Raw genomic sequence first — 40,539 nt, 5'->3', positions numbered from 1 at the left:
CATTGGCGGTGAAAGAGATGGTGCTTATATGCAACCTACGGTTCTGGATGGGGTAACTAAGGAGATGGCCATCTTCAAAGAGGAAACATTTGGACCAGCAATTGGTATCACCAGATTTAAAACTGCGGAAGAAGCTATTGAACTTGTAAATAGTTCAGATTTTGGCTTAGGAGTTTCAATTTTTACGGAAGATTTAGACTTTGCAAGAAATATAATTCCGGAATTTGAGGATGGAGCAGTTTTCGTCAATGAGCTTGTAAAAAGTGATCCGCGACTTCCATTTGGAGGAACCAAAATTTCAGGTTATGGTCGGGAACTTTCTTTAGACGGTATTCAGGCATTTGTAAATAAAAAAACAGTCTATATAAAATAAACTTTATGGCAGATAATAAGATAGCAGTAACAGTTGACAGCGTCGTATTCTGTAAGACAAACGATCAATTCAAGGTTTTATTAATTCAGCGTAAGAATGAGCCATTTAAAGATCAATGGGCACTTCCTGGCGGATTTGTAGATGAAGGGGAGGACTTGGAAACTGCCGCAAAGAGAGAACTGAAAGAGGAGACCGGCGTAGTTGTTAGAAGTATGGAACAGGTACAGGCCTTTGGTAATCCGGGTCGTGATCCTAGGGGTCATACAATTTCTATAGCATTCTTAACCAGAATATTTTGTGAAGAAGATCTTTCTCCTTCAGATGATGCCCGGGATGCCAGATGGGTCGCCTTGGAAGACTTGCCTGGCATGGAACTGGCATTCGATCATGACGAGATCATTAATGTTGCACAGCAATTCTTATAATCTAATTTTATGAATCATCTTTTGAAGAATTTCTAAATTGATTTTAGTTTTTTCAGAATATGCTAATTCTATTACAGCCCCGTTATATAGCGGGTCTTTTTAATTATCTTCAAAAATAAAAACATGAGATTTCATACCAGAAAATGGATTAAACCTGAAGACTTAAACCCTAACGGAACTTTATTTGGTGGCCGTTTGTTAGAATGGATAGACGAAGAATGTGCTTTATATAGTATAGTTCAACTGGAAAATCCAAAAACCGTTACTAAATATATGAGTGAGATAGACTTTCGAAGTTCTGCTCACCAGGGTGATATCGTGGAGATTGGGATCGAGGTAATCAAATTTGGAACCGCTTCTCTTACGCTTCAATGTGAAGTTCGAAATAAAATGACCAGAGAAACCATAATTACTGTAGATCGAATTGTTATGGTAGCTTTAGGAGACGATGGAAAACCCAAACCACATGGGAAGAATAAAGTAGAATTTGTAAAAGACCGACTCAAATAACTAGTCGGTTTTTTCTTTTTTAGTAGCCACACCAACAGGAAAGTCTGTCTCGCCACCATATAACTTAATTTCCTGAATATCAGCAGGCAGGTAGTAGCCATTGTCTTCCAATGCCTCTTTTACCGCTCTTACAACATTTCCTTTTGTAATCATCGCCTGCATTCTGAAATCGGTAGTGTCCACCCAGAAAAACACTTTTAGATTTACCGTACTGGTGGCAAGTTCATCCTCGATAACAAAATTTTGATGTTCTGCATCTTCAATGACGGTTGGCTCTTTTCGTAAGGCTTCCATCACTGTCTTTTTAGCACCATCAATATTATCTTCATAAGCAATCCCTATTATAAAGCTCCACCGAAAAAATCCGTCTTCAGTATAATTGGTCGCTGGTTTGGTTAATACATCACTGTTTGGGATATACACATCCTTTCCATCAAATGTTTTCAGCTTTGTGTATCTGAATTCTAGGGCTTTCACTTTTCCGAAGTTATTACCAATTTCTACAGTATCGTTTACATCAAATGGACGATTAAAAGCTAAAATTATTCCCGCGATAAAATTTTCACCAATATCTTTGAACGCAAAACCCAAAACAACAGCACTGGCTCCGGCTGCGGTAAGGATACCGGTAGCAACACCTCCAAGACCCGCAGCTTTCAAGGCAAGCATAATGGAGGTAATAATGATCAGGAACCTAATAGCCTTACCAAGAAACTTACTCATTAAAGGATCTGAAGTTCTGGCAGATATTCGTCTGGTGAAAAATCTTCCCAACCAGATGCCAATAAGCACACCTAAAACGATAATCACTAAACCGAGTCCAATACCAGGTAATTGATCAATTAAATTTTGATAAAATTGATTAAACGATCCTTCTATCGTTTCTAGCTCCTGTTTCGCCTGACTTTGCATGAGTTCCTGTTTCTATAAAAATAAATAATTCGAGGAGGATAGTAAAACCCAGGAGAATTATTGATTACTTGATCCATTTGGACCTTTCTCTGTATTTTCCTTCTCTTCTTCAGCAATTTGTTCTTTCGCCTTCTTGATCTCATCTTCCGGAGCATCATCAGGCTTTTGCTCTTCTGCCAGCTCTGCTTGTAAAAATAGCTGGGCGTAAAATGGAAAATGATCAGATTTTACATCATCTCCCAAAGCGATCTTTTCTACTCTAAATTCTTCAGAAACAAATATATGATCCAGCGACCAGCGCATGATAAAACTTTTGGCATTAAAAGTATTATAGAAACTACGTCCTTTTCTCACGTCCAGCAATTCACCAACAGTCTGAAACATACTTGTAGTTTGCGACCAGGCAACATCGTTAAAATCTCCTATCACTACAACAGGAATATCAGAATCCATAGCTTCAAGAGCAATTTTCATCATTTCAGCATCTCGATCTGAAGATGATGGATTGTGTTGTGGCATTGGAGGAGTAGGGTGTATTGCGTGTAATTGAATCCTATCCCCGGAAAGTAGTTCAATTTCAGTGTGAATAGATGGAATACTATCATCCACGATATATTTCACCTGAGAATTATTCAACTTAAATTTTGAATATAAAAGCATCCCATAGGTGTTATCAAGAGGCACTTCAACTTTATATGGATAATTATTGCCAATACCTACTTTTATGGCATTTGCCCATTTAATATCAGTTTCAGTAAAAACAGCTACATCGGGATTTAGTTTTTTCATCTCTTCGATCAGGATCGCCTTCTCTTTGTTTTTCTGAAGTACATTGGAAGTTAGTAACATCATACCCGTTTGATCATTAACCGTTTCTGTTGGTTTTCCAACATCATAAGGAACAAATGGTGTATAAGGTAAGATCTTTACAGACTGGTAGATAAAGCAACCTACTAGTATGATCATAAAAGCATAATCTCTCCAATTTGAAATTTTAAACCTTAAAAAGTAAGCGAAAATTGCCATTAGTGTAAGCAACGTTAGCTGAATATGCGGATAATCGAACATTCTCACCCACCAAAAGTCTACAGCGACGATCGGAATTAAAGTGATTAGTACGGCAAGAATTCCGAAGCCCTGTAGAAAAGGTTTTAATTTCATTTTTGGTTTATTAGTTAGTTTGATCTTTTTGAAAGAAAATTACGAATGTCATCACCAGAGGGAGCTTCAAATAACTGAAGATCGAAATATGGAATGGCAGCGATAAGATGGTCAAAAATATCTGCGGAAATATACTCAAAATTTTCCCATCTCTTATCTCTACTGAAACACAGTATTTCCAGAGGTATTCCGTTAGGTGTAGGAGCAAGATGTCTTACAATGAGATACATTTCTTTATGGATAGCTGAATGATCCTGCAAATATGAGTCTGCATATTTCCTGAAAATTCCCAGGTTTGTTTGATTCCTTCCGTTTATAAGTACACTCTTATCTATATTATTTGTCTCATTATACTTGTCAATTTCAGATTGCCTGTTTTCCAGGTAAGGAGCTATCAGTTGAATCTTTTTCAGCTTAGCGATGTCTTCGGGTCCTAGAAATTTTACGGAATTCTGTTTGATAAAAACCGAACGTTTAATTCTTCTTCCTGGAGACTCCTGCATACCTCTCCAGTTCTGAAAGGAATCGGAAATTAGACTATAGGTTGGAATAGTGGTATAAGTATTGTCCCAGTTTTGTACCCGAACCGTTGCAAGATTAATTTCCGTTACCGTTCCATCTGCGCCAAATTTTTGGAATGTGATCCAGTCTCCAATTCTAACTATATCATTTACAGACACTTGTATGGAGGCAACTAAACCTAAGATTGTATCCTTAAAAATCAGTAAAATTACTGCGGAAGCGGCACCTAAGGATATTGCGAATCCAATTACAGATTTACCTGTAATGACCGAAAACATGAACATTAGACCAATGATCCAAAGAAAGATCATGATGATCTGGCTGAAGCTTTCCAGTGGTTTGTCATTAAACTCAGATCTCGTTTTCAGATAATTCCTTGTAGAACGAAGCACACTACGACATATCCATACCACCAGAATGATGATATAGATCTTCATTGTATAAAAGAAGAATTCCAAGATCTTCGGAAAATCTATAAAAATTAAAGGGAATAACTCGTAAACTATATAGATAGGTACAAACCTCCCTATATATCTCGGGAAGTTACTTTTAATAAGAAAGTCGTCTATCGTGGTTTTTGTACGATTGGTAAAGGCACTGATGGCCTCAATCACAAAATGTTTAACTACATAATTAGCTGCAAACACGATAAACGTTAGTGCAACAATGTTGATCAACAGGTTTAAATACTGTGCCAGAACAGGATTCATTCCATACTCGAGGAATAGATCTTCGAAAAAACAAATAATATCGATCATGCTTTCCATTTTTAAATGTTAGAGATATTTTTTCTCTACGTAAAATGGTCCGAATGGAATAAATGAGCAACCAAAAATGATTGCGATCTGCTTAAGTCCCCAGTTCATTGGCTTTATAAGTAATAAAGCTCCTACAAAATAAGCTACAAAAAGTACTCCGTGTGCCATACCAACATGTTTAACCATAGCCGGCATATCCAGAATGTATTTTAAAGGCATTGCTATGAGTAATAATACCAAAAATGAAATACCTTCCAGTATGCTAACCCACTTAAATACAGTAATCTTATGTTTCAAAGCCATAAAGCTAATTTTGAGGGACAAAGATAATTGATATTATATAGATGACCTCGTTTAACGGCTATGCTTTGTGAGCAATTTAATAAAGTAGTGATAAGTGTTATCTGGCAATTTTAGTATTTTGCGACCGTAAAATGAAATTATGAATAATAAAAAAGTACTGGTTACTGGCGGTCTTGGTTTTATTGGATCACACACCGTAGTAGCCTTACAACAGGAAGGATTTGAAGTGGTAATCATAGATAATCTTTCGAACTCATCGATAGATGTTCTTGGAGGAATAACTCAAATTAGCGGTAAAACCCCTGAATTTGAAAATATAGACCTCAGGGAAAAATCTGCAGTAAAAGATTTTTTCGAGAAGTATCCGGATATAGAAAACGTAATTCACTTTGCTGCTTCTAAAGCAGTTGGAGAAAGTGTCATAAATCCATTATTATATTACGAAAATAACCTTTCAACCTTAGTGTACTTATTGCATGAACTAAATAATAGGGAGAAGGCCAACTTTATTTTCAGTTCTTCATGTACGGTTTATGGACAGGCTGATGAGTTACCTATAACTGAGAATGCACCGGTAAAGCAAGCTGAATCTCCATATGGAAATACAAAGCAGATAGGTGAGGAGATCATCAGGGATACTTGTAAGGTCAATCAGGCTTTAAAGGCAATTTCCTTGCGTTATTTCAATCCAATTGGAGCACATCATTCTGGGGAAATTGGGGAACTTCCAATTGGAACTCCGCAAAATCTAGTGCCTTTCATTACGCAAACTGCGATTGGAAAAAGGTCTGAACTTTCTGTATATGGGGATGATTATCCTACCAGAGATGGAACAGCTATACGCGATTACATTCATGTTATGGACCTTGCAGAAGCTCATGTTTCAGCATTAAAACGTCTACTATCGGAAAATGAGAATCAGAATTACGAAGTTTTTAATCTTGGAACAGGAAACGGTAATACAGTTCTCGAAGTTATCAAGTCTTTCGAAAAAGTTTCTGAAAAGAATCTGGCTTATAAAATAGTGGGTAGAAGAGAAGGGGATATCACTGCAGCATATGCAGATACTAATAAAGCAAATGATCATTTGAACTGGAAAGCAAAAAGATCTCTGGATGAAGCGTTGGATAGTGCCTGGAAATGGCAGAAGCTAGTAGAGAAAAAGGAAGAAGATCAGGATTAACTATTGAAAACTAATCAAAGAAAAAAAGACCGGCAACTGCCGGTCTTTTTTATCTATTTCGTTCCGTTAACAAGAAACGCGTGAATTACACCTGGAATCCAACCTAAGGCCGTTAGCAATAAACTAATTAAGAATGTAACTCCGAGTCCATGTTTCATGAACACGGCCAATGGTGGTAATAGGATGTTTAAAACAACTGTAAGAATTGACATAGCTTTTGATTTATTTGGTTAATAGTTCTGCTGAACCTTTGCTCAACAGGCTCGCAAGGTAGAAGGATACTCAATAAGTGCCATAAACCTTGGGAAAAGTTTATAAGCAACCTCTAACAAAGCGTTAAACCATTTCAAATATAACCAGGGCGTATAAATAGAACCTGGCAAACCTAAGTAAACCGAAGATAAGGTAACTTGGAAAAGGGAATCTAATAATTCCTGCGGCGATACTGGTCATCGCAAAAGGGATAGGAAGTAAAGCTCCAACAATAATTAGAAAACCTCCCCATTTACGGGTGTTCTTAATATGTTTGGCAAGTTTAAGTTCCAGCGCATTGTGCACGGCTGGAATCTTAGTGATAGAAACACCAATCCAGTAAGAAACGACCCCACCAAGGTATGAGCCTAAAGCTAGTAATGATAAATACAGAAATGGGATAGCAGACTTTCCAGCCCAGGCGATAAATAGCTCTGGAGGAACCAGGCCTAATAAGGATTCTGATAGAAAGAAGATAGATAATACCTGCCACGGACTGTAAGTTTCAGTTACAGTAACCAGCATATCTTCGATATCCAGGAGAAAGTGATCGATCGCCCACAAAGCAGCTACAAATAGTACAATTGGTAAAACGGCTTTTCTTAAACTCCCAAGAACGAAAGAATAAAAACCGGTATAACTGTAGTATTGGTGCAATAAGCGGATTCGCGACTTCTTTTTAGATTTCGCTTTGTCTTTCATCAATTCTCCTTCTTTCTTTATAGTAGCAATTTCTAATCCTAAAATTGTGATCCGTTATAGGTGCAGGACTCTTAGTAATCCTCTCCAGCATCAGCTTTAAGAGCCTTCACATACTCTCGAAGTTCTTCTTCATTCAACTTATTAGAATGTTCGGCCATTAAGGATAACATATACTCTAGACTTTCCTGTCCTGTAATTTCTTCTGAATTCTCAACTTCAGTTTCTTCTTCAGTCTCAATTTCGATAGGATCACCATTTTCGTCCAGTTCAACTGGTACATCATCTGGAATAGCGATGAGAAAGTCCTGATTTTCACTAATATGTTCATGAGCCAACCTTGTAACTTTTGCCAAAAGTGGAATATTCTCCTCAACTACCAGTTTTCTCAACTCTTTAAGGTCTTCTACGATAGTATTGATAATGATTCCGTTGCGCATAAGGTCACGCTGAATCTTATTAAGTAACTTTTGTGCTTTAATGTTTTCCAAGGTTTTCTCTATTAAATTGGTCAGTACTAATTAGGTAACTATAGGTGTAATCCTACTCTTTACCTGAGCAGACAAAGTTAGTTTTTTTACATTTCTATAAAAGTGTTTTGATAGGTTTTATTAAGTATTTAACCTTTAAAATTAACAATATCTTACCGCCAGAAATTTCTATGTACTTCAAGCCTTTCTTAGCTTTAAACTTCAAAAAAATTTAAGTTATGAGTACAAATAATAAAACTGCACTAATCACCGGAGGTAGTAAAGGGATAGGATACGGAGTTGCTGAAACGCTTCTTAAAATGGGTTATAAAGTGGCTATTACTAGCAGGTCTTTATCTTCTGCGGAAGATGCTGCGAAGAAATTATCTGCGAATGGAGAAGCTCTTGGTCTGGAAGCAGATGTACGTAGTTATGAAAGTCAGCAGAAAGCTGTAAAGCAATTACTGGACAAATGGGGGCAGCTTGATGTTCTTGTCGCTAATGCCGGGGTTGGTAATTTTGGATCAGTAGATGAGTTGAGCGTAGAAGACTGGAAGGATACTATAGATACAAACTTAAACGGACTATTTTATTCAGTAAAAGCTAGTGTTGAGGCATTGAAGAAAACTGAAGGATATATTATTACGATCTCAAGTCTTGCCGGTACGAACTATTTTGCAGGAGGAGCCGCATATAATGCCAGTAAATTTGCTGTCACAGGTTTTTCTCAGGCAATCATGCTGGATCTTCGAGATAAGGGAGTCAAAGTAAGTACCATCATGCCTGGATCTGTTGCAACGCATTTCAATGGCAACGAGCCTTCAGAAGAAGATGCCTGGAAAATCCAAAGTGAGGACATTGGAGAATTAGTTGGAGATCTTCTGAAAATGAATCCAAGAACGCTTCCAAGTAAAATTGAAGTAAGACCGGCTCGTCCACCGAAGAAATAAGTTTAAAATCATTTTTTTTTAAAGCCACTCGATTCGAGTGGCTTTTTTCATTAACAAGCTTTAGGAGTTAAGGTTAAATTGAAGACAAAGCCTGTATTCTCTAAGGTTTCAGGCTACCCATCCATTAAATTTGCACAAAAATCAAAAGAATAAGATTATGAGTATTAAAGGAAAGACGATTATTATTACAGGAGCATCTAGTGGAATTGGTGAAGCAACTGCACTGAAATTAGCGAAGGAAGGTGCTAATGTAGTTTTGACTGCTAGAAGAGAAGAACGTCTGAATGAATTAAAAAAGAAGGTAGATGGATTAAACGCTGGAAAAGCGCTGGTAGTAACCGGTGATGTTACCAATAAAGATAATTTCAAGACATTGGTCGAGAAAACTAAGAAAGAATTTAATAGTATTGATGGTCTAATCAATAATGCCGGTCTAATGCCCTTATCTTATGTAAAAAATCTGCATACAGATGAATGGGATAAGATGATTGATGTTAATATTAAAGGAGTTATGAATGGAGTAGCAGCCGTATTACCAACGATGATGGAACAGAAGTCGGGTAATATCATTAATATTTCATCAAGTGCTGCTAATAAGATCTATCCTGGTGGAGCCATTTACTGTGCTACAAAATCTGCAGTAAAAATGTTTTCTGAAGGATTAAGAATGGAGCTGGCACCTAAATTCGGAATTAATGTGACATCTATTGAACCAGGTTTCGTGGATACAGAGCTTACAGATTCCATCACAGATGATGAGATTAAGGAAGGATTACTTTCCAATTTTAAAGAGATGACTCCGCTGGAAGCTCAGGATATTGGAGATGCGATCTATTATTCCCTAACACAGCCAAAACGTGCAAATGTGAATGATGTTTTTATCATGCCAACAGATCAGGAACAATAGTATCTAAGAGTATAATAAATAAAAAAGCCCGGCTTAAATCCGGGCTTTTTTTATGCTTTGAAATGATCATTAAATCTTAACGACCATTTTACCAGTATTCTTACCATCAAATAGATCAATAAATGCCTGCGGAGTATTTTCAAATCCTTCTACGACAGTTTCATCATACTTCAGTTTTCCGGATTTCAACCAACCGGCGAGTTCCTGTATAGCTCTCTGAAACTCTTCCTGGTGATCTCTTACCAGAAACCCCTGCATCAATGCAGATTTCTTAATAAGAATTCCTTCAGGTCTTGGTCCTGTTGGTGTACCAGTTTCATTATAAATTGAGATAGCACCACAATTAATAATACGAGCCGCTTTATTTATATTCTGAAGGGTGGCATCCAGAATTTCTCCACCAACATTATCAAAATATACATCAACTCCATCAGGGCAATGCTCAGCGATCGCTTCTTTCATATTGGAAGTAGTCTTGTAATTGATACCACCGTCGAATCCAAATTTACTTTGGATATGATCGATCTTTTCATCAGATCCTGCAATACCGATTACACGACATCCTTTGATCTTTCCAATTTGACCAACAACACTGCCAACAGCTCCGGCGGCACCAGATACCAATAATGTTTCACCTTCCTTCAGTTTTCCAATAGTGTCAAGTGCAAGATGTGCGGTCAATCCTGTTAGCCCAAGAACTCCCAGGTATGCAGATAGCGGAGCCATCTCTTTATCGATTTTTCTCAAACCCTTTCCATCATGCGACTGCTCTAGTTTCCAGTCCAGCATTCCTATGACATGTTCACCTTCTTTAAAATCTTCAGAATTAGAAGATACAACTTCGGAAACTACCATAGATTCTAATGGTTGTCCAACCTGAAATGGTTCGATATAAGATTCCTCATCACGCATTCTTCCGCGTAAATAAGGATCTACAGAGATATATTTTGTATGAAGCTTAAGTGTTTTATCCTCTGAAATTTCAAAATCCTTGATCTCAAAATCTGAAGTTTCAGGTTTACCTTTTGGACGTTGTTTTAGTAATATCTGCTTATTCATAACTTTTATTTTTAAGCAAATTAATATGCATCTGCTCATTTGGCAAACATGCATTCATAATTTAAACTTAAAACCTAAAAAGAGTGTAGATAGCGATGATTATTAAGCTCAACTTCGTAATTTCAATGTTCCAAACCCGCAAATTTGAAGATAAATTTTCAACATTATTATAATGAACTTATTAAGTTTTTAAGAAGTACCGACTTCTCGAAAGCTATTGTTCTAACCATTGCGATCGTAATTCCAATTGCAGTTTTTTCCAATTTAGGTTTACTTGAAATAGGAGTAAGCATGGCGATGGGAAGTTTACTTTCATCTCCAAGTGATGTGGCCGGTAGTTTTAAGCATAAGGTCATGGGTATCATGGCCGCGGCATTTCTTGGTGCACTTTCCTTCTGTATCGCAGGTTATTCTGCACAATTCAGCTGGGCAGTGGCACCCATGTTGTTAGTAATGATGTTCAGTATAGCATATCTTTCTGTATATGGCTTCAGAGCTTCGCTGGTTACTTTTGCCGGATTACTTGCGGTAGTACTTAGTTTCGCTAATATTTCTTCTGAAATTGAGATCTGGCAAAAATCCATTCTCATCTTCGGCGGAGGATTATTCTATATGCTTATTAGTATTGCCTGGTATTTGTTAAAGCCTGAAAGAGCCTCGGAACAGCAGATCGCTGAAACCATGGAATTAACCGCAGATTATCTCCGACTCAGAATAAGAATGCTCGATCCTGAATCTGATCTGGAAAATATTCAGAAAGAACTTTTCCAGAAGCAAACCGAACTTAATGAGCATCACGAAAGTTTGAGGGAACTTCTTATAACTTTCAGAATGTCCTCGGGAAGTTCAGGTTATACTCGAAAAAGGCTGCTCATATTTATAGATCTCGTAGATATGCTGGAACTGGCGATGGCTAATCCTATTGATTACCCACAGATGCGAAAAGTTCTGGATTCCGATATTATAGAATTAAAAGTGTTTAAGGAGTTTTCATTGAAAATGGCAGAACAGCTGGACCTCATTGCGCTTTCAGTACATAAAAATTCCGCGATGCCTGTGAATCAGCTTTCCGAAGAATTGAAGAAGGTTGAGAAAAGTCTACTAAAATACCGTGACACGATCAACATTTCTGAAAAAAGGGAAAGTATGCTGGTCCTGAGAAACTTCTATGATTACCAGACCAGGCAATCTCAAAAAATTAATAATATTGACCGCATTCTTAGAAATCTTGAAGGAAAGAAAAGGATCTTTAAGGATAAGGATGTCCAGCAATTTCTAACTCAGCAGGAATACAGTTTTAAAACCCTTCGCACCAATTTTCAGTTCAATAGTTCTATTTTTCGTCATGCATTAAGACTCTCCATCGTAGTACTGGTAGGATATTTACTGGGGTCCTATTTCTCGGTTCAGAATGCGTACTGGATTTTACTAACGATCGTCGTGATCATGCGACCTAATTACGGACTTACTAAACAAAGGACCAGGAAACGGATCATAGGAACGCTCATAGGCGGCGCCCTGGCTATTGGAATAGTTTTTATAACTCAAAACACTACGGTGTATGCCCTTCTGGGAATTTTAAGTTTAACGCTGGCATTTTCACTAATTCAACGCAATTATACCACCGCTGCGATATTCATTACGCTCAGTATCATATTTATATATGCGCTTCTCCAGCCTGAAGTTCTCAATGTGATACAGTTTAGAATCCTTGATACAGTAATTGGTGCAGGTCTTGCAGGTCTTGGCAATTTTATTCTATGGCCAAAATGGGAATTAAAAGAACTAAACAATGTGATTGCTAATTCCATCAATTCCAATACGGGATATTTGGAGGAGATCGATGATTACTACCATAATAAGGGAAATCTACCTATTAGTTACAAACTTGCCAGAAAGAAAGCCTTTCTGGATATGGGAGAACTTAGCGGAGCATTTCAAAGAATGACCCAGGAGCCAAAGTCTCAGCAAAAACAACTAAGTCTTATTTACGAAATTGTGGGCTTAAATCATACCTTTCTTTCTGCACTAGCTTCTATGGGTTCCTATATCAGGAACCACCCAACCAGTAAAGCATCCTCAGATTTTGAGATGTATACTAAAACCATTGTTTTCAATCTAAAAAACTCTGTACGCTTACTTGAAAATAAAACCAGGCACGAGAAGGAACATGAAGGAATTTCTAAGGCTGGCAAGGCACTTCATCGTAAATTTGATGAGATGGCTACTGAAAGGGATAGAGAAATAAGCGAAGGAAAAGCCCAGATCGATGAGAACACGAGGTTGAATCTTCAGGAAGCACATTTAATTACCGGTCAACTGGAGTGGCTTTTGGATATTTCAGAAAAACTGGAGATCAATACCGAAAAATTAACAGCAAAATTAGATGAGCAAAAGAGCCTTTAAAAAATACATTAAGGAACTTTCAAAAGAAGATCTAGAAGAGCAGATCATGGATCTATATAACAGGTTTGAGGATGTGAAAACATACTACAACTTCGTTTTCAATCCTAATGAGGAAAAACTCGTGCAGGTTGCGAAATTTAAAATAGGGAAGGAGTATTTTCCACCAAACAACAGGCGTCCCAAAAAAAGACGTTCCGTAGCACATAAGATCATTAAGCATTATCTAAAATTAGGAATGGAACCACATGCGCTGGCCGACGTTATGTTCTACAATGTGGAAATCGCCCAGACCTTTTCAGAAGAACAGGAATATATTACTGAAGCATTTGAGAAAAGCATATTTAAATCTTTTGAGCAGGCGGTGCAGTTTGTTGCTGAGTATGGAGTGATCCCGGAGTTCGAAAAGCGAATACAAAATATCGCAAGGTTTAGTCACGACCACAAATGGACTAACAGCTATCAATTTGTAACCTCCGCAGATAGAGTACTTTAATCATAGATCTGATTTTTATAGCGTTTGCTGAAACAAAAAGTTACAATTGACTTAAATCAACATTGCTCTCAGTGCATTTAATTATTTTTGGAATTAGAACAAAAGCTATGAAACTGGAAGAAATAATTAAGCAAATAGAATCTCAGAAAAATCTTCCTAATCTGAATTTCAGTATTAAGGAAAAGACCGAGGCATTTACAAAAAAGCTTTTTTACACTTTATTTGATAAGCAAACTCCCGTTGCAGAAAATTTAATGGAATTGGGAAAGGACTTCGAGGTGCTGGCAAAACTAGTTTGCTGGGAACCTGGTGCGCCCTGCCAGGATATCTGGAGTGATTATCTCACAAAGCTACCTGGAATCCTAGAGGATTTGAATCTTGATGCTGAAGCGATCTCTAAGAATGATCCCGCAGCAAATTCAGTAGAAGAAGTTTATTTAAGTTATCCTGGGTTTTTCGCGATAGCGATTTACAGGCTTAGTCATGAATTTTACAAATTTGGATTGCCTTTGGTTCCAAGATTAATGACCGAATGTGCTCATAGTCTTACAGGAACCGATATTAATCCTGGTGCCGTTATTGGAAAATCCTTCTTTATCGACCATGCCACGGGTGTTGTCATTGGAGAAACTGCAAATATAGAAGATAATGTTAAGATCTATCAGGGTGTCACCCTGGGGGCGCTTACAGTTAATAAATCAATGCAGAATTTAAAGAGACATCCAACGATCAAAAATAATGTAACCATCTATGCAAACGCGACCATTTTAGGTGGGAAAACAGAAATTGGTGAGAATTCAGTGATAGGAGGGAATGTTTGGCTAACTAGATCTGTTCCGGCTAATTCCATGGTTTCTCATACACCACAGATCAATATTAAAAATACAGCAGATAAATAATGAACAATTCAGTTATAGATTTAGTTGGGAATACACCTCTGGTGAAAGCGACAAGAGTTTTTTCAAAACCCGGAGTAGAACTATACTTCAAACTTGAAGGCCAGAATCCAGGAGGAAGTGTGAAGGATCGTGCGGCTTATAATATGATTAAAAGCGCATTGGATCGCGGGACTATTAACAAAAAAACGAAATTGATCGAAGCAACCAGCGGGAATACAGGTATCGCACTAGCGATGATCGCTGGCATATTTGGCCTTGATATTGAGTTAGTAATGCCCGAAAATTCAACTATTGAAAGAGTCCAGACGATGCGTGCCTATGGCGCCAAGGTAACCTTAACCAGTTCAGATAATGGAATTGAAGGTTCGAGAGATTATGCTGAAGATAAGATGAAATCCGGCAATTATCTTATGCTGAATCAGTTTGGAAATGATGATAACTGGAAGGCGCATTATAAAACGACAGGGCCTGAAATCTGGAGAGATACAGCGCAAAAGGTTACCCACTTTGTCTCTTCTATGGGGACTACAGGCACTATTATGGGGACAAGTACATTTTTAAAAGAGAAAAATCCTGATATACAGATCGTAGGAGTTCAACCTGAAGATAATGCCAGAATCCCGGGCATTCGTAAATGGCCGGAAGCTTATTTACCTAAAATATTTGATGCGAAAAAAGTAGACGAGGTGCTGGAAGTAAATGAGGAAGATGCAAGAATAATGAGTCGAAGGCTTGCTGAAGAAGAAGGCATTTTTGCCGGAATGAGTAGTGGTGGAGCTACCGCGGCTGCAGTTAGATTATGTGAATCTTTAGAAAGTGGATTGGTAGTGTCTATTATATGTGATCGTGGTGACCGTTATCTTTCCTCAGACCTATTTGAAAAATAAGTTAAGTTGTATAAGATCAAGGTTAACCTGTGATGAAGATCATAAAAGATCTATAGTCAACAATATTCCCTTATTCCGATGGTTTCGATCGGCACCTGATCTTATACAACTTTGTAATACTTAGAACTTCTCAATGGAAGCTACGCCATAATCATACTTTGAAGGAGTAATTTTTAGTCTCTGGCGATCGTTACCTTTCCGAAGAACTACGATATACTGCTCATTGTCAAGTTGATCGCTAATTCCCCGAGCCTGATACTTATTTCTGGTCATGGTCCAACCCATGTATTCTCCAAAAACTTCGTTTCTAACCAAGGCTGGTAATGCGATGTCTTTGAACATCTGGCTGGTTTTTAAGAGATTTCCTTTTTCGTCGTAGGTAGCTTCTAAATAACCTTTATTACTACGTAGAGTTACAATTACGTCTCCAGATTTAATATCGGCTTCATCTAGAAAACGATGAATATCGAAATTGGCTTTGGTAAAACCAATGGCATCTGATTGGAACTGAGCTGCGAATTTCTCCCTGACCTTCACAAGTCCATTAGGATAATCTTCAGATACGAGATTTGCAGTTGGACTGAAATTAATTCTGGTCTCATCCAGCTGAATTACATCCTGTGCCTGAGCACCGATACTTAAAATAAAAACGAAAATAATAATGATGAACTTTTTCATGATGTAAGAATTTAATGATGAATAATTGATTATTGATATTTCAAAATTACATCATATACATCGTGCTGAAAATCACTTAAGTAGCACATCTATGATTAATTTTTATTTATTCTGTTGTTTTCCAGATGTTGCAATAATAGAGATACATCTTCAACCTGTACTTTACTTCTGGATATCTTTATAAGTCCCATCTTCTTCATTTTTTGAAGATGTCTATTAACTACTGCACGACTTGAGCCAATTAAAAAAGCGAGCTCTTTATCTGGAAGATCATTGATATTCTGCAATTTATTAGACGTTCTATCTATGTTCTTCAATAGTAAATGCAGTAAACGCGTCGTTATATCGCTAAAAACCAGTTGCGAAACATTCTCTTCCAGCATTCGCATCGATCTACCTGCATAACTTAGAAAATTCTTATAATATTCAGGATATGACTGTAACCAGCTTCTCAATTTATCCATAGGAATAGCGAGTACTTCTGTATGATCAAGGCATTCATAATACGCTTTATGTTTGATCCCGTCCAGTAAGCAGAAAAGATCAAATACATCGCCTTTTTTCAATAAGAAAATGGTGTGTTCCTTAGCGCTATCAAAGTCTGTATGATACATTTTAACCCTACCATTCTTGATGATATAAAAGTGAAAAAGGAATTTTTCGCAATGCACAAGACAGGTTTGTCTAGGCCATTTTTCTTGATAAAAGTTTTTCAGCAGTACCTTTAAATGCTCTTCTGGAACATCAGTAAATAAACCGCATTCCTGTAATACTGTATAATTATTCTGGTGGATGAAATCTTTATCGTGCAAATCCTCGGAATTTAGTTGGTTAATTTTCCGGGGGATATATTTATCTGATCAATTGTTTTGGAGACAGTAAAATCAGTTTGATTTAGCGAACCACTAATTTACGATAATTATAAGTAGTATACGGGTTAAAATAGATTCTATAATGTCCAATTTATTTTTGACTAAAGCTTAAAATGCTTTATTTTTGCAAAATTGCTTACTATAAAGGACTATATGGCGTCAGAAACATTTGGAATTGAGAAAAAGAAGGTCGACAAACAATTATATGATTACCAACAAAAGGATATAGATAAAATTTTTGGGGTGATTGAAGAACATCCTGAAAACTATAATCTTCTATATCAATTACCTACAGGAGGAGGGAAGACAGTGATTTTCTCTCAAATGACCAGGGAATATATTCAAAGAACCAATAAAAAGGTTCTTATACTAACTCACCGTATCGAATTATGTAAGCAAACTTCGAAAATGCTTTCAGGATTTGGGGTGCGTAATAAGATCATTAACAGTAAAGTAAAGGAATTACCAGATCAAAATGACTACATGTGTTTTGTAGCCATGGTGGAAACTTTGAACAACAGGCTTAATGATGAAAAACTTGAGATCGAGGATATTGGACTGGTAATTATCGATGAAGCTCATTATAATAGCTTTAGAAAACTCTTCAAGTTTTTTGAAAATTGTTTTATTCTAGGAGTTACCGCTACACCGCTAAGCTCTAATATCAAACTACCAATGAAAGATAATTACCGCGAACTAATCGTTGGTGATTCAATTACATCTTTGATTGAAAAAGGCTTTTTAGCAAAATCTAATATTTATAGCTATAATGTTGGTCTTACGAATTTAAAAGTAGGAATGAATGGTGATTATACTGTGAAATCTTCCGAAGAACTTTATTCGAATTATAGCATGCAGGAGAAACTTCTTAATGCCTATTACGAACGTTCTCGCGGTAAGAAAACCTTAATTTTCAATAATGGTATTAATACTTCCGTAGAAGTTTACCATACATTTAAAAGCGCTGGCTTGCCTATTCGTCATCTAGACAATACCACCAGCAAGCAGGATAGAAAGGATATTTTAAAGTGGTTTAAGCATACACCAGATGCGATCGTAACTTCAGTAAGTATTCTTACTACCGGATTTGATGAGCCTACTGTAGAGACGATTGTTTTAAACCGTGCAACCAAGTCATTGACCTTGTATTTCCAGATGATTGGTCGTGGATCCCGGGTGCTTAAAGACAAGAGCGAATTTACCGTGATCGACCTTGGTAATAACATGGCGAGATTTGGAAACTGGAGCAGTCCGGTGGACTGGAAACAAATCTTTAGATCACCAGACTTTTATTTTGAAAATCTGCTGAGTGATGAGGATATTGAAAGAGATTTTCAGTACCAGATGCCAGAGGAAATACGGCAACAGTTCTCTAAAACTAAAGATGTCTCCTTTGATATTGAGGCTGCCTATGATACGGTTATCAAGAAAGGGCTAAAATCCAAAGCGGTTTTGGAATGGTCCATGGAACAGCATGTTAAGATGTGCGTGGAGAATAGTGAAGATGTGTTCGATGCCAGGATCCTTGCCAAAGAATTAAAAGATGACATTAGTTCAAGAATCAAACAATACTCCTACTGTATAAGTAAAAGCACTAAAAATTACCGGGACTGGCTGGAAGAGGATTACTCCAGAAAACTAAGAATGCAGATCAATAAGGAATTCTAATTATCGTCTTTTTTGCCGAAGAGTTTCTTAAAGAAACCTTTTTTCTTCTTCCCTTTTTCTTGATTCTTATCGTCTGAACTTTCTTTCCGATCTTTATTTTTACCGGAAAACAGTCTTTCGAAAAAGTTATCACGTTCTTCTGGCGGGCATTCCATCAGGTTTGCCAGCTCTGAAGATAGTGGTTGAAATCTCGCATTTGTAATAGTATTGAAGCTTGAACTTGCATTCATTTTCTGCATGAGCTTCGCAAAAATTGGTAGCGCCGAGTTTGCTCCCTGTCCAATTCCGGTGTTCCTGAAACCTATGCGGTGATCGTCAGATCCAACCCAGGTTACACAAACCAGTTCTGGCGTTATTCCCACAAACCAACCATCCTTATTATCCTGAGTCGTTCCGGTTTTACCTGCGATGTCATTTTTTAATCCATAGCTATATCTAAGTCGGCTTGCGGTTCCTTCATCCACAGTAGCCTGCATCATATTGACCATAATTTTGCGGGTATCTTCTGAAAAAGCCTTTCTTTTAGAAACTTTAGGTTTAAAAGTAGCCAGTATATTGCCTTCAGCATCTTCGATTCTGCTAATATAGAATGGCTTGGTAGCATATCCATCATTAGCATAAGCTGAATATGCACCTGTCATTTCCTCCAAATTAAGCGAAGCGGTTCCAAGCGCGATAGAAGGAACTGCCGGGAGTTCAGATTCTATTCCAAGATCTCTGGCCTGTCTGATCACGTTCGGTATTCCAGTTTCCATTAAAACTTTTACGGCAATAGTATTCATGGACTTGCTAAGTGCCGTCTTTAGATTGTAATTCATATTCGAATCATCTCCTTCCGAAGAAGAATTGGAGGGAGTCCAGCCTTTATCATAAGTAACTTCACGAACAGAAAAATAGGTACATGGATCCATTCCATTTTCAAGGGCAGCGGTATAAACAAAAGGTTTGAAGGTAGATCCAACCTGTCTCTTGCTCTGGCTCACGTGATCATATTTAAAGAACCGAAAATCAACACCTCCAACCCAGGCCTGGACAGCGCCATCCTTAGGACTAACTGCCAGAAGTCCAGAATTTAGAAACTTCAGGTAATGTGCAATACTATCTATACTGCTCACATTTTTAGTTTCCATTCCATCATAAGTAAACAACTCGGTAGAATGTTTTTGTTCCATTTTTTTCAGGATCTGTTCTTCTGAAAGACCTTCTTTAGAAAGCTTCTGATATCTTGAACTGCGCTTTACAGCGTCCATCAGTACCTTTTTATTCTTTTCCCATGGACCATAATTCCCGTAGGATTGCTCGTGATCATTTTGCAATTGAGACATATGTTCTCGTAAAGCCTCTTCAGCGAGCTGTTGCATTTGGTAATTAAGCGTGGTATGTACTATTAGACCATCTCTATATATATTATACTTTTCTCCGTCCTTATTTTTTAAAGTATCAAGAATACCTGAAACATCTTTGCGTACCTGTTCTCTAAAATAAGGTGCAATGCCTTTATCATGACTATAACTTCTATAATCCAGGATGAGCGGCAGCATTTTGGTTTCTTCAGCCTGTGTCATACTCAGGTAATCATATTTCGCCATCTGCATAAGCACAACATCACGACGAAGTCTGCTTCTTTCTGGAAATATACGCGGATTATAATAATGACTGGCCTTTAGCATTCCTACAAGTACTGCAGCTTCTTCAAGCTTTAGATCCACAGTATGTTTATCGAAAAACTTCATAGAAGCACTTTCGATTCCGTAGGTATTATCACTGAAAGGTACCGTGTTGAAATAAAGCTGGATAAGTTCATTTTTACTATAAACATTTTCCAGACGTTTGGCTATTACTGCTTCCTGCATTTTGTTGATCACAATGCCCAGAATTCCGTAATCTTTTCTACCGTAAATATTCTTGGCTAATTGAAGAGTGATCGTACTTCCACCTCCGGCAGAATCATCTTGCAGTAAAATCGATTTAAAGAAAACCCTTCCTAAACTACGATTATCAATACCATCATGCTCATAGAAACGGGCATCTTCGGTAGCAATTAAGGCTTCAATAAGATGGGAGGGAAGCTGATCGAAATCGATGGGCTGTCGATCATAAACATAGAACTTACCTATTAACTCACCATTGGAAGCGAGAACCTGTGTGGCTTTATTTTGTTGTAAGGATGAAAGTTCAGATTCTGTAGGGATCTTTCCGAAGAGGCCAAAATAGATACTGGCAAAGAAAAGCAGGAAAAACCCTGTAAGGCTGGATATAATAATAAGTGCCCATCTAACTATGGGATTGTTCTTTAGTTTCGCTAACATTCTTGAGTAGTAAGGTTTGCAAATAAACGAATGTTTGCATTAGTGAATTATATTTTAAGCTTAATTTATAAATTTTGTTAAATAAAAAGAGGCTAATAATACTATTAACCTCTTTCCTAACTGTAGTTGTGATGAACTGATTGATAAATTGGTCTTTTCATGCAGTATATTTTTGATCGCTATATTTAGACCTGTGTGATGATTTAATGTTTAGAAATGGCCTCCGGTGTGTGATGCCACCGGTTCTGGCATTTCCAAAAACCTGTAAATTACTTTCCAGACTTGTCATGATTGATAAATTTTTGATGATTGATTAATACTTTCTACGCTTCGAGAATAATGATCTTTTTGCGTTGGCTTCAGTATTCATGAAGCATGATCTTGATTTTGTTTGATTGATTGAATGTCTCATAATGATAATTTTGATGATTGATGAATAAGTTTGATCAAGCTCTTTTGCGCTTCGGAAATACCTGTCTCTGTAGGTTCGCCTCGGTGTTCATAAAGCATTGTCTTCCTTTTGTGTGATTGATTGAATGTCTCATAATTAAAGTTTTAGATGATTAATAAACCATTTTTGATGTTGTTGATGGTTTCTATTTAATAGACGCTGCAAATCTTGCTATGTTACAGTACTATGCAATAAAAGGTACTGAATTAACAGATTTTAACATATATTGTTACTATGCGCTGTTCAAAGTATTGTTAAACTTTTTCAGTGAGATTAGCTTAATTGTACATTAGAACTCAAATGTATCTATATGAATAAGTGGGTTATTGGAATCGTAACTATGGTCATTGTTCTGGCCGGAATCATTTACGCGATCTACCAATTGAATGATTACGATTTTAATGATGCCGAAAAATCTTATGAAATAGTCGAATCATGGGAATTACCTTCAGAATTGAATGAAGTTTCTGGAATGGTATATAATGAAGACGGACTTATGATCTGTGTGCAGGATGAAGATGGCATCCTGTTTATTTTTGATATGGAAACTAAAGAGATCATTGAAAAACACAAGTTCTCGTATTCCGGAGATTATGAAGCTTTAACTTATCTGGATGGTGTCTACTGGGTTGCTGAAAGCAATGGGAGAATCATAGATATTTCAGATCTTGACGTTGCAGATCAAGAACTGGAAGGTACACAGCTGGACTTTGAATACAGGAACAATATAGAAGGTATGACTGCAACTCAAGACGGGAAGTTGTGGATCACAGTCAAGGATCGTAATCTGGACAATAGCAGTGGTTACAAAGGTGTATATGAATATGATCCTAAAACCAGAAAACTGCAGAAAGAACCAATCTTAAGAGTTGACTACGACGATCCTAAGTTTGAACGTTTAAAAACTCATAATCCCAGAAAACTTTTAAGACCATCGGATCTTGCAATTCATCCGTTAACCGGTGATCTATATATTCTTGATGCTGAATTTCAAAAGGTAATAATTACAAATCAACAAGGCAGTATAAAATCCGTTCACCTGCTGGATCCTGCAGAATTTGAACAACCAGAAGGAATTGCATTTTCCAAGGACGGCAGAATTTTTATTTCTAATGAAAGAGTAGGAGTACCCGCAAATATCAGGGAAATAAAGTTTAATTAATTTATCCCTGCATGTTTTTACTTACTTCCTGAACTTCATCGAGTACTCTTAGTAGATTTTCACCCCAGAGTTTAGCAATTTCCTGTTCAGAATATCCTCTTCTAACCAGTTCGATGGTTACATTAAGCGTTTCACTGGCATCATCCCAACCGTAAATTCCACCGCCTCCATCAAAGTCGGAACTAATTCCAACATGATCAATCCCGATTTTTTCCACGAGATAGTCAATATGATCCACGAAATCTACTACTGCCACCGGAGTTGAAGTTTCATTTAAGTTCTCCAGACCATTTTTAGCGGCGGTTCTTATCTTTTTTAGATCTTTGTAATAGTTCTCTTTAGCTGTATCATTAAGTTTTCGAACGCTGTCTCTTTCTAAATAACTCAAGCCCAATTGATCTGCAGTATTTTTGTAAACTTGTGTTTCCGCTTTCGAAAAAGCATTGTGTTTCTCAGTATTTATGTAAGAACTAAACGCCACCGTTTGAACGACTCCGCCATTATAGCGAAACAATTCAAGTAGTTCGTCATCCAGATTTCTACTATGATTGCAAAGTGTTCTGGCAGAAGAATGAGAAGCTATAAGTGGTGCTTTTGATATGCTGAACATATCTTTGATCGCTTCTTTACTAGGATGTGAAACATCGATCATGATCCCGTATTTATTCATTTCCAGAACTGCTTTCTCTCCTAACTCGCTCAATCCATTGTGTAACCATTCATCATTTTCTTCACCGGTATTGGAGTCGGAAAACTGACTATGACCATTATGTGAAAGTGACATATATCTGGCTCCTCTATCGTAAAACTCTTTAATTCTGCTTAGATCTGTCCCAATAGGATAGGCATTTTCCACACCAATCATGGCCACTTTTTTTCCTTCTGCAACCAACTTTCTCACTTCCGCAGAAGTCGTAGCCAGTCCTATAGCTTCGGGAGCATAAATTTTTGTAAGTCTGTGGATTGCATCAAATTTGCTAATTGCATTTTTATAAGCTTCAGTATAACCTTGCTCATTCAATTCGCCCTGCCCGGTATAAACGATCAACCAGCTTACATCAAGACCACCAGCCATCATTTTCGGTAAATTTACCTGGGTATCCAGGTCTTGTGCATAGTTATTTTCAGTAGTGAAATTATTGATATTAATATCATTGTGAGTATCTATAGTAATTACACGCTCGTGTATCCTGATCGCTTTCTCGATCAATTCTGAATCCTGTGTTTGTGCATTGCTACTAAATACTAGAGAAAAAAGGAGTAATCCTGATATTGATAATTTCATAAACTTAGATTTTCAGGCTGAATTTAATAATTATATTTAAGGATAACTTAAAATCTTATTTACGATTGAATTTTAATATACATTTGATTAGAGTTACCAATTAATTGAATGAATAAATACATCGTTGTAAACCAGCCTGAAAACTGGAACATTTCTCCGGAGAATACTAAAATTATCTCTTCGCGGGATTACCTTACCAATCCTGAATTCGCAAAACTCAAAAATGTTCGAATTTTTAATCTCTGTAAAGACTATTCATACCAGTCCAAGGGATACTATGTGTCTTTGCTGGCAGAAGCCCGTGGACATTCAGCTATCCCAACCATCAGGAATCTGGTGGATCTTGGTGAACCAAAGTTAGTGCGGATAGTTTCTGATGAATTCGACGATCTTATTCAGCGTAGTTTCAAAAGCCTTAAGTCCAAAGAGTTTACGCTCAGTATCTATTTTGGGCAGAATGTCGCTGCGAAATACAAGGAATTGAGCGCTACATTTTTCAGGCATTTTCAAATTCCATTATTGCGGGTACGATTCACTTTTACGAGCAAGTGGAATATTAAAAGTATCAAAGCGATTTCTGAAGCTGAAATCCCCGAAGAACATAAAGAGAGTATGTATGCATTTGCTGAACAATATTTTAGTAAAAAGCGTTATGATATTCCGAAGCTTTCCAGTTATGAATATGACTTGGCAATCCTGGTGAAAGATGGGGATCCTGCACCTCCAAGTAATAGCAAAGCTTTGAAAAAATTTGTGGAGATCGCCGAAAAAATGGGTTTTTATACTGAAATTGTCTCTCCTAAAGATCTCTCCAGGCTTTCATCTTTTGATGCCCTGTTTATCCGCCAGAGTACAGAAGTAAATAACGAAGCCTATGCGTTTGCCCGCAAGGCACAGCAGGAAGGTATTGCGCTCGTAGATATGCCAGATGCAATCTTAAAATGTTGTAATAAGGTATTTATGGCTGAAGCTTTACAAAATGCGGGAATACCAACTCCGCAAACCATGATCGTACACAAAGAAAATGTGAGTCAGGTTCTGGAAACGATCGGTCTACCAGTAGTATTAAAATCACCGGATTCCACTTTCTCTTTTGGTGTTAAAAAAGCAAAAACGGAATCTGAATATCATGAGCTCGCATCTGCGATGCTTAAGGAGTCTGAACTGGTTATCGCTCAGGAATTTTCCTATTCTGAATATGACTGGAGAATAGGAATTCTGGATGGTAATCCATTTTATGCCAGTAAATATTATATGGCAAAAGGTCACTGGCAAATCTATAACTGGAATGCTGAAGATAAATATGATCAGGATGGAAATGCAGATTCTCTCCCTATAGAAAAAGTTCCTGCTGAAATAATTAAAATTGCGGTAAAGTCGGCTAAACTCATGGGTTCAGGATTATACGGAATTGATATTAAAGAAACAGAAAAAGGCCCGGTTGTGATAGAAATAAATGACAATCCCAATATTGATGCGGGAGTAGAGGATGAGTACTATGGTGATAAAGTCTATACTGATATTATTACTGCTCTTAAAAACCGACTAGAAAAAAATTAAGAATGGCATATCACTTATTTGAAGTTTTTGGAATAGAGCTGGAATACATGCTCGTGCATGATAAGACAATGAAGGTAAATCCTTCAGTTGATGAATTGCTTACCCTTAAAAATGGCACGCTAACTTCAGATGTTCCCAACGGTAAGATTGAATGGAGCAATGAGCTCGTGGCCCATGTAGTGGAATTAAAAACCAACGGTCCGGTTTCCAGCCTGGAAGATCTTGAAAATGACTTTTTTCAGAATATAAAGGAGATTAACAAACTTCTGGGAGGTATGGATTCAAAATTACTGGCTGGCGCATGCCATCCTTTAATGGATACTTTGATAGAAACAAAATTATGGCCACATGATCACAATGAGATCTATAACCTCTACAACAGGATATTTGATTGCCGGGGACATGGATGGAGCAATGTTCAGAGTATGCATATCAATCTGCCATTTGCAAATGATCAGGAATTTGAGAAGTTGCATGCAGCGGTGCGTATTTTACTTCCAATCATTCCTGGTCTGGCAGCAAGCTCCCCGGTATTGGATGGTCATTTCACTGGATACAAGGATTCCAGAATGCACTATTATAAGACCAATCAGAAGGAAATACCTCATATGACAGGGAAGGTCATACCAGAACAGGTATTCAACAAGAAGGACTACCACGAAAAGATCTTTGATCCAATAAATAAAGCGATCAAAAAGTATGATACTGAGCAAATTCTCGATCATCATTTTTTAAATTCAAGAGGAGCAATTTCAAGATTCGACAGGAATGCAATTGAGATCAGGGTGATCGATATTCAGGAAACACCTTCCGCAGATATTGCCATTGCAGCCTTTATAGTAGAAGCCTTAAAATTATTGGTTTCTGAAGAACTGGTTTCTCTGGAAGATCAAAAGACCTGGCACGAAGATGATTTATTTGATATCTTTAATGATGTGATCAAGGATGCTGAAAATACTCTGATTACAAACAAGCGATATCTCGCAATTTTTGATATTGAAAAAGACGCTGAAGTTAAAAATATCTGGAAAAACATTTATAAACGTGTAGGTAATAAATTGTCTGTCAATCATCAAAATCATATCGAATTCATATTACAAAACGGCAGTCTTTCATCACGTATCCTAAAATCCTTGAGAGGAGATTTTTCAGAAACGAACATAAAACGTACTTACCTGAAAATTGCTGAAAGCCTGCAGTCTGATCGTATGTTCCGACCATGAAATTAGTTATTACCTGCGAACATGCTACCAATGCAATTCCGCCTGAATACACTTATTTATTCAAAGAGCAAAATGATGTTCTGAATACTCATGAAGGCTATGATCCTGGTGCTTACGATTTGTACAAATTTTTAGAACCTTTATCAAATGCCAGCTATGTGCAGGATATTGGAAGATTACTGATTGAGACTAATCGATCTCTTCACCATCCTAAGCTATTTTCCAGGTTCTCAAAAATTCTTGAGCATTCTAAGAAGAGTGAAATAATCGAAAAACACTATTCACCTTACCGTCGTCATGTTGAGAATATAATTCTGGATTTTCATAAATTGAATCTCACGGTATTACATCTTTCGATTCATTCGTTTACTCCCGTTTTTAATGATCTTGAAAGAAATTGCGATATAGGGATATTGTATGATCCTAAGGTTTGGTTAGAAAAGGAATGGAGTGAGCAATTCAAAAGTTCTCTCACAGAGGAATCTAAATACAGAGTTCGCAAAAATTATCCATATCATGGAAAAGCTGATGGTTTTACGACTTACCTGAGAAAAGTATTTACAGAAAATTATATAGGAATCGAAATTGAGGTCAATCAAAAATTTGTGTTCAAGAATAAAATGAATGTCAGTTTAAAAGAAACTATATATAACTCTGTAAAAGATTGCATAAAAAAAGCCCCTTAAATAAGGAGCTTTAATTCGGGGGATCTAATGTCTTATTTTAGATCGTATTCCAATGTAATTTCGGCTTTAAGTAATTTTGAAAGCGGACAGCTTTCTTTTGCCTTATTAGCGATCTTATCAAACTTATCTTTATCAATTCCTGGAACGTCTGCTGTTAGGATTAAATGTGATTTTGTGATCTCTCCATCCTCGAATGTAATCTCACTTGTCGTAGCAACCTTGTTTGGTTCATATCCATCCTCAGTAAGGAAAGCAGATAGTTGCATGCTAAAACAACCTGCATGTGCAGCACCAACCAATTCTTCTGGATTTGTACCTTTCCCGTTTTCAAAACGTGTCTTGTAGGAATATTGTTCATCTTTGAGAACTCCGCTTTCAAGACTAACTGTTCCTTTTCCTTCTTTTAAAGAGCCTTTCCATTCGGCTGATCCTTTTCTTATCATAACTTAGAATTTGATTTTAATCTAATGTAAGGAGCAAAACTATCAATGGAAAAGAATTATCATAACCTTAACCAGATTATAAAACACAATCAAAAAAAAAGCCCGGACAGACCGGGCTTTTTCAAAATATGTTCGATAATCAATTACTTGATCTCAACTACTTCAAGATCAAAAATAAGATCTTTTCCAGCTAGAGGGTGATTTGCATCTACTACGATGGTTTCATCCTTTACATCTGTAATTACCAGATTGATCTCACGACCGTCAGGTCCTTTAGATACCAATGGCATTCCAACTTCTGGCTTAAGCTCTTCTGGAAGTTGGTTTTTTTGAACTTCCTGGATCAATTCTTCTTTAGGATCTCCGTAAGCTTCATCTTTAGATATGTTGATAGTCTTCTTCTCGTTAACTTCCATCCCGATAAGGCCTTCTTCGAATCCAGGAATCAATTGCCCTTCACCTAGAGTGAATTCGATAGGTTCTCCACGTTCTACTGAACTGTCAAAAACCTGTCCGTCTTCTAGTTTTCCTGTGTAGTGTACCTTTACGGCATCATTTTGCTTAACTTGACTCATAAAATATTATTTTCCATTACAAATTGAGGCTTCGATATTCTCTCCACCATTTTCATGTACAATTGTGCAAGGACCTTGCCGAAGATCTTAACACCCGACACAATAACTGATTCCACCGGCAATATGGCAGTCAAGGTTTAATTGTTTTATTATCTGAAAAAAGATAACTTTAAGCAATTACTAACCAACACCTTACAAAATGAGCAAATTTTCCTCTAAGAATACTTCAAACACCAGAAGAGATTTCATCAAAAAATCTGCCGTTGCAGCTTCAGGATTTATGATCGTTCCCAGGCATGTACTGGGTGGACCTGGTTTTACAGCACCCAGTGATAAGTTGTTGATTGCCGGGATTGGAGTAGGAGGTAAAGGGGAATCAGATATCAAGAGTTTCTACAAAAGTGGCAAAGCTGAGATAGCATTCTTATGTGATGTAGATGACAGGCGAGCTGCAGCTTCCCGAAAAGCTTTTCCAAAGGCGAAGTATTATAAGGATTACAGGGAAATGTTTGATAAGGAGTCTAACAATTTTGATGCAGTGAGTGTTTCAACTCCAGACCATAACCATGCTGTTCAAACCATGGCTGCTATGGAACGTGGAAAACATGTCTATGTCCAAAAACCACTTACACACGATATTTACGAAGCAAGAAAGCTTACAGAAGCTGCAAAAGAATATAAGGTAGTCACCCAAATGGGTAATCAGGGTGCTTCAGGAGATGGTGTGCGTAAAATGAAAGAATGGTATGACGCGGGTCTAATTGGAGAAGTACAGGAAGTAAATGTTTGGACGAATAGACCAGTATGGCCACAAGGAATCCCCTGGCCAAAAAATCGCAGTGCAATCCCTTCTGAACTAGACTGGAAATTATGGCTTGGTACTGCACCACATAAGGAATATGTAGATGGATTGGTTCCTTTCAACTGGCGTGGCTGGTGGGATTATGGAACTGGTGCTCTTGGGGATATGGGTTGTCATCTTATTGAACCGCCTTTTAGCGTACTGGATCTCAAATATCCAAAAGAAGTTGAATGTAGTGTTGGAAGTGTCTATGTAGATGAGTTTCAGAGAGGCTATTTCCCGGATAGCTGTCCCCCGTCCAGCCATGTAATAATGAGCTTTGATGGTAAGGCTCCTGGGGATGATGATATCAAACTGCATTGGATGGATGGTGGTATCAAACCTATGCGACCAGAAGAATTAGGTCCTGAAGAAACATTTGGAGATGGAGGTAATGGTGCTTTGATCATTGGAACGAAAGGTAAAATGATGTGTGGTACCTACGGACTTAATCCAAGATTACTACCTACCTCAAAAACAGACGAAGTTAATATAGCCGAAACTTACGAACGTGTGCCAAATGGGATGGATGGTCATTACGCTCAATGGGTGGAAGCAGCCATTGCAGGATATGGCAATAAAAAACTGAGTTCGCCGTTCGATATCGCAGGTCCTTTGACTGAATCTTTATTGATAGCAAATCTCGCCATTCGAGGTTATGATATTCAGAATAGGAAAAAGGACGCTAACGGTAAGGACCAGATCATCTATCCAGGCAGAGACCTGAAAATGATCTGGGATTCAGAAAATATGAAAGTCACCAATTTTGATGAAGCAAATCAATTTGTTAAACGAGAATATCCTGAAGGATTCACTTTATCTTAAAGGATGCTGTACTCTAAAAATACGTACAGGCTTAAAAAATCTGCGATTTTGATTTCCGGGTTTATTTTAATGATCTATCTAACTGCCTGTACGGCATTTGATGGTAATAGGGATGTTGAAGACTGGGATACGATATGTGTGACGGCAACTGCCTATAACTCGGTAGATTATCAAACTCAGAATAATCCTAGAATTACTGCCTGGGGAGATACGTTAAGACCAGGTATGAATGCGATCGCAGTTTCGCGTGATCTTTTAAGGATGGGACTGGATTATAATTCACCTATCAAAATAGAAGGTTTCGACAGTGTTTTCTATATAAAAGACAAGATGCACTATCGCTGGAAAAAAAGGATCGATATCTATATGGGACAGGACGTATCAAAAGCAAAAGATTTTGGGAAGAAGCAGCTAAATATTGCTTACGTATTTCAGAAGGATTCGTTGAAAAAATAGGAATGTTTATCTTCGAGCTCATTTAAAGTTTAGAATGATGTCTTATTCCAGGTCTACAATCCTGTTTCTATGTCTTATTTTCATCTCGAGCAATTCCATTATCGCTCAGGATAGCCTCACATCGGAAACCAATAAAGTGGTCATTGGTATTTCTGAAACCGCTCCGTTTGTTGAGAAACACAATGGAAAATTTAGAGGTCTAAGTATAGCTTCATGGAAATTGGTCAACGAGGAACTGCAATTGGACTACGAATTCAAAGAATACGAGGACCTAGGAAGTTTATTGGACGGTATAGAAGCAGGCGAGGTAGACTTCAGTATCAATCCGGTCACAGTGACAGATAACCGTATGCATCGTATGGAATTTTCACAGCCATACTTTATTTCTCATACCAGCGTCGCAAAAAGATCTGAATCTCAAACTTTAAGACACCTTAAAAATCTATTTAGCTGGGAGTTTTTCTCTATCATAGGATTACTTCTACTGGTCATATTCATTTTTGGATTTTTAGTATGGGTATTTGAAAGGAAAAAGAACAAGGAAGAGTTTGGAGGCAATTTAAAGGGAATTTTACAGGGATTCTGGTGGAGTGCAGTTACCATGACTACGGTTGGTTATGGAGATAAATCACCGCGAACGCTGGGTGGAAGGATCATAGGTCTAATCTGGATGTTTATGGCTGTTATTATAATTTCTAGTTTTACTGCTGGCATCGCTTCATCATTAACTGTAAAAGGTATTAATGAAGAAATAAACAACATTCAGGATCTCGATCGATTTGATGTAACGACAGTAATGAGTTCGAGCTCCCAGGAACTTCTGGAATTATATAATATTGAAACCGAACTTGTCAATAATTCGATGGAGGCATTGAACAAACTTAACGAGGAAGAAACATTCCTGGTAGTCTATGATGAACCTATTCTAAGGTACCATATTGAGCAAATGAACCTTGAAAACGAACTGGAAATTATTGAGCAAAGTTTGAAGAAGGATTATTATAGTTATGCATTTCCAAAGAATTCTGAATATCGTGATATGATTGATCCTGTGCTGGTCCGTATTCTAAAGTCAATGGAATGGGCTAGTATTGTGAAAGATTACAATTAATTCATTTTACGATATTGACAAAATTACTACCATATAGGCTACAATCACAATAATTGAAATGATGTTTATTTATTAGATTCAATTATCAAATTTTTAAAATTACTACAATTAAATTATTGATAATTAGTATATTGGGATCGATTTCTAACCAAATGACCAAAAATATGCCTAGCGGGAACAAATCTGGAACCACTTCAGACCCAAACAGTTTCGATGAAAATAACAGCAATTCTAATAAGCTTATTTATTTAGCGATTGCATTTATTATTGTTTTCACAGTCGTTGCAATGACAGGTGTTTACTACGAATACTGGTAGTATTTAAGCTTTGATTTCATTCAAAAGCAAAAATGCCTTGTTCACATACTCCTTTTCCAGGAAAAGCGCGAAATAATTCGACGTGGAGATCATTTCAAAAACTGGAATTCCCTCATAAGCAAGTAATTTGAACATGTAAAAATACAGACCAACTGTTTGAGAGCTATTCTTAGGCAGCGCAATGGTTATCGAAGACAATTCCTTTTTTACGGTTACCCTCACTTCGTTTCTGAAACAATCTTCTACCAGATCTGTAAGAGTGGAGGAAACCAGAATATTACTTTCCTGATAGTTACTGGAGTAATTAAGGTAAATGCCGGTTTGATCCTTGACAGATTCCAGTAGTTTAGCTTTGTTTGCAATAATGGTTTTACTGTTTAGGAAAGTATACTCAGTAATGCCAGATCGTACAATAATATCACCCAATTCTCTCAGGCTTTTCATATTAATCTTAGTTCTATGTGGTGCGTAACGACGAAGTGCCATAATGATACTTCCCTGTTTAACAGATTTTCGCATTTCCTGTTCGACTTGCGGTTGAATATCGGCAGCTAAACCACTAAAATTTACAATATCCCTGGCGATTGCGTCATCCAGAAATGGTTGATGCCTTATAATGTCGTGGACTACGGTAGTGATTGTTTTCATTGTTAATTATTGTACATAATGTGCAAATGTATATAAATCGATCAATTTTCTTTAGTGCAGTTGAAACTATATGTAAATATGCACAGAGAAATAAGGGAGATATGAAAGTTTTAAAATTTGGAGGTACTTCAGTAGGTTCTGCAGAGAATATCCGGAATGTTTCAAGTATCATTCAGAATATTGAAGGAGGCAAGTTATTGGTACTGTCGGCTATGTCTGGTGTCACGAATCTTCTGGTAGAACTTTCCAGTAATGTAGAACAGGGGGATAAATTTAAGATCGATGAAATTCTGGAAGATCTATTCATTAGGCATGAGCAGGAAATTGAAAACCTGTTCAATTCCGTAGAAGATAGAAATGAAGTTTTCGATATTCTTCAATCTGAACTTTCAGAACTGCGAAATATCGCTTCTCAGGAATTCAGTAAAGAAAATGAGTGTAGGATATTGACAACTGGAGAAACAATCCTTACTAAGATCTTCAGTTTTTATTTGACAAAAAACAATATTTCGAACAGATGGTTGAATGCCAGGGATTTCATGCAGGTTGCTAATCTTGAAAATCCAGATACGGAACTCGTTGGAAATTTGCTCCAGAATCAACTGAATTCGCAGGCTGAAGAATCCATTTATATAACTCAGGGATTCGTAAGAATAAATGATCTCGGAGAAATATCGACGCTGAATCGGGGAGGAAGTGATTTTACGGCAACGATCATTGGAGCCGCTATAAATGCTTCTGAAATACAGATCTGGACCGATATTAATGGTTTACACAATAATGATCCAAGGGTAGTGGAAAACACCTTTCCGGTAGCTCAGCTAAGTTTCGAGGAAGCAGCAGAGCTTGCCTATTTTGGCGCAAAGATCCTGCATCCCCAAACCATATCGCCGGTTATCGATAAAAATATCCCTGTATTTCTAAAAAACACTTTTAAACCATCAGATCCTGGTACCTGCATTTCTGCAATTTCTGAAACGAAAGGTTTAAAGGCTATTTCAGCGAAAGATAATATTACAGCTATCAAAATTAAATCCAATAGGATGTTGATGGCTCATGGTTTTCTAAGGAAGATCTTTGAAGTTTTCGATAAATATGAAACGGCAATTGATATGATCACCACTTCAGAAATAGCCATCTCACTTACTATTGATAATGTTGCAAACCTTGAACCTATTCTAAGCGAACTTACGACTTATGGAGAGATTAGTGTTGATCGTGATCACAGTATCATTTGTGTGGTTGGTGAGGGACTTATTGACGATCGTGGGACTCCAAGATTATTCGAAATTCTGGATGATGTGCCGGTCAGGATGATTTCTTACGGCGGAAGCAACAATAACATCTCACTTCTAGTAGATACAAAATATAAGACTGCCGCTTTGCAGAATCTCAATAAAAAATTGTTCAGAAGGGCTTTTGAGGCCATTGTTTGATACTTCTGATCTTGTTTGGTTAAACTGTTTTTTGTGTAGTGAAAACCGTTGGATAGCTTATGCTTCCAGCGGTTTTCTAATTTATAGAATTTTTTATCTGAATGAATCTGGACATAAAGTAAGTGCTCCGTTGGAGATGATGTTTCATCATTAGACCCGTAAAGTTTTCTTTTCTATGCTGCGGAAGTTGTTTAAGAGTCATGGATAATTTTCTATCGAATCTTGCCTGGTGAAGGTCCTGATCGAATCGTTCTTTAAGGATCTTTGAACCCTGTTCACTTTTTTTATTCCATAGTTTCTCATTGGTATATAGGATTTTAGCAGATTCAACAAATTGAGTAATATCGTCCTCAATGTATCCATTCCACTCTAAATCTCCAGCCATACCTTCACTACCAATACTTGTGGTTACTGAAGGGGTTCCACAAGCCATTGCCTCTGCCAACTTACCTTTCAATCCTGCTCCAAATTGAATAGGAGCAAGGCATACTCTGGCATCACTCATAACTTTCTGAGCATTTTCTGCGCGTCCATGAACTAGAAATCTTTCAGCCTTATTCTCTAAATCCCAGACTTTCTTTGAAGGATAAGCGCCATAAATATGTAATTGTGCATCTGGCACAATTTTTCTAAGTAATGGCCAGATGTTCTCCTTTAAATTTAGAACTGCTCTCCAGTTTGGTTCATGAAGAAAATTACCAATACTAATAAAGTCTCTTCTTTCAGTGTAGCTATTATTTTCAGAAGAAACCGTCCCCATCATAAATGGCAGGTAGAAGAGTATATGCTCCGGGATCTTGAGCTTTTCAACTAAAAGGTTCATTTCGAATTCAGAAATGATTAAAGAAATATCACACCTGTAGATTGCCGCAGCTTCACGTTTTGTAATATCAGCATCTAAATAAACATCGTCAAATTCCTGACCGGACTTCAGAATAGTTTCTCTGACTTTCCTCAACGAATGCAGATCTTCGGTATCCAGCATCTTTAAAGCATTGGGACAAAATTTATCAATTCTCCATCCAAACTGCTCCTCCATCATAAAACGATCGAAAAGAACGATTTGAGGATCCAGCTCTTGTACAAAAACGTCAAACTCATCATTATTCGGCTGAATCTCCCGGCTGGTAACACCTAATGCTTCAAGATCTGCCATATTTTCTGATCTTCGGGCTGAAGTTGCATAGGTAATTTTATAGTTGCGTTCTCTAAAAAAATCGATCAATTGCATCATTCTGGCGCCCGCAGCTGAGGAATTGGGTTCTGGCCATACATAACCAATGATGAGTAATCTGGACATATTTTTTCCAGCAAAAATACATTTTTATAACTGTCTGCTCAATAAGAAGGTTGCCGCAATCCAAAGCACAATCGATAAAGCACCACCTATAATCAGGAAATGTTTGAACTTGTAAATTCCCATTCCGTAAATGATCGTGTTGGTCTGGTAACCTACGGGAGTAAAAAAGCTGAAATTTGATGCAAAGAGTACTGCTAAAATGAAAGGTTTTGGGTCCAGTTGTAACTTGGTTGCGATGGTGATCGCTATGGGTGCAATGATGATCGCCGTGGCATTGTTCGAGATGAACCCGCTTAGAAACATCGTTACTAAAAACAGCAATCCTATAATGCTGTAATTTGGTTTGCCATCGAATAGTAGTAAGAGATTGGTGGAGATCCAGTCATCTGCCCCGGTATTACTCATGGCTACACCTAATGGGATCATTCCCGCCAGTAGAAAAATGATCTGCCAGTTTATCTGGGTATAGATTTTCCCCAAGTCGATACACTTCAACAGAATCATTAAAAAACAGCCAATCACTGCACTTTTCAGAATCGGGAATATGGAAAATGCAGATAATGCTATTACAAGAATTAAAATTCCGAGGCTAAGGGAACGTTTCTTTTTGGATATAATACTAATTTCTTGATGATTTTGAAGAATACTAATATTGTCCATTTTTTGAAGCTCATGCAGGTCGTTTTGCGTTACTTCCACCAGAAGACGATCTCCAACCCGTAGATCAATATCGTCAGACTTTTTATTGAAAATTCTTCTTTTTGGATTTCTAAAGCTTCTTCTTTTCCTGATCGCCAAAGGAACTGCTCCATGAAGATCATACCAGCCCACGGTTTTGATACTTTTACCAATTAAAGGTGAGTTAGGCAACATTAATATTTCTACGAGCTGAATGTTTTCTTCAATTTCTGAAGCCTCGTTCACAATTGGTTTTACAGCTTTAGCTTCAGAATTTCTAATAATCGTAAGATCACCTTCTTCTTTAAGTTGCAAGAGTTGTTCTATACTACATCTAAGTAGTAATTGATCACCAAGTTTTAAGGTCGTATATCTACCGGGATGGTCATTGATAACGCCTTTGCGCTTAAGCCTAATCACTTCAATAGAATCCTTTTCATCTCCGAAAATATCCTGTAGATTTTTACCAATTAATTTTGAGGTTTCACCAACAATTCCTTTTGTAATAAACTCATCAAGCTTATAAACCGAATTAAGATCGCTGGGTTTTTTCTTAGGAAGAAATCCCGCCATCAAACTTACGAGGATAATAGTAATGAACATAAAAATGAGCCCGTACCAACTAAATTCAAAGAATCCGAAGCGCTCAACACCTCTTTTCACTGCCACCGCATTAACGATCAGGTTGGTAGAAGTTCCCATAAGTGTACAGCTTCCACCAATAATACCTGCAAATGAAACCGGCAGTAATAACTTTGAACTGGGAATGTCATATTTTTCAGCTAGTTCATCAATGATCTTTACAAAGACTAAAACTACAGCTGTTGTGTTTATAAAAGCAGAAATACTTCCCGCGATAAACATAAAAACCGGGATCATAATAAGCAGCGGCAGACCTTTTAATTTCCTCATTCCCTGGGCGAGCAAATCAATAACGCCGTTGTCCTCGAGCCCGATCGCTATGATCATTAGACAAAGTACCGTAATCGTCGCTGGGCTGGAAAAACCTGAAATAGCTTCTTCCGGAGAAACCAGATCTGTTAATAATAACAGGCCCAGAATAACAAATGCGATCTTATCTACCGGAAATATTTCCAATGCAAATAGAAAAATCACACCAAGGATGATCACAAAAAGAACAATGATTTCCAGACTCATTTCGATGATTATATTTGATAAATGTAGTATCCTCTCAGACCCCTTGTTAGGTTTTGAGAAATATTTATGATTGTTGTTTAAGTCATATCCTCAGGGTTTTGCTATAATTAGGAGAATATAAGATACGAATTATGAGTAGAGGATTTGTAAAGGAAGAAGATCAGGAAGAACCAGTGATCATTCCACCAAGGGCGGCGATACCAGATGGAGTTACAAATTATGTGACGCCAAATGGGCTACAGGAACTACACTTGGAATTAAAAGGGCTTGAAAACGAGCGATCCAGTATAAGTATCAAAGACGATACAGAAAAAAGAAGGGCTCAAGGCCTTATTGATGGAAAAATGAAATTACTGGCCGAAAGAATTCAATCTGCCCGGGTTCTAAAACCTGAAGAACAGGCACAGAATGAAATTCGGTTTGGAGCGCACATAAAATTGAAGAACCTCGATAATTCACAAATTCAGAAATTCCAGATCGTAGGGGTGGATGAGGCAAATATCAAAATGCAAAAAATAGCTTTTGTTGCGCCAATTGCACGTGCGGTTACGGGTAAGAAAGTTGGTGAAACTGTAAACTTCAAGCTCGGTAATGAGACACGAAAACTCGAAGTTCTTGAAATAAAATACTAATGCTATTCCTCTATATCTTTCTCAAGATTAAATTCAATAGCATCTTCTATATCCCCATACTCTGATACTTCGATCTTAAATGCATAAGTAGCAGGACCGGATTTAAGCTCGAGTTGCTGCAACTGTACTGGATCAATTCGCGCAGTATAGTTACCCGGTTTTAATCCCAGATAAGTAAAATAACCATCACCTTCTGAAAGTACTTCTGCTACTTTATTTTCAAATTGATCTAAGATCTGAACCTTAATTCTACCCTGACCCTGGAGTGTATTGTCACTTTTTAGATTTACGAATCCAGAAACTTCTCCTAATACAGTGACAGGAATTTCAATAGTTTTGAATTGATTAGGTACAGTTTCGACCATGATCTTAGGCTTTTTTACTTTCCAGGCGATATTATCCAGGCTATTTGATTCCACTTCAATGATCGTCTTTACGTACGGTTGAAGGTCGGTTAGCCTGATTTCAGTTTTATCTCTATTATAGCTTATTAGACCTGGTTTTGTTTTTAATTCTATTCCAGAAACTCCTTTCTCCATGGCGTCTCTTTTTCCATTACCGTTTAGATCCAGAAATGGTAGAATAGTGATTCCACCTCGAGCAACTCCTGGACGATTACTTAAAGCAATGTAATTGTTTGAATCATCCCAGCGAACACTACCACGAGCAGATTGAATGTGTGAGGAATTTCGGTTTCCCAGTCTTGAAGTCACCGAAGTTTGTGCAAAATTAAAGGCGTAGCGTAAACCAATCTCAAAGGTGTGGGCGTCTCTCAGAGCATTATTCTCATAAGACAGGTTAAGAAATCCACGTTCAAAAATAACTCTTTCCAATTCCAAATTTAAATTTCTAAAAGATTGATCCCCAAGATCGAATTGTACCTGAGGTGAGAATAAGACCTGGTAAGGTAAACGATAGGTCTGGGAAAGAGAAGAGTAGATCGTAGGATTTTCTAGATTAGAATTAAAAATTCCATAGGTAGTGAGATTGGTGCTTATACCGAAGAGATTTCCGGAGAGTAATAGCTGCGCAGTAGTAAATTCAGTAGTAGGCAACAGGATCTGGTTTAGGGAAAATCGACTGAAAGCTGAAAAATTCTTCAACAGTATAGGAGCAGAGAATCTAAATTCTCGCTCTTCCAGATAATTATAATTAATAGCAGTCTGATCATCATGATATTTGGCATACTTAAGGTCAAACTGAACTCTGGAGGGTGTTCGGTAGCTTAGAATACCTTCTCCTTTTACACCATAGGTATACTCTCCTGAAAATAACAGGTTGGAAGTCATTCTTATAGAAGTGCTTAGGAATGGCATGTACTCACCACTGCTTACATCAGATAAATATTCGATACCACCACCAATCGTTACTCCCCCGGATAATCCATAACCCATAGTATACCTGGAAAATCTTCTATTGTCATCATCCTCCACCAAACCTGCGCTCAATGAATATTGGAACTCATTTTCGGGAACAAAATTATATGGAATGTTGATGACCCTGGTATCAGATAATTCCTCTCCGTACGGGCCAAAAAACCTAAGATCTATATTGGTATTTCCATACATTAACGGTACATCAAAGGAGTAAAATCCTGAAGCATCGGCCTGTGTGAAGTCAACCAGAATATTATTTACATAGAGTTCCACTGTCCATCGAGGTTTAGTATAGTCATTTAAAATGTACGTTCCATAGGAGCGACGGTTTACCAAAGGAGCGTTGGTTATCTGTACACCTACTACCGGAGCAAATAGGGAAGAGGTCGCCCCCGTAAAGATCTTACCTGCGGTGACCTGTTTAAATAATTTATTATCATTATCCACGTACTTCCACTGGTAAAACTGGTTTCTACTAGTAAACGAAACTCTGTCTGAATAGTTCAGTAATATATTTGTTTCACCACCTGCGAACATGGTTCCAAGTCCCAGGTTGAACCGGTTATCATCCTGTCCATTAGTTTGCTGAGTGGTTGTGATTCCCCAGTCCAGATTACCTCCTTTAAAAAAAGGATATCTTCTTTCAATCAAAGTGTCTGGTTCCAAAATTCCGATAGCACGATTCAGGTTTTTACGTGCTCTGTCTCTACGCTTTTGTTTGATGATTGGTAACTCCAGTTCTGTGCTAAAAGCAATCTTCAAATCTCGAATGGAAAAATCTGTTTGAAGTTTAAAATACTTTCCGAAGAGATCAGATCTTAGATAAAAAGTCGTGGTGGTGTATATAAATTGATCTTCCTGAAGTTGAATTTCTTGCCCGTCTATTTGTAATTTTTTATTCTCAAGATTTAGTCGATAAGTGGCATTCATATTTTCAACGAAGCCAGAAATAGTGCTGTTAAATTCGTTAGTTTCACTCTTAAGCTGAAAGAGTTCGAAGAGATCCAGAAAACTTATATAAGCGATTTCATTTTTGATGGCAATTGGAACTTCCATGGTACCGAGTTCGCGAGAAGTCATATCTACAGTGAATTCATCAAACGCAGGGTATTCCTGTGATTGTGCTACATTAGAAAAGAACAGCAGAAGACAGAACAGCAAAATTTTGTATTGATACGAATCGAAACTCGTAGGGGTAACTCTCGTCATAAAATTCAAGCTCAACTATTCCTGAATAAAAGTAAGGGTAAAAGATCCACTATAGCTTCCGGCTCCATTTGCAGAGAGCGGACCAATGTTTAATGTGCCGCCAACATAAACTGGATTTGGAATTTCTGAAGCAGCGCTGGTAATAAAAGTTTTTCCAGTACTATAACTATTTATTTCCAGTGTTAAGGTCTGGCCGCTGCTACCGTTCAAAGTAAACTGACTATCATGCATGATGTTGACAAGTGTTCCTGGATTGGCATATACGTCAAATAGTGCAGGGGAGACCGTAGCACCGGTATTAAGCAATTTAACATCGCCAGTCCATGTTCTGGTTCCATCTGCATCCACACTAACCGTTCCCACACCGTTATCCACAGCAAAACTTCCAAAGTTCAGGAATTGTGCGGTACTTACCTGGACGTTTAATGGAATTGGCGGATTCTCCTGTGCCGTAATCTGCTTCGGAAAAAA

At 37.5% G+C, this 40,539-nt stretch carries 40 protein-coding genes; 21 read left to right on the top strand and 19 right to left on the bottom strand.

Annotated features, from left to right (window positions below):
- From ACNKXS_RS12045 to ACNKXS_RS12035, 3 genes are all read left to right on the top strand, one after another.
- Nucleotides 1-373: aldehyde dehydrogenase family protein (locus ACNKXS_RS12045; RefSeq protein WP_417921058.1), on the top strand; the 373-nt coding region annotated here is incomplete at its 5' end.
- Between the two features lie 5 nt (nt 374-378).
- Nucleotides 379-798 (top strand): NUDIX domain-containing protein, encoded by a 420-nt coding sequence (locus tag ACNKXS_RS12040; RefSeq protein ID WP_417921057.1) that lies wholly within the window; start codon nt 379-381, stop codon nt 796-798.
- A 123-nt stretch (nt 799-921) separates the two neighbouring features.
- Nucleotides 922-1,308 carry an acyl-CoA thioesterase gene (locus ACNKXS_RS12035; protein WP_417921056.1) on the top strand — a complete coding sequence of 129 codons (387 nt, stop codon included), beginning with the start codon at nt 922-924 and terminating at the stop codon, nt 1,306-1,308.
- Here the strand turns inward: ACNKXS_RS12035 and ACNKXS_RS12030 are convergent, their stop codons facing one another.
- From ACNKXS_RS12030 to ACNKXS_RS12015, 4 genes are read right to left on the bottom strand one after another with little or no spacing between them, the layout of a single operon-like run.
- On the bottom strand, nt 1,309-2,220 hold the full coding sequence (locus ACNKXS_RS12030) for a mechanosensitive ion channel family protein (RefSeq protein ID WP_417921055.1): 912 nt from the start codon (nt 2,218-2,220) through the stop codon (nt 1,309-1,311).
- Between the two features lie 57 nt (nt 2,221-2,277).
- The gene (locus tag ACNKXS_RS12025; protein WP_417921054.1) at nt 2,278-3,381 is read right to left on the bottom strand and encodes an endonuclease/exonuclease/phosphatase family protein; all 1,104 of its coding nucleotides are present in this window, start codon (nt 3,379-3,381) and stop codon (nt 2,278-2,280) included.
- Between the two features lie 14 nt (nt 3,382-3,395).
- Nucleotides 3,396-4,670, bottom strand: coding sequence for a mechanosensitive ion channel family protein (locus ACNKXS_RS12020; RefSeq protein ID WP_417921053.1), 1,275 nt, complete (start codon nt 4,668-4,670; stop codon nt 3,396-3,398).
- 9 nt (nt 4,671-4,679) lie between these two features.
- On the bottom strand, nt 4,680-4,964 hold the full coding sequence (locus ACNKXS_RS12015; protein ID WP_417921052.1) for a DUF3817 domain-containing protein: 285 nt from the start codon (nt 4,962-4,964) through the stop codon (nt 4,680-4,682).
- 139 nt (nt 4,965-5,103) lie between these two features.
- Between ACNKXS_RS12015 and galE the strand changes: the two genes are divergently transcribed.
- The gene (galE, locus tag ACNKXS_RS12010) at nt 5,104-6,147 is read left to right on the top strand and encodes a UDP-glucose 4-epimerase GalE (RefSeq protein WP_417921051.1); all 1,044 of its coding nucleotides are present in this window, start codon (nt 5,104-5,106) and stop codon (nt 6,145-6,147) included.
- A 53-nt stretch (nt 6,148-6,200) separates the two neighbouring features.
- On the opposite strand, the gene ACNKXS_RS12005 is transcribed toward galE, so the two are convergent.
- The 3 genes from ACNKXS_RS12005 to ACNKXS_RS11995 all read right to left on the bottom strand — a co-directional run bounded on the left by ACNKXS_RS12005 (nt 6,201) and on the right by ACNKXS_RS11995 (nt 7,589).
- On the bottom strand, nt 6,201-6,359 hold the full coding sequence (locus tag ACNKXS_RS12005; RefSeq protein WP_295180803.1) for a YqaE/Pmp3 family membrane protein: 159 nt from the start codon (nt 6,357-6,359) through the stop codon (nt 6,201-6,203).
- 124 nt (nt 6,360-6,483) lie between these two features.
- On the bottom strand, nt 6,484-7,101 hold the full coding sequence (locus ACNKXS_RS12000) for a YqaA family protein (protein WP_295180805.1): 618 nt from the start codon (nt 7,099-7,101) through the stop codon (nt 6,484-6,486).
- Between the two features lie 71 nt (nt 7,102-7,172).
- On the bottom strand, nt 7,173-7,589 hold the full coding sequence (locus tag ACNKXS_RS11995; protein ID WP_295180806.1) for a hypothetical protein: 417 nt from the start codon (nt 7,587-7,589) through the stop codon (nt 7,173-7,175).
- A 218-nt stretch (nt 7,590-7,807) separates the two neighbouring features.
- Between ACNKXS_RS11995 and ACNKXS_RS11990 the strand changes: the two genes are divergently transcribed.
- Together ACNKXS_RS11990 and ACNKXS_RS11985 are read left to right on the top strand one after the other, a co-directional pair.
- A complete protein-coding gene (locus ACNKXS_RS11990; RefSeq protein WP_298247184.1) occupies nt 7,808-8,518 on the top strand; it encodes an SDR family oxidoreductase in 711 nt (236 codons plus the stop codon).
- 157 nt (nt 8,519-8,675) lie between these two features.
- A complete protein-coding gene (locus ACNKXS_RS11985) occupies nt 8,676-9,425 on the top strand; it encodes an SDR family oxidoreductase (RefSeq protein WP_417921050.1) in 750 nt (249 codons plus the stop codon).
- A 69-nt stretch (nt 9,426-9,494) separates the two neighbouring features.
- On the opposite strand, the gene ACNKXS_RS11980 is transcribed toward ACNKXS_RS11985, so the two are convergent.
- A complete protein-coding gene (locus ACNKXS_RS11980) occupies nt 9,495-10,484 on the bottom strand; it encodes an NADP-dependent oxidoreductase (protein WP_417921049.1) in 990 nt (329 codons plus the stop codon).
- A 144-nt stretch (nt 10,485-10,628) separates the two neighbouring features.
- On the opposite strand from ACNKXS_RS11980, the gene ACNKXS_RS11975 reads away from it, so the two are divergent.
- From ACNKXS_RS11975 to cysM, 4 genes are all read left to right on the top strand, one after another.
- Complete coding sequence (locus tag ACNKXS_RS11975) at nt 10,629-12,890, top strand: FUSC family protein (protein WP_417921048.1); 2,262 nt, start codon at nt 10,629-10,631, stop codon at nt 12,888-12,890.
- The gene (locus ACNKXS_RS11970; protein WP_417921047.1) at nt 12,871-13,383 is read left to right on the top strand and encodes a DUF6155 family protein; all 513 of its coding nucleotides are present in this window, start codon (nt 12,871-12,873) and stop codon (nt 13,381-13,383) included. Before ACNKXS_RS11975 ends, ACNKXS_RS11970 begins: the two co-directional genes overlap by 20 nt.
- Nucleotides 13,384-13,490: 107 nt before the next feature.
- The gene (epsC, locus tag ACNKXS_RS11965) at nt 13,491-14,282 is read left to right on the top strand and encodes a serine O-acetyltransferase EpsC (RefSeq protein ID WP_417921046.1); all 792 of its coding nucleotides are present in this window, start codon (nt 13,491-13,493) and stop codon (nt 14,280-14,282) included.
- Complete coding sequence (cysM, locus tag ACNKXS_RS11960; protein ID WP_417921045.1) at nt 14,282-15,169, top strand: cysteine synthase CysM; 888 nt, start codon at nt 14,282-14,284, stop codon at nt 15,167-15,169. Before epsC ends, cysM begins: the two co-directional genes overlap by 1 nt.
- 120 nt (nt 15,170-15,289) lie before the next feature.
- Here cysM and ACNKXS_RS11955 read toward each other — a convergent pair whose 3' ends face one another.
- The gene (locus ACNKXS_RS11955) at nt 15,290-15,847 is read right to left on the bottom strand and encodes a hypothetical protein (protein WP_417921044.1); all 558 of its coding nucleotides are present in this window, start codon (nt 15,845-15,847) and stop codon (nt 15,290-15,292) included.
- 95 nt (nt 15,848-15,942) lie between these two features.
- The gene (locus tag ACNKXS_RS11950; RefSeq protein ID WP_417921043.1) at nt 15,943-16,659 is read right to left on the bottom strand and encodes a Crp/Fnr family transcriptional regulator; all 717 of its coding nucleotides are present in this window, start codon (nt 16,657-16,659) and stop codon (nt 15,943-15,945) included.
- Nucleotides 16,660-16,872: 213 nt separating this feature from the next.
- On the opposite strand from ACNKXS_RS11950, the gene ACNKXS_RS11945 reads away from it, so the two are divergent.
- Nucleotides 16,873-18,387, top strand: coding sequence for a DEAD/DEAH box helicase (locus tag ACNKXS_RS11945; protein ID WP_417921042.1), 1,515 nt, complete (start codon nt 16,873-16,875; stop codon nt 18,385-18,387).
- On the opposite strand, the gene ACNKXS_RS11940 is transcribed toward ACNKXS_RS11945, so the two are convergent.
- Nucleotides 18,384-20,696 (bottom strand): transglycosylase domain-containing protein, encoded by a 2,313-nt coding sequence (locus ACNKXS_RS11940; RefSeq protein ID WP_417921041.1) that lies wholly within the window; start codon nt 20,694-20,696, stop codon nt 18,384-18,386. The two genes, ACNKXS_RS11945 and ACNKXS_RS11940, sit on opposite strands and share 4 nt — an antisense overlap.
- Nucleotides 20,697-21,457: 761 nt before the next feature.
- Between ACNKXS_RS11940 and ACNKXS_RS11935 the strand changes: the two genes are divergently transcribed.
- Nucleotides 21,458-22,309, top strand: coding sequence for an SdiA-regulated domain-containing protein (locus ACNKXS_RS11935; protein ID WP_417921040.1), 852 nt, complete (start codon nt 21,458-21,460; stop codon nt 22,307-22,309).
- 1 nt (nt 22,310) lies between these two features.
- Here the strand turns inward: ACNKXS_RS11935 and ACNKXS_RS11930 are convergent, their stop codons facing one another.
- Nucleotides 22,311-23,594: a dipeptidase gene (locus ACNKXS_RS11930; RefSeq protein ID WP_417921039.1), complete on the bottom strand. Its 1,284-nt coding sequence runs from the start codon at nt 23,592-23,594 to the stop codon at nt 22,311-22,313.
- A gap of 108 nt (nt 23,595-23,702) precedes the next feature.
- Here ACNKXS_RS11930 and ACNKXS_RS11925 point away from each other — a divergent pair, with 108 nt between their 5' ends.
- The 3 genes from ACNKXS_RS11925 to ACNKXS_RS11915 are packed head-to-tail and all read left to right on the top strand — an operon-like array spanning nt 23,703 to nt 27,063.
- A complete protein-coding gene (locus ACNKXS_RS11925; protein ID WP_417921038.1) occupies nt 23,703-25,154 on the top strand; it encodes a RimK family protein in 1,452 nt (483 codons plus the stop codon).
- A 2-nt stretch (nt 25,155-25,156) separates the two neighbouring features.
- Nucleotides 25,157-26,377, top strand: a complete 1,221-nt coding sequence (locus ACNKXS_RS11920) for a carboxylate-amine ligase (protein ID WP_417921037.1) — start codon at nt 25,157-25,159, stop codon at nt 26,375-26,377.
- Nucleotides 26,374-27,063, top strand: coding sequence for an N-formylglutamate amidohydrolase (locus ACNKXS_RS11915; protein ID WP_417921036.1), 690 nt, complete (start codon nt 26,374-26,376; stop codon nt 27,061-27,063). The genes ACNKXS_RS11920 and ACNKXS_RS11915 overlap by 4 nt, the downstream gene beginning before the upstream one ends.
- Before the next feature lie 32 nt (nt 27,064-27,095).
- On the opposite strand, the gene ACNKXS_RS11910 is transcribed toward ACNKXS_RS11915, so the two are convergent.
- Entirely contained in the window at nt 27,096-27,506 is a 411-nt protein-coding gene (locus tag ACNKXS_RS11910; protein WP_417921035.1) for an OsmC family protein, read from the bottom strand.
- A gap of 143 nt (nt 27,507-27,649) precedes the next feature.
- A complete protein-coding gene (locus ACNKXS_RS11905; RefSeq protein ID WP_295179859.1) occupies nt 27,650-28,081 on the bottom strand; it encodes an FKBP-type peptidyl-prolyl cis-trans isomerase in 432 nt (143 codons plus the stop codon).
- 199 nt (nt 28,082-28,280) lie between these two features.
- Between ACNKXS_RS11905 and ACNKXS_RS11900 the strand changes: the two genes are divergently transcribed.
- The 4 genes from ACNKXS_RS11900 to ACNKXS_RS11885 all read left to right on the top strand — a co-directional run bounded on the left by ACNKXS_RS11900 (nt 28,281) and on the right by ACNKXS_RS11885 (nt 31,631).
- Nucleotides 28,281-29,747, top strand: coding sequence for a Gfo/Idh/MocA family protein (locus ACNKXS_RS11900; protein WP_417921034.1), 1,467 nt, complete (start codon nt 28,281-28,283; stop codon nt 29,745-29,747).
- A 48-nt stretch (nt 29,748-29,795) separates the two neighbouring features.
- Nucleotides 29,796-30,203 (top strand): 3D domain-containing protein, encoded by a 408-nt coding sequence (locus ACNKXS_RS11895; protein WP_417921033.1) that lies wholly within the window; start codon nt 29,796-29,798, stop codon nt 30,201-30,203.
- Nucleotides 30,204-30,237: 34 nt separating this feature from the next.
- A complete protein-coding gene (locus tag ACNKXS_RS11890; RefSeq protein ID WP_417921032.1) occupies nt 30,238-31,314 on the top strand; it encodes a transporter substrate-binding domain-containing protein in 1,077 nt (358 codons plus the stop codon).
- Nucleotides 31,315-31,478: 164 nt separating this feature from the next.
- Nucleotides 31,479-31,631, top strand: coding sequence for a hypothetical protein (locus tag ACNKXS_RS11885; RefSeq protein WP_417921031.1), 153 nt, complete (start codon nt 31,479-31,481; stop codon nt 31,629-31,631).
- A gap of 3 nt (nt 31,632-31,634) precedes the next feature.
- Here ACNKXS_RS11885 and ACNKXS_RS11880 read toward each other — a convergent pair whose 3' ends face one another.
- Nucleotides 31,635-32,279 (bottom strand): hypothetical protein, encoded by a 645-nt coding sequence (locus tag ACNKXS_RS11880; RefSeq protein WP_295179869.1) that lies wholly within the window; start codon nt 32,277-32,279, stop codon nt 31,635-31,637.
- 101 nt (nt 32,280-32,380) lie between these two features.
- On the opposite strand from ACNKXS_RS11880, the gene ACNKXS_RS11875 reads away from it, so the two are divergent.
- Nucleotides 32,381-33,715: an aspartate kinase gene (locus tag ACNKXS_RS11875; protein WP_417921030.1), complete on the top strand. Its 1,335-nt coding sequence runs from the start codon at nt 32,381-32,383 to the stop codon at nt 33,713-33,715.
- A gap of 76 nt (nt 33,716-33,791) precedes the next feature.
- On the opposite strand, the gene ACNKXS_RS11870 is transcribed toward ACNKXS_RS11875, so the two are convergent.
- Nucleotides 33,792-35,015: a glycosyltransferase gene (locus ACNKXS_RS11870; RefSeq protein ID WP_417921029.1), complete on the bottom strand. Its 1,224-nt coding sequence runs from the start codon at nt 35,013-35,015 to the stop codon at nt 33,792-33,794.
- Between the two features lie 24 nt (nt 35,016-35,039).
- Nucleotides 35,040-36,851, bottom strand: coding sequence for a sodium:proton antiporter (locus tag ACNKXS_RS11865; protein ID WP_417921028.1), 1,812 nt, complete (start codon nt 36,849-36,851; stop codon nt 35,040-35,042).
- Nucleotides 36,852-36,982: 131 nt separating this feature from the next.
- On the opposite strand from ACNKXS_RS11865, the gene ACNKXS_RS11860 reads away from it, so the two are divergent.
- Complete coding sequence (locus ACNKXS_RS11860) at nt 36,983-37,483, top strand: GreA/GreB family elongation factor (RefSeq protein WP_417921027.1); 501 nt, start codon at nt 36,983-36,985, stop codon at nt 37,481-37,483.
- 2 nt (nt 37,484-37,485) lie between these two features.
- On the opposite strand, the gene ACNKXS_RS11855 is transcribed toward ACNKXS_RS11860, so the two are convergent.
- The gene (locus ACNKXS_RS11855) at nt 37,486-40,068 is read right to left on the bottom strand and encodes a hypothetical protein (RefSeq protein WP_417921026.1); all 2,583 of its coding nucleotides are present in this window, start codon (nt 40,066-40,068) and stop codon (nt 37,486-37,488) included.
- Between the two features lie 15 nt (nt 40,069-40,083).
- The coding region (locus ACNKXS_RS11850; RefSeq protein ID WP_417921025.1) for a DUF4402 domain-containing protein at nt 40,084-40,539 on the bottom strand (456 nt) is incomplete at its 5' end.

It is taken from the genome of Christiangramia marina, assembly GCF_048285865.1.
GTDB lineage: Bacteria > Bacteroidota > Bacteroidia > Flavobacteriales > Flavobacteriaceae > Christiangramia > Christiangramia marina.
This window is presented reverse-complemented; position numbering and strand designations above follow the sequence as displayed.

Bases quoted from the DNA above. Each gene is read 5' to 3' on its own strand.
- ACNKXS_RS12040 (WP_417921057.1), top strand. From the start codon at position 379: ATGGCAGATAATAAGATAGCAGTAACAGTTGACAGCGTCGTATTCTGT.
- ACNKXS_RS12035 (WP_417921056.1), top strand. From the start codon at position 922: ATGAGATTTCATACCAGAAAATGGATTAAACCTGAAGACTTAAACCCT.
- ACNKXS_RS12030 (WP_417921055.1), bottom strand. From the start codon at position 2,220: ATGCAAAGTCAGGCGAAACAGGAGCTAGAAACGATAGAAGGATCGTTT.
- ACNKXS_RS12025 (WP_417921054.1), bottom strand. From the start codon at position 3,381: ATGAAATTAAAACCTTTTCTACAGGGCTTCGGAATTCTTGCCGTACTA.
- ACNKXS_RS12020 (WP_417921053.1), bottom strand. From the start codon at position 4,670: ATGGAAAGCATGATCGATATTATTTGTTTTTTCGAAGATCTATTCCTC.
- ACNKXS_RS12015 (WP_417921052.1), bottom strand. From the start codon at position 4,964: ATGGCTTTGAAACATAAGATTACTGTATTTAAGTGGGTTAGCATACTG.
- galE (WP_417921051.1), top strand. From the start codon at position 5,104: ATGAATAATAAAAAAGTACTGGTTACTGGCGGTCTTGGTTTTATTGGA.
- ACNKXS_RS12005 (WP_295180803.1), bottom strand. From the start codon at position 6,359: ATGTCAATTCTTACAGTTGTTTTAAACATCCTATTACCACCATTGGCC.
- ACNKXS_RS12000 (WP_295180805.1), bottom strand. From the start codon at position 7,101: ATGAAAGACAAAGCGAAATCTAAAAAGAAGTCGCGAATCCGCTTATTG.
- ACNKXS_RS11990 (WP_298247184.1), top strand. From the start codon at position 7,808: ATGAGTACAAATAATAAAACTGCACTAATCACCGGAGGTAGTAAAGGG.
- ACNKXS_RS11985 (WP_417921050.1), top strand. From the start codon at position 8,676: ATGAGTATTAAAGGAAAGACGATTATTATTACAGGAGCATCTAGTGGA.
- ACNKXS_RS11980 (WP_417921049.1), bottom strand. From the start codon at position 10,484: ATGAATAAGCAGATATTACTAAAACAACGTCCAAAAGGTAAACCTGAA.
- ACNKXS_RS11970 (WP_417921047.1), top strand. From the start codon at position 12,871: ATGAGCAAAAGAGCCTTTAAAAAATACATTAAGGAACTTTCAAAAGAA.
- epsC (WP_417921046.1), top strand. From the start codon at position 13,491: ATGAAACTGGAAGAAATAATTAAGCAAATAGAATCTCAGAAAAATCTT.
- cysM (WP_417921045.1), top strand. From the start codon at position 14,282: ATGAACAATTCAGTTATAGATTTAGTTGGGAATACACCTCTGGTGAAA.
- ACNKXS_RS11955 (WP_417921044.1), bottom strand. From the start codon at position 15,847: ATGAAAAAGTTCATCATTATTATTTTCGTTTTTATTTTAAGTATCGGT.
- ACNKXS_RS11945 (WP_417921042.1), top strand. From the start codon at position 16,873: ATGGCGTCAGAAACATTTGGAATTGAGAAAAAGAAGGTCGACAAACAA.
- ACNKXS_RS11940 (WP_417921041.1), bottom strand. From the start codon at position 20,696: ATGTTAGCGAAACTAAAGAACAATCCCATAGTTAGATGGGCACTTATT.
- ACNKXS_RS11935 (WP_417921040.1), top strand. From the start codon at position 21,458: ATGAATAAGTGGGTTATTGGAATCGTAACTATGGTCATTGTTCTGGCC.
- ACNKXS_RS11930 (WP_417921039.1), bottom strand. From the start codon at position 23,594: ATGAAATTATCAATATCAGGATTACTCCTTTTTTCTCTAGTATTTAGT.
- ACNKXS_RS11925 (WP_417921038.1), top strand. From the start codon at position 23,703: ATGAATAAATACATCGTTGTAAACCAGCCTGAAAACTGGAACATTTCT.
- ACNKXS_RS11920 (WP_417921037.1), top strand. From the start codon at position 25,157: ATGGCATATCACTTATTTGAAGTTTTTGGAATAGAGCTGGAATACATG.
- ACNKXS_RS11915 (WP_417921036.1), top strand. From the start codon at position 26,374: ATGAAATTAGTTATTACCTGCGAACATGCTACCAATGCAATTCCGCCT.
- ACNKXS_RS11910 (WP_417921035.1), bottom strand. From the start codon at position 27,506: ATGATAAGAAAAGGATCAGCCGAATGGAAAGGCTCTTTAAAAGAAGGA.
- ACNKXS_RS11905 (WP_295179859.1), bottom strand. From the start codon at position 28,081: ATGAGTCAAGTTAAGCAAAATGATGCCGTAAAGGTACACTACACAGGA.
- ACNKXS_RS11900 (WP_417921034.1), top strand. From the start codon at position 28,281: ATGAGCAAATTTTCCTCTAAGAATACTTCAAACACCAGAAGAGATTTC.
- ACNKXS_RS11890 (WP_417921032.1), top strand. From the start codon at position 30,238: ATGATGTCTTATTCCAGGTCTACAATCCTGTTTCTATGTCTTATTTTC.
- ACNKXS_RS11885 (WP_417921031.1), top strand. From the start codon at position 31,479: ATGCCTAGCGGGAACAAATCTGGAACCACTTCAGACCCAAACAGTTTC.
- ACNKXS_RS11880 (WP_295179869.1), bottom strand. From the start codon at position 32,279: ATGAAAACAATCACTACCGTAGTCCACGACATTATAAGGCATCAACCA.
- ACNKXS_RS11875 (WP_417921030.1), top strand. From the start codon at position 32,381: ATGAAAGTTTTAAAATTTGGAGGTACTTCAGTAGGTTCTGCAGAGAAT.
- ACNKXS_RS11870 (WP_417921029.1), bottom strand. From the start codon at position 35,015: ATGTCCAGATTACTCATCATTGGTTATGTATGGCCAGAACCCAATTCC.
- ACNKXS_RS11865 (WP_417921028.1), bottom strand. From the start codon at position 36,851: ATGAGTCTGGAAATCATTGTTCTTTTTGTGATCATCCTTGGTGTGATT.
- ACNKXS_RS11860 (WP_417921027.1), top strand. From the start codon at position 36,983: ATGAGTAGAGGATTTGTAAAGGAAGAAGATCAGGAAGAACCAGTGATC.
- ACNKXS_RS11855 (WP_417921026.1), bottom strand. From the start codon at position 40,068: ATGACGAGAGTTACCCCTACGAGTTTCGATTCGTATCAATACAAAATT.